The organism is Deltaproteobacteria bacterium IMCC39524, from assembly GCA_029667085.1.
Lineage (GTDB): Bacteria > Desulfobacterota > Desulfuromonadia > Desulfuromonadales > BM103 > M0040.
On record JARUHJ010000005.1, the window covers coordinates 173,015 to 230,685 of the forward strand.

Consider the following 57,671-nt stretch of genomic DNA (forward strand, 5'->3'; position numbering starts at 1 on the left):
CTTGGCGAGGGCGCGGACATTGCCAGCGCGGACGCCATCTGCGATATCTTGGATTTTGATCATATGCTAAACCTGGAAAAACGTTCAACGCCCGTTCGCTGTGCTCACTCGAGACGCAGAGACACAGAGAAAACATTTAAAGCGATGCTTGATTGTTGAAAACACAAAAGCTGACTTAAAATCCTAACCTTGGGAACTGAGGAAAAAACACTTCAAGAGTCTCTCAGCGTCTCCGTGTCTCCGCGTTGAATCGCTTTTGAGTACCACAAAAAAGAGGGCAGGCTAGCGCCCGCCCCCCATTCACATTGACTGATCATTTATTTCTGTTTTTCTTCGATCGCATCCAGAGTCTGGGTGGCCGAAGTGACGATCGGTGTTCCCGGGCCGAAGATTCTGGCGGCGCCAGCAGCGAGGAGTTCGTCGTAATCCTGGCGCGGGATAACCCCACCGCAAACGATCGCGATATCTTCCGCACCAAGCTTCTTCATTTCAGCAGCAAGCTGCGGAACAAGGGTTTTGTGTCCCGCCGCAAGGCTGGAGACACCAACCACATGCACGTCGTTCTCTACAGCCATCTTGGCTGCTTCTTCAGGGGTCTGGAAGAGTGGACCGACGTCCACGTCGAAACCGGCATCAGCGTAAGCCGTTGCTACAACCTTGGCGCCGCGGTCGTGACCATCCTGGCCCATCTTGGCGATCAGGATTCGCGGGCGTCGACCGTCTTTGGCAGCAAAGGCGTCGATACGCGTCTTCAATTCGGCAAAGTTAGCATCTTTATCTACCACGGATCCGTAAGCTCCTGAGACCAGTTTGATTTGTGCCTTGTGACGCCCGAAGACCTTCTCCATGGCATCGGAGATCTCACCGACGCTGGCCCGCAGGCGGGCAGCATCCACACAGAGACCCAGCAGATTCTGCTGCTCATCTTCGCATGCAGCAGTAATTGCGGCAAGGGACTTCTGACAAGCCTCCTCGTCGCGATCGGCGCGCATTTTTTCGAGACGAACAATCTGCGACTTGCGCACCGCAGTGTTGTCGACATCAAGGACTTCGATCTCATCTTCTTCAGCCATCTGATACTTGTTGACGCCAACGATGACGTCGCGACCGCTATCGATAGAGGCCTGCTTCTTGGCTGCCGACTCTTCGATGCGCAGCTTTGGCATCCCTGTCTCGATCGCCTTGGTCATACCACCGAGGCCTTCGATTTCATCAAGAATCGTCCGGGCCTCTTCAATCAGTGACGCGGTCAGAGACTCAACATAATAGGAGCCGGCGAGAGGATCGACAACGTTGGTGACACCGGACTCTTCCTGGATAATCAACTGGGTATTACGGGCAATCCGCGCCGAATGCTCGGTCGGCAGGGCAATCGCCTCGTCCAGTGCGTTGGTATGCAGCGATTGTGTTCCACCCAGCACGGCAGCCAGAGCTTCGAGAGTTGTCCGCACAACATTGTTGTAGGGGTCCTGCTCGGTCAGGCTCCAGCCTGAAGTCTGGCAATGGGTGCGCAGCATCAGCGACTTTGGGTTCTTCGGCTCAAAGCGCTTCATCAGGTGCGACCAGAGGTAGCGGGCGGCACGCAGCTTGGCTGCTTCCATGAAGAAGTTCATGCCGATGGCGAAGAAGAAAGAGAGTCGCGGGGCAAAAGCATCAACATCCAGCCCCTTGTCGATCGCCGTTTTCACGTACTCAATGCCATCAGCCAAGGTAAAAGCCAACTCCAGGGCATTATTGGCACCGGCTTCCTGGATATGATAGCCGGAGATCGAGATCGAGTTAAAACGTGGCATCTTCTCGCTGGTGTATTCAATGATATCGGCGATGATGCGCATCGAGGGTGCCGGAGGATAGATATAGGTATTACGAACCATGAATTCTTTGAGAATATCGTTCTGAATGGTTCCGGCCAACTGCTCCTGCGAAACACCCTGCTCTTCGGCGGCGACAATGTAGTTGGCCAGAATCGGCAGAACCGCACCGTTCATAGTCATAGACACGGAGACCTTGTCGAGAGGAATATCACCGAAGAGGATTTTCATGTCCTCGACAGAATCGATGGCAACACCGGCCTTGCCAACATCGCCGACCACACGGGGATGATCGGAATCGTAGCCACGGTGTGTCGCCAGGTCGAAAGCAACCGACAAGCCTTGCTGACCAGCAGCCAGATTCCGCTTGTAGAAGGCATTGGATTCTTCAGCGGTCGAGAAACCGGCATACTGACGAACGGTCCAGGGACGCCCAGCGTACATGGTCGCCATGGGGCCACGGGTGAAAGGGGCCAAACCGGGCATAGAGTCGGTGGTTTTCAAACCCTCAACATCTTCAGCCGTATAGAGAGGCTTAACGTCAATGCCTTCCGGAGTTTCCCATTTGAAACCGGAGAGGTCGTCGGTCTTCTTTTCCTTTTTGGCCTGTGCTTCCCAATCAGCCTTGGTCTTTTTTTCAAAACAGCTCATTACGGTTGTCCTTTCAAAAACTATTTTAATGCAGGGGCTGGAGACTTGGGACTAGGGGCTGGTTAGTACACGAGCCAGACCCCAGTCCCAAGCCCCCAGCCTCGGACTTGACCTATCGTGTGACGATCGCCAGAACCTGAGTTTCTTCGCCGCCGTATGAGAGCAGACGGTGCTTCAAGGTTGCGTCAAAATAAACTGCATCCCCTTCATCCAGGAAGATGCGTTCATCATCGAGGATAACTTCGGCCTGGCCTTTGAGAATCAGGAGAAACTCTTCTCCATCATGATTGTAAAGGGTTTCTTCCTCCGGACGTTGCGACACAGTCACGACAAACGGTTCCATCTTCTTGTTGCGCTTACGGAAAGAGAGCGCCTCATAAGCATAGCCATGGCCGGTTCCGGCGACGGAAATGACCCGACTGACTTCCCGACGATCAGCCTTACGAACGACTTCGTACTTGCAATCGACTTCATCCTCCTCGAAAAAAAGACCGATTTTGACGTCAAAAAAGCGGGCGATCTTGGAGAGTGTCGCGATAGGAGGAGAAACATTATTGTTTTCGATCTGCGAGATCAACGCGGGCGAGAAGCCGGTTTCACGGGCCACAGCCTGTAAAGTCAGCTTGCGTGCCTTGCGCAGTTCCTTGATTTTTGCACCGATGTTGTATTCCACGGCAGGCCTTCCAAACGAAAATAGAATAAGGTTTTAGAACCTTTAGGATATAACCGATACAAGGCACAATTGTCAATTAATTTTCAATGAAGGTAAAAAGCCTTTTACCTATATTAAACGACTACCTAGCCTCCTGAGCCCCTCCTGAGAACAGCAAGGACTCAGGAGGCTGACAAAGGTCAATTTTGTCACTATAAATGAAGGCAGTAGCAACAGATTGTTAATCTGTTGCTCTTTAAAGTCTTTGTTGAGAATTAAAAGCAGAACCGGCGGGTCGCGTCCCGCCAGACGCCATCCTTTTTGTCCAAGCGGCCACAAAAAGGATGCAAAAAAGGCCTTACTCCTTGCGGAGGGCAACTCCTTTGCCAGACTTCATAGCCTTTAAGATGCGACATAAATAAAGAATCCGGCCCTGGTCGAGGGCCTTCCAGATCGTGGTCTTTTGCAGCAAAAAGCAAAAGCACACATAAATAACACAAACCAGAGTCATAGAGGTCCTAAAGGGCCTCGGGGCTAGCGGGGGATGTGTAGACTACCAAAGATTTATTCCAATAATATTTGCCACCAGAATGAATCGAGTAAAACATGCCAAGCGCAGCACCAAGCTTTCTTTTGCTTCGTTTTCTTTGTCGCTACAAAGAAAATGACGTTGCTGTCGGGCAACCCCGACGGTTTTGCTTTTGTCTCGGAGGTTAAAAGTTCAACAAGGAGAGCAACAGATGAACGATCTGCGGCTCTCCCGTTGAACGAAAAAACAGAGAAAAACTCAAGTTGTCGAACAAACAAAAAACAAACGAAGCCCCGCCTGAGAACAGGCGGGGCTTATTTTCACAACCAATCAAAAGGAACGAGACTGCATCTTCGCCATCAAATGATAGCACTCAGGTATTCCGAAGTTGCGGCACGCCGCTCTTGCTCAATTTGCTTTGGATCGACCTCCACAAACTTCTCATCCGGGGTGACCTTGAAGATCGGCTGGCCCTTTTGCACGATAACGCCGTCACCACCTTCAATCAGAATCTTGTCCACAGTGCCTGAGAAAGGAGCCGGAACCTTGTTGAACATCTTCATAACTTCAAGGATGAAGAGTGGCTGACCTTTTTCGAAGTGCTCACCCTCTTTAACGAACATCGGCATGCCTGGCGCTTCCTGGGCATAGTACATGCCGCCGCCCGGCGTAACGATCTCGTCGGCCTTGGTCGCAGGAGGCGGCACCAGAATCTTCTTCATGGCTGCCTGCAGGTCAGGATCATTAAGGTAATCAGGAATCGTCACCTCGAGGTCTTCTTCAACCTTGAAGGCGTAGAAATCTGTCTTCTCGGCGATCATGAAGAGCAGACCGAAGAGCTCGTTACCGACCTCGAAACCAAGGTGTGCAGATTGGATCTCTGCCCAGGTCTCTGCGTCGAAGCCACCCTGCGGCTTGTCCTTGCCAAGGATATCGTTAAGCTTGACGAATTCATCCTTACTCAAGCCGAACTTCTCGCGCAGTTCAGCATAGAAAGCCAGGGCATTCTGCAACAGGTCGCGGTCATGAGTCCAGATCACCTCGGCAGCCGGAGCATCATTACGCCAGGTCATGTTGAGGAACTCGTAAGTTTCCTCGAGAATAACCAGAGGATTGCGCAGCCAGACCAGTTTACCATTTTTGAATGTGAAGTTTTTGCGATTCAGGCTCAACCAGCCTGAAAGCATATGCGGATCGGCCAGCAGCAGCTCCATTGGACGGGTTAACAGGGTTCCCTTGCGGTCGAGGGTTTCTGAAATGGCCTTATTGATCTCCGGGCTATCACTATAGAGTTTAGCCAGGTGTTTTTTCATCGAGATGAAAGCATAGACAACATCCAACTTGCTGGCTTCTTCTTTCAGCTTACCCACCAGGGTCAGGTAAGGAACAACAAAACGGGTGGTTGGCTTGGCCATAACGTTCTGACCGAGGAACCAGTTCACCAGACCATAATGGAACTCGAGGTTTGTCGCCAGATCGGTACCGCGCAGAACGGTGCTGCGTAGAACCTTGGAGAGATGATTGTAGCTGTCGAGGCGATCGTCACCTTTGGTCAAGAGCAGGGCGATATTGGAATCGTAGGCTCCGGCCACCGTGTAGCGCATGAACTGGCCGGTGTCCGGGTTGACCATACAGATGCCCTGGTCATCACGAATCTCGCCATCAATCGGCTTCGACCAGTAACGAATGACGCCGCCGGCACTTGGCGAAAGAGAACAATCGGTCGCGTTGAGACGCGCTTCGGCGCCAGCACCAAATCGTTGCTGACGCTCAGGACGCGGCAGCCGCTCTTTGTGCATAGCCAGAAGAGCCATAGCTTCAACCAGTGACTCGACGACAAAGAACTCTTTCTTGTTCTTTGGATTGGTGAACTTCAGGTTGTACACCAGCTCGGTAACCCTGTGCTCAACCTGGATACGCGTGTTGACTTCCATGAAATAGTGGCGGGCGCCATCAACAATACATTCAAAAGTTGATGCGGAATCAAGGCCGACGGCCATACCGAAACGCTCGGATTCCTCTTCCATGCGCTTGAGAACTTGCAGATCGCTTTCGAGAGCCTTGGCTTGAGCTTTCTGGCCAGCTTTTTTCGCTTTCTTGATTTCATCGCTCAGCGCTTCCTGAGTCACAGAAATCTCGAGAAGCTTCTGCTCATGCATCTGCAGCGAGCAGTCACGCCCACCGAGGGCGATGGCCCACTCACCGTTACCGAGCAACTGGATCTCGTTGTGACGAGTCTGCTCGATATTCAGCTCAACGAGAACGTTTTTATTGTCGCCAACGCCGTTGGCCTTGACCTCAAGCAGAACCTCGCGAACCAGCTCGGGCGCGACTTTTGCAGCTTTTTTGATGTCGGCATCGGAAGGGTTCTTCTTGGTCAGAAGCGAAGCGCCGAGGATACGCTGGCCTTTACCACCGCCACCACCGATCGCCTTGAGACGGATCCGGGCGCCTGGGTAGTTCTTGAACATATCGAAACATTCTTTTTCAACCTGGGCTCCGAGTTCATCGATAGAAAAAAGATCAATCCCTTTTTCATAAGAAGCCATGAGGATGTGACCGGCCAGGTCGACAAGCTCGATCTTCTTGTCTGCGAGGATTTTTTTATCACAGTTAAGCCCTTCCGCCTTGGCCACAGCCAACAAAGCCTCACGGCTCGGGTGCTTGCTGATCAGGGTGCGTGAAGTCGCGTTGTCAATACCAGGTGTTACAGATACGTCAACACTCAGTGCGGTACGCTTGGCTTCGTCTTTCTTGCCTGCGCCACGCTGGGTAGCCGCACAAGGGCCGATAAATTTCAGACCAGCATCCTCGATCGCCGCAACAAACTCGTCATCCTCAGCCATGAAGCCATAACCGGCAAAGATCGCATTGTAACCGTTATCTTTGGCAATCTGGATGATCTGGCCGATCCGCTCAACACGTTCCTCTTTTGAGGCGCCGGTATAGTCGGGCACCCGGTGTACACGGCTGTTGTCGGTCAGCAAACGCAGTTCAGGGGAAAGCGCATTGGGATAAACGATCGAATCCTTCTCCGAGAGCAGGATACCGTAGTGGCTGATCCCCATTTCCTCGTAGACGGTCATCGCTTCCAGACGGATCGGGCCGCGGCAAACGATCAACGGGCAAAGTTCTTCACAAGAGAAAGAACGGACCCATTCCGAGTCAGACTGACTCAAGCGACGATCGCTGTGGATCAGTGGATTATTTGTGTAGTTATTATTCTGTGCCATTGCTTTATATCTCCAAGTCGAAACCTTGATTCGCTTATGTCAATAGTATCCGCAGTGATTAATGGAATTCGCGTTGGACATCCTGCCAGGACGAAGCCTCGTAGTGACGCAACAGGAAGTTCATGTTCTCACCAAGAACCTGGCGCAGATCAGTCGGCATAACCAGTGAGGAGATAGACCCAAGGGCGAGACCCTCTTTCGGGTTCATCAATTCTTTCTCGTAACGCAGGTTAAGCTCTGCTTCCTGAAGCTTTAGCCATTCTGCGGCCTCGGCCTCGGCGTCCTTCTTGGCTTCCGCTCCGTCCATGCCTGCCTTGGTTCGTGTCAGGATTCCGTCGGCGACCATTTTCTTGATCGCGCCACGGACCTTGCGCAACTCACCTTTATAGACAAACTCCTTACCGGCCGGGCCCATAACAGCGAGACGGGTGGTCGGTAGGGCCAGAACCAGATCGGCACCGGTGGGATAGTTATTGTAAGACGCGTAGGCGCCCCCATAAGCGTTACGTAGAATCAGCAGGATACGCGGTGTGCGGACATCGATGATCGAATCAAGCATCGAGCGTCCAGCCTGAACGATACCGCGCGCTTCCTGCTCACGCCCCGGCAGGAAGCCGGTCGTGTCTTCCATGAAGATCAATGGAATGTTGTAGATATTACAGAAGCGCACAAAACGGGCAATTTTGACCGCCGAGTCGCAGTCAATCTGACCAGAAGAAACGGCGCTGTTGTTTGCAACAAAACCGACAACATTGCCGCCCAGACGACCCAGGGCGGTGATCGCCTCGCGGGAACGCTCGGGCTGCAACTCGAAGTAATCACCATGGTCACAAATCTGCTGAATGATAATTGAGACATCAAAAGGAGTATTGAAACCGGTTGGCGAGTTGAAAGCCTTCTTCAACAGGGTATTGATCTCCCAGGTTTTACGATCGAGTGGATCGCTGGTCTCCTGGAAAGGAGCCATGCTGTAGTTGTTATCAGGGAGATAGCTCACCAGGCGGACTGCCGTGCGCAACGCTGCAGTTTCATCAGCGACCATCAGGTCGGTCACGCCAGAGGCGCTGTGAACCTTGGGGCCACCAAGCTCTTCGGGAGTAATGTCTTCACCAAGCACCGACTTGACAACACCGGGGCCGGTCAGACCGAAGAAGGTGTCTTTGGGCTGAATGAGGAAGCTACCCTGGCGAGGCAGATAAGAACCACCGCCGGCATTGAAACCGAACATGCACATGACGGTCGGCACCACACCACTGATCTTACGCAGGGCGGTAAAGGCTTCAGCGTAGCCATCTAGGCCACCGACACCGGCAGGAACAAAAGCGCCTGCGGAGTCGTTCATGCCGATCAAAGGCAGGCCTTTCTCACCACACATTTTAAAGAGACGGGCCAGTTTGTTGCCATTGGTTGCATCAATAGAACCGGCTCGTACTGTGAAATCGTGTCCATAAACACCAACGTCACGGCCATTTATGTTGAGAATGCCGGTGACCAGCGACGCGCCATCAAGGTTCTTGCCCCAGTTCTGGAACAAAATGTTGGGCTTGGCCTGGGTCAGAACATTGATCCTCTCCCAGACAGTCATCCGCTTTTTGAAATGTTGCTTTTCAATCTGACCGACGGCAACGGACTTGATGGGCCGCTGGATCAGGTCATGGCCTTCCTGCATCACCTCTTCGTAGCCGCCGCGCACGCCGGCAACCTCACCAGGAATGGTGAATTCAACTTTCTCAGGTGGATCAAATGGATTCTTCAGTGACGGTGTAATCGTTTTTTTTGCCATCTTTGGATTCCTCTGCTTGCTGGAGTTTTTCAGCCGGCAGAACACTCTCGCCTGCCAGCCGGTTGCTATGAAAAATGCTTTTCTGTTTTTGATTTAATCCAGAGGCGGATAACACATGAAGTCTACCTACAATAGAATAGGGTTTTATCCACCGCATGGATATAGCCCAAGTGGCACTCCATGTCAACGGAAAATTCATTTTAGATAAAACCAGTTTACTTAGATTAAACGCCAATTTAGCGTGACTGCAAACCTTTTCATAACCGCTTTATGCGCCCACCACAAAAGGGTTTTCACTGAATACGCCAAACTTCAGGAAGAACAACAAAGCCCCCTTTCGCCACTTAATGTTGACTTCACAAAGATGATTGCCGCATCATAAGCAGGTAATCAAAAAGGTGCCGGGCTCAACCCGGCGGAAGAGGTTCTCATTGTCTGACATTTTCAAAACTTTTCCTGCAGGACTACAGCTCTGGCCACAAGCACGACTCAGGTCACGCAACCTGCAGGAAGGTTATAATTTTTCTCTTCTGGAGAATTCTAGCGACACCTACCATTTTTCCGTCCTGGCCGGCCCTTGTCATGTACGCACAATCTTTGACGAATTTGCTGAGAACATGCCTGAAGAGGCTTTCTTCATCCTCGAGTTTTACACCACCGAACCTAACGCCAAAGATACGGACCCACCGGCACCGACCATTCACTATTCGCCCTATATGCCAACGGTTGAGATCCTCGAGATCATCGCACCTTACTGGGACCGCCTGATGCATGATGGTTTTGTCGGTTTTGGCCTGGCCAACAATCGCTCCAGCCAGGAGATGTTTTATTCGGAGGAAAAAGTCCTGACCTTTTTCACCGACAACCATCTGCGCCTCACTAATCAGTTGGCCAAATCCAGGGTTCCCCATCGACCAGACCTGCTACTGCACACGGAGCTCGGCCACGACCATCTTTCACTCCTCTGCCTGGAGCGAGAAAACCTTCCCGAAGAGCTAAGGGGCTTCAGCGATCGCGATCTCGATTACGCCCACTTTTGTCGTGAGCTGATCGATCGACTCGACATGTACCCGGTTGAAGAGAGCCTGTCCTTTTTCTTTTCGCGCAAAGAGCAGAAGATGATCGAAGAGATTCTCAGCCAGCATCCGGACTATGAAGAGTTTGCCGAGGATGATTTTGGCGCCCTCCTTCTCGACTGGAATGAATTTGTCCAGGAATGCTGCACCAACTTTGATGGCGATCTCTGGGAATACCGCATGGGACTGCAGCTGCGCGACATCCTGCACCATGTTCTCTGCGCCTGCGAAGACCCCCTGAAAAGTCGCATTCTAGAAGTCCTCAAAGAACCAGACGAAAAGTTTCGCCAGCTTCTCATCGACAATCGCAAGCGACTGGACGGCCCAGGCACCAGCACCACTGAGGAACATTTCTGGTACAACGGCGTGATCCGCAATGCCGGCCACGAGCTGCGCCGCGACCTGATTCGCGACGGCTGGTATAAACCTTAACCGTTGGTAGTTGGTTCAGGGCAAAAGGTCAAGGGAAGCCCCTTAACCCTTAACCCTTAACCCTTAACCCTTAACCCTTAACCTGACCCTATGATCGCTCTCCTCGCAGCAGTCCCTGAAGAAACCAACCTGATCAGAGCCGCGCTTCAGGATTTTGCGCAGGAATCCGTCAATGGCATCGCCTTGATCTCCGGCACCATCTCAGGTAAGAAGATCACCCTTGCACACAGCGGCATCGGCAAAGCCGCGGCAGCAGCCACTGCCGTCAGTCTCTTGAGCAGCTGCCAACCTGAAGCGCTGCTTCTGTTCGGTTGCGGCGGTGCCTATCTTGGCACAGACCTGGCTTTGGGCGACCTAGCACTTGCCAGTGGCGAAATTTTTGGCGACGAAGGCGTCGCTACCCCTAAAGGCTTCCGGGATCTTGCTGAGACAAGGTTGGCCATGCGCCGTACCCCTGAAAAATTTTACAACAACTGGCCGGTTGACAATGAGCTGCACGACTGGGCGAAACCCCTCCTGCAGGCCCACGCTACAGAGAATAAGATAAAGCTGCGCAGCGGTCCTTTTGTCACCGTCTCCACCTGTACAGGATCGACGGTTGTTGCAACCGAAATCGAGCAGCGCACCAAGGGCATCTGTGAGAACATGGAAGGAGCGGCGGTCGCCCTGGCCTGTCAGCAGCTCTCGACGCCATTGCTTGAAGTCCGCGGCATCTCCAACCTGGTGGAAGACCGCGAAACCAGCCGCTGGGATCTCCCCGCCGGCATTGCTGCTGCGCAACGCGCCATCCTTGAGCTTCTCAAATCCTGGCCGGAGCAACAACCGCAATGAAGAGCTTAAGCCTGGGATATTCTCCCTGCCCCAATGACACCTATATCTTTTACGCCCTCACCCACAACAAGGTTGCGATTCCTGGCCATAGGATTGAACAGCGCCTGGAAGATGTCGAGACCCTCAACCAGCTGGCTCTCGACGGGCTGCTTGACCTGACAAAAATCTCCTACCACGCCCTGGGCCATTTACGCGATCGTTACGCCTTGCTTCACAGCGGTGGCGCGCTTGGCCGCGGTTGCGGACCGCTGGTCATTGCTGCAGATTCGACAGATATGCAGGCTCTTCGCGGCAAACGGATCGCCGTTCCGGGCAAACTGACTACGGCCAACCTGCTGCTGCAACTACATGGGTCGGGTTACGAGAATCTGCTCATCCTGCCCTTCGACCAGATCATGAGCGCACTGCAAAGCGGCGCAGCAGACGCCGGAGTCATTATCCATGAATCGCGCTTTACCTATCAGCAGGCGGGCTTCCATGAGGTTCTGGACCTGGGAGCATGGTGGGAAGCTGACAGTGGTCTGCCGATACCCTTGGGGGGGATTCTCGCCAGAAGAGACCTGGGAGAAACAACGATCAGAATGGCTGACGAAGCGATCCGGAGGAGCCTTGAATACGCCAAACTTCATCCGCAAGAACCGCGCAGCTACATCAAGCAACACGCGCAGGAACTTGAAAATGAGGTGATCGACGCGCACATCAATCTCTACGTCAATGATTTCTCGCTGACTCTGGGTGACGAAGGGATCATGGCCGTAGAGACTCTTCTGAGCCGAGCGGAGAAACGTGGACTAGTCCCGAAATGCGACAAGCCCCTCTTCCTGTCCTGATTTAAAGACAGGTTCCGGCAAAACAACTTTTCCTCAATCAAAAACAGAACCGGCGGGTCGTGAGGAGATTGCCTCCTCTCGCTACCCATATCAGCGTCAGTGCGTCATGATGGCAAAGTAGATATTTAACATCAACTTAGAACGAGAGGAGGCCAAGTTGAAGGTTACCACTGTCGAGCTGGATTTGGCAAAGAACGTCTTTTACGTTGCATTCTTTAATGATCACGATATGTCAAAAAGCGCATGATTAGACGCGGCAAAAACACGTGAATTCTTCACTCTGACTCATCACGTTCCATAGTTACAAAAAAAATGGCCGGTCACTAGACCGGCCATTTTTTACTAAAAAAGCAACACCTCATGGGACGTCAAAACTGTATGCAGCCGAAATGTTATCAGCCTCATTCGGTTCTACAAGCCAATTCGAGGAATCAGCAATAAAACCTAAATAATAAGTCACCCCCGACTGAACCCAGGACGGCACCTTACCATTGAACGCTACGGTTACGTCACCGGGCATCATTGTTGAGACCCTTACATGCTTCAGTTTGGTGTCATCGGCTGTAATCACAGCATCGGTAGAGAGATACAACGTCGCATAGATATCTCTCGGGGCCCTGCTTGTCCCGACGTTACTGACTGTCGCGGTTACGCTCAAGCTGTCACCGGCATTGGCGTTAGCAGGAACACCCGTTACAGAGCCGGCGACCAGATCATAGGGAGTGCCGGAAACAACAAACGCCTGCCCAGGTGAGGCATTATTGACCTCATTCGATTCAGCAAGTCTATTTGAGGCATCGGCAATAAAACCCAAATAATAAGTCACCCCGGACTGAACCCAGGACGGCACCACAGCGTTCAACGCTACGGTTACGTCACCGACCTCCATTGTTTTGACTCTTGTATAGCTCAGTTCGGTATCATCGGTTGTAATCACGGCATCGGTAGAAATATACAACGACGCATAGACATCTTTCGGGGCCCTGTTTGGCCCGACGTTACTGACTGTCGCAGTTATGCTCAAGCTGTCACCGGCATTGGCGTTAGCTGGAACGCCCGTTACAGAACCGGCGACCAGATCATACGGAATACCGGAAACCAAAAAACCCTGCCCCCCTGTAAAATTATTGGTCTCATCATGCTCATTGGAAGCGCGATTACCTAAATCGGCATTCACGCCAATATAATAGGTCTCCCCAAGCATCACCCATGACGGCACCAAAAATGTGAAATCGGCTGTCTCTGCCTCCCCTGGCTGCATCGTAGTGAGCCTTATATAATCGAGGAGGATGTCATCACTTGTCACCTGGCAGTCGGTTGAAATGTAGATAGCAACATAATTGTCGAGCGGAACCTTGATATTGCCGACATTACTGATGGTAACGGTCACCGTCATAAGGTCCCCGGCCTCTGCTGTCGCAGGGACCCCCGTAACACTATCGACGACCAGATCATAATGATCGATCTGATCGAGGACGAAATCGACCGTTGCCACATTCGCTAAAAACTCAGAAGCCGCAATATTGGCTATTACAGGATCAACATAAACCACCCCCGTAACATCGACATGAATAGGTAAACCCTCTGCCTGCACTACCGGCACACGATAGAAACCGTCGGCATCTGTCTTCACCGACGAGTAAGCAACCGCTGACGAGTAAACTTCAATGCCTGCGAGAGGATTGGTTGTCACAGCGTCAGTCACAACACCTTCAACCCATCCATCAATGACGTTAAGATTAAAGTTCTGGCCCACCTGATCACCACCGGATGTATCGACGGCAATTTTGTTTCCGACGAAGCCAAGCGGGTTGACAATGCGCTGCTTCGGCATAACGTTCCAGTCGGCGGCTGAGGAGACATTCAGACTGTAGTTACCTGAAACGTCACTCACACCATAGGCACGCTCACCGCTACCGTTCGTGGCGACGACAGGAATCCCGCCGGTCGGCACAGCTGAAGCCAATACCTGACCACTGATGGTGGCCGTTGCAGCCGGCAGATCGAAATCAACCGCTCCGACACAGGCCGAAAGCTGCCGGGCTGCGCCATCATCGACATACCCTTTCAAAGATGGGCTAAAATCGTCGTGCCCCGCCAGTTCAACATGGCCCGCTAGGACTGGGTCGAAACAAATGGCCGGTACAGCCAGGCTGTAGTTGCCGTTGAGGTCGGTCAGGCCAACGCTGTACACACCTGAACAGTTCGCAATAATTTCGACACCATCGATGCCACTACCGGAACTGTGCACCTGACCATTGATGGCATCAACATCGCTGGCAAGGTTTATATTGTAGCTGCCAGCCGGCCCGCTGATTGTGATCGGAGCAGGTACATTGGCGGCATAGCCGTAGGCCATCGGGTAGACCAGATAATCACCGGCAGCCGCTGCGTCGAAGACATAAAAACCAGAAGAATTAGTCAGGGCGTAGCCATAGATATTGCCCCATTTGTCTTCGAAGCGCAGGAACGCACCGGTCACCAGTGTGCTGCCATCCGATTCGTAAAGTAGTCCACTCAGGTTATCAGGCTGACCAACCTGGCTGACGCTGAATACCGAACTGTCCGTACCGGTACCGGCACCGACGGTGATGTCGGTAGCGCGGAAGGAGTAGTCACCAAAGGCATGGAAGCGATCGAGCGTATTGTGGTAATTAAGAGTTACTGTCGCAACGCCACTACCGTTGGCAACCGCCTGGACCGTGCGAACGACCATGTCCTCGCCACCGATCCCGCCCGGGGCGACATCGACCAGCTGCTCAAAGAAGATCGTACTCCCCGGAACAGCACCACTGGCCGTAACCACCAGGTCATCCTGGTAGTTGGCCGCAATTGAACCGGCTTGATCATCGCTGACCGTCAGGTCGTAGATCATGAAAGCGAAGCTGGCCGGTGTCGGATCAACATTCAGAGAAGGATCGGCCGCCCGCACCTCGAAAGTGTACGAGCCGGCGGCTAAGCCGTTATAGCTTTGCGGGCTGGTACATGTTGAGTAAATGCCACCATCGATCCGGCACTCAAAGGTTGCTGCCGCGTCGTCGCTGAACGAATCGTTGGCGCTGAAGGTAAAGGTTATATCGGTGACATAAGGAGTAGGTTCCGCACCGCTGTCAATCGACGTTTCTGGCGGAATAGTGTCAACTACATAGACTGTCCGGGTCACCTGGGTGGCGTCGTTACCGAGGGTATCGGCGGCATCGTAGGTGATGACGTAGGTGCCTAACGAGTTGATATCGACCACATCACCGCCGACCGTAACTGCGACACTCCCATAGACGTCATCGTTCGCCGTCGCCCCGGCATCAGTGTAGCTGGTGCCGGCTTCGGCATCGACCGGATCGGAGCCGTTCAGGGTGATGACCGGCGGGGTGGTGTCGGAAACAAAAACAACATCTTCGATACGAATTTCATCTATGGAACCATTAAACTTCCATGCATCACCAAAGCCACTGTAACCAATCCCTGCTACATCAGTCGGGTCATAATCTCCCGTGAGCGTATTGATTTTTGAGTTTTCTACGACATTGTCGACAGAGATGCTTATCGTTCCATCGGTCGCGTTTCGCACGCCCTCTATTAAATGCCAGCTATCATCGGAAACGACAGAGGCACTAACCACATCGATTGAATTGGCGATGGCATCCTGAAGAAAGAATTGCGCTTTCCCGCCAGCAGTAATTCTTAGTGAATAAGCCTTATCTGTATCTTGCTTTGTAAATATCGATTGGATTTCGCCCGTAGAAGAGGTCTTGACCCAAGCACTTACCTTGAAAGACTCTCCGCTTAAAAAATTGAGAGAAGCATCATTAGGCACTGAAATCGAGTTTGTGCCATCGAAACTGTACGCATTGTCAGCAAAACTGTTCCTGTCAACCGTCAGTGTTGCGCCGTTCACCGTGCCATGGTTTCCATTGATACTCGCATCGTTGGCGTCACCGCTGAATGGATAGTAAGCTCTATCGACGGCATTTGCACTCCCGGTCCAGACCAACAAAAGCAAGACCAGCAATAATAAATTTTTCATCCCATCCTCCGTAAGTTAAAAGTTCAAAAATCCAATTAATCTAAAATCATTGAAATCAACAAAACAAAAACGCCCACCTCCGACAAAACCGAAGACAGGCGCTTAACAGGATATAGTTACAGATACAGCTATAATCCCACCAGCTCTCTTCGGCAGCCCGACCACCCGTATCATAAAAAGGGTCCGTAGCTTTGCGACACCGGGTTACCCCGGCTTTGCTCTTATCGTGAGAGTATTTAATTGTTGTACGCTCAAAACTTAAGTCAGCGTTTTGAGCTCGGGTGAAACGTCTGGAATCGAAATAAAAACTTGCAACCAACGTTGCCTGGACCTGCTTTCAAGAGAGTTTTTGTTCGAATGAGATAATTCACCCATCATCTGTGAGTAAAATAGCAGATGCTTCTCACATTCTTCTCACATTTTTGAGGAATTAACTATTATTGGAAATAAATATTTTTTTACGTTATTCTTTCGTCAAATCTAGTCATTTATAACAAGCCTGTTATTTCTTTAACGCTAGCTGACTTTGCCCTAATCTCTTGATAATAATCCTTGTGCCGGTATTAGGTGAGTGACAGTCTCTATCACTCGTGTCTCCCGAAAAGTACTAATTATGAAGTTGCTCTTTGTCAGAACCCATTCTCATCCAGGGTCAGATAAGTGGCGCTATCCAGCTGTTTGATAAATTTGATCCAGTACAACACTTGCAATGGGAACCGGTTCAGATCGGAGTCATTGTGCATGTCACCGTACTTGACCAACAGTCATTCCTCTGCGAGCTTGGCAAAATCGACCAGCAGCCGCAACAGTTGTTTGCTGTGATCGATCTTGCGCTTTATCTCATCGATCACATGATTACCCTGGTTTGAGGTCCTGCCGGCATCGAACGGTTCGGAGATCAGCTTTGATACAATTGCCACTCCGGCAGGAAATCATTGCAGGAGTGACGACAATACAGTCGCATCCATTGCTATTGAGATGCCGATAAATCTCATAACCGCAGGGTCCAGCTTTAAAGACAAAGCGTAGCTTAGATCCTTTCGTCTCCAGCTTCTGGATCACCTTGTCGTGAGCAGTGAGGTTGCCGTCAATCTCCCCGTAGGTTCTCACCTCGCCATCACGACCAGCATCGACAAAGGTGACTTCGATAGAATTTTGTGGACGTCTATACCGACATACATGATAAAAAATTTCATGACCTGCGCCCTTGATTTTGGCTCTGTTTTGGATTCTCTACAAGAAACAAACACAAACCACGTTGCATGGGGCAGGTCTCTTTTTGCCCTCAACTGTCAGCCATTATGTCTAACTTATGAGCAAGACTAAACCTTCTCAGAAACCTGAAGGGGCGTGGATCATATGATCCACGCCCCTTTTTCATCACTCTTCGCAGGAGTCCCTGCACCCTTAACTTATCGCTTCAAGTAAACCGCTTTTACAAAACGCGCACCTATCGCTTCACTCAATTTAGCCAGAGTCTCCCCACCAACCGGAGAATCGACCGAGAGGACAACCATGGCCTCCCCACCCTTGATTCGACGGCCCAGGTTCATGGCGCCGATATTGACTTGGGCCTCGCCAAGGATGGTGCCGATTTTGCCAATCAGTCCCGGGCGATCGTCATAATGCATGACCAGCATATGCTCCTCAGGAGTAAAGTCTGTGTCAAAATCGCGCATTTTGACAATCTTCGGTGTGCCCTCGAAGAGCGTGCCGGCAATGGTACGTTTGCCCTGGGGAGTCTCCAAGCTCATGGTGATCAGGTTGGAGAAGAAATTTGACTCGGTGGATCGGCTCTGCTCAACGATCAGCCCACGGCGTTCTGCAACCAGACTGGCGTTAACCATGTTGATTTCCTGGTCGGTGCAGCGGTTAAGAAGTGCCGCCAGGCCAGCCACCGTGATCGGCATGCAATCGTGGGCCGCCAGCTTGCCGGTATAGTTAAAGATCACCTTGCCAGGATTTTCCGGAGCCAGTTGTGAGATAAAATCACCCAACAGCGCTGCCAACTCCATGAAGGGACGCATCTGCGCCATCAGGTCCGGATCGAAGCGAGCAATGTTCACGGCATTTTCCACAGGCTTGCCATCGAGGAGGTTAAGTATTTCGCGACTGACATCGATCGCCACATTGGTCTGTGCTTCAAAGGTGTTGGCTCCCAGGTGAGGCGTCACCACCATGCGGGGATGTTCAATCATCTTTTTAAGGATATCGCTTTTGGGCGGTTCCTCACTCCAGACATCAAACGCAGCGCCTGCAACCTTGCCGCTTTGCAGAGCGGTCAACATAGCCGACTCGTTGATAATACCACCTCGGGCGCAGTTGACGATCAATACGCCTTCCTTCATTGCAGAAAAATGCTCTCCGGCAATCAGATCGCGGGTTTCATCATTGAGAGGCGTGTGCACCGAGATAACGTCAGCCATACTGACCAGCTCATCGAGAGAGACCAGACGGGTACCGAAGTCCGCGGCCCGTTTCTCGCTGATGTAGGGGTCATAAACCACCACATCCATCTCGAAAGCACGGGACCGTAAAGCCACGCGCCCACCGACTTTACCCAGGCCTATGATTCCCATAGTCTTATGTTTGAGTTCGTAACCGGTAAAAGGGGCCCTTTGCCACTGGCCGCTTTTCAAGCTGGCGTTGGCGTCCGGCACGTTACGGCACATGGAGAGGAGGATCGCCATCGAATGCTCGGCCGCCGAGTTGGTGTTGCCGAAGGGAGCGTTGACGACAATGATGCCGCGTTCACTGGCAGCCACGACATCGACATTGTCAATACCGACCCCTGCACGGGCAACCATTTTCAGGTTTGTAGCGTGGCTCAAAAGTTCGGCATCCACCTGGGTCCCTGAGCGGGTAATGATGGCATCATAACCACCGATCAAACCATGCAGCTCAGAGGTCTTAAGGCCCAGGCGCACATCCAGCTGGACTCGCGGATCCTTCTCGAGGAGCTCAAGACCTTTTTCCGAGATCTCGTCTGTAACGATGACTTTCATGTCCTTCTTTCCTTCCGGGATACTGGGGGGAAATTACTTTGAGGCGGTGATTCTAAGATGAAGATTTTCCGCTGTCAACGTTCTCTTTGCGTATACGTCAAGACTTTCCTGAGGATGCTATCTGGGCCTCTGTCAATGTGATACAGAGGCACTCTCCCGTGGCATAAATTGTGCCATCGAGACTACAAACTTCTCCGTGAACCATGATCTTACGCCCCTGTACTGAAACAATCTTCGTATTGACCTGTACAACCGTCTGAATCGGCAACAACTGGCGAAAGCTGACGTTCAGGTTGCCGACCACAATTTTGTGGCCATCGGCCCAGGCGGCCAGGCCAAGGACCTCGTCAAGCACCGCAGCGATACTGCCGCCATGGGCATGGTCGGGTGGGCCCTCTGTGACCGGTCCAAACCAGACACGCGCTACCAGATGCTGCTCCTGATCTCGAAAATAGCTCATGCGAAAACGGTTGCCGGTCCGGTCTCCCGAAACAAAGCGCAGCGTTTCACCAACCAGTGCAGGAGCATCGAAAGACTCCCAGCCAACCTCACCTTGCAAATCAACTTCAGGCACAGCAACCTCCAAAAGGAAAATGGGGGCACTCCCCAAACAGGAAGCGCCCCCACACATTTCCAGGGTGCACTTTTACAAAAGTGCCCCCGAGTCATTAACCGTTCTTGCTCTCAAATTCCTTCATGAAGCTGGCAAGGGCATCAACTCCGGCCAACGGCATGGCGTTGTAAATCGAGGCGCGGATACCACCGACGCTGCGGTGGCCTTTGAGTGCGTACAGCCCCTGCTCGCCGGCTTCTTTAAGGAACTTGGCTTCGAGTTCTTCACTGGCCAGGTTAAAGCTGACATTCATGGTACCGCGAACTTGAGGCTGGATGACACCGCGATAGTAATCACCGGCATCGATCAGGTCGTAAAGGGTCTTGGCCTTCTGCTCATTGATTTTCTCGATCGCGGCAATCCCGCCCTGCTCCTGCAACCACTCCAGCACCAGACCGGTGACGTAGATGGCGAAGGTGTTTGCGGTGTTGGTCAGGGAGTTATCCTTGGCACACTGCTCATAGTTGAGAAGCACCGGCGTCTCCGCAGAAGCGTATCCCAGCAGATCTTCGCGGATGACAACGATCGCGGTTCCGGAAGGCCCGAGGTTTTTCTGCAAGCCGGCATAGATGCAGCCGAACTTGCTGTAATCGACCACACGGGAGAGAATCTCCGAGGTCTGGTCAGCGATCAGGGGCACCTTACCAGCATCCGGGAACTTGCTGTAGCGAGAGCCGTAAAGGGTATTGTTGGTGGTGATGTGCAGGTAAGCCGCATCCTGATCAATCATCTCAGGAGTAATGGCCGGGAGACGATCATAGTTCGTGTCAGCGCTGCTGGCAATAACCTGGATATCGCCGTAAGCCTTGGCATCCTTGTTGGCCAGCTTGGCGAAGTTGCCCGTCTCGACATAGAGGCATTTCTTGCTCGCCGAACGACCGGCCAGGTTCATCGGCAGAGCCGAGAACTGCATGCGCGCGCCGCCATGGACAAAGAGGATCTTGTAATTGTCCGGCAGATTGGTCAACTGGCGAAAACTCTCCTGGGCATCCAGAAGCACTTTTTCAAATTGCTTGGCGCGATGGCTGACCTCGATCACGGAGACGCCCATGCTCTGGAAATCGAGAAATTCTTCACGAATGCGCTCCATCACAGGAACCGGCAACATCGCCGGGCCGGCACCAAAATTATAAACTTTCTGAGACATGAGATCCTCCTGCCTTAATGTTTGGATAAACTATTTAAAGGATACGAACTTTGATAACACCATCAATCGCTTCGAGAGCCTGAACGAGCTCTTCCGAGGGCTCTCTATCGATGTCGATAATATTGTAGGCCACTTCGTCGCGACTCTTGTTAATCATATCGATTACATTCAGCTCCCGATCCGCCAGTACGGAGAGGACCTGGTTGAGCATCTTCGGCACGTTGCGGTTGGAGAAGGCGATACGGAAGCCACCATTACGCTCCAGAGCGATGCTAGGGAAATTGACTGAATTCTTGATGTTGCCGTTTTCGAGAAAATCGATCAGCTGATCAGCTACCATGATGGCACAATTCTCTTCCGCCTCTTCGGTGCTGGCACCGAGATGAGGAATCGGCACAACCTTGTCGTTGCCCATCAACTCCTGAACCGGAAAATCGGTCAGGTACTGACCAATCCGACCCGTCTCCAGGCCTTTAAGAATCGCCTCTGTGTCAGCGACTTTTTCGCGGGACAGGTTGATCAGAGTTGCCCCCGGCTTGAAGCTTTCGACCAGATCCTTGTTGATCAGGTTACGGGTTGCTTCCAGGACCGGCAGGTGCAAAGTCACGATGTCCGATTTGGCGAGCAGCGATTGCATATTCTCCATCTTCTCGACATCACGTGACAGACGCCAGGCGGCAGCTACGGAAAGCGCCGGATCGTAACCGATCACTTTCATACCGAGCATCAGACCTGTTTCCGCAACCAGGGAACCGATGGCGCCGAGGCCGACAACACCAAGAGTCTTGCCCTTCAGTTCAGTGCCACCATAGGTCTTCTTGCCGCCTTCAACCAGCTTGTGTAATTCCTCTGCGCTCTTGCCCTGACCCTCTTTGCGGACAAAGTCGATGGCACCGACGATATCGCGGCAAGAGAGCAGCATCGCTGCAACGGCCAGCTCCTTAACGGCATTGGCGTTGGCGCCCGGCGCGTTGAAAACGACGATACCGCGCTCGGTGCAATTTTCAACCGGGATATTATTGACTCCGGCGCCAGCACGACCGACGGCCTTCACAGACGTTTCAATATCATCCGGCTGTAATACATGGCTTCGCAGCATCAGTGCGTCTGGAGTGCTAATTTCACTGGCAATTTCGTACTTGTCGAGGGAGAACTTTTCGAGGCCCTTGACAGAAATTTTGTTATAAGTGCGGACTTTGTTCATCGATTGACTCCTGACAAAACACAGTTGATTGAAAAAACAAAAAACGCCGCACCGTCCAGATAAGGACATTCATGGTCGGCGATCTTTGTTTTCAGTAGGTGTAAAAAGTTACCGGAAGGCCGTTTTTACTACTTTTCCCGGCAGGTTGTCAATGCCCTCAGCAGGTAATCCTGCGCGCCTCGAGGTAAAAACGTTTTTCATCCGCTTCGCCCATGGAAAAGGTCTTGCGAGGCAAAGCTCCGTCTCGCACGATGGTGCGAAAAAGATCGTGCTTTGAGATTGACGGAAGGTAGAAGCCGACGTTGCTTTTCTGCCCTCCAAACCGAGAGACCGCATCATCACCATGGATATAATCGATACGACCTGAGGCGTGATTCTCCAGGTAAGCATCGAGAAAATTCTGCAAGGTTCCGACTTCGAGAGTCAGTTTCGGATCAGCGATCTCAAGCACACCAAAACGCCCGGCAGCAACAAAGGGGATCGCGTGCGCCTTACCCGAGTGTTCGGCGGCGGCGGATGCGGAAGCGAGATCGTCATGCCAGGCAATACTGCATGGGGTTCCTGCCTGACGATAATACTCCTCGGCCTGTTCGAGCAGGTCGTCGGCATCAACATCGAAAAGCACGCGGTGAATGGCTTCGAACTCCAACCCCGGGTCATGGACGTTAACCAGTTCGATCAAGGCATAACGCGCCGGGTGATCCATGACCTCGGAAGGATCGGAAGCCTCTGTCTTGAGCTGCTCCCAGATGGCCTTGGCCGTGGCAAAGCTGTGGTTGCCGTCACCCATGGCATAGAGCATGACTTCTTCATCATCGACGTCATAGCGCTTCTGGAAACGTTCTTTGTCCGCCAGGGCCTCGAGTGCGTTGCCCACTTGCTCGAGGAGCTGTGGCTGATTGACCTTCCAGCCCCGCAGGTGACCACTTGACTGCATAAGCTCAAAGTCATAGGCCTGCTCCAGGTCGGCCTCGAACAGGGGCTCAATCACGGTCTGCTCGGGATCATCAATCAGCACCATGATATGTGGCAATTCAACTGCCGCATTCTCCCTGACCCGGATACGTGGCGGCAAACGATCAACGATTGTACCTTCCGTGGCCCTGATCAAGGTTTTGGAACCGGGACGATAATCGTAGGCCTCCAGATCGAGAGCAACGATCAGCCCTTTTCGTGACTCCACATGACTGGTCTTGCGATCCAGAAGAATAAAGCCTTTTTCCTGTTCAGCGAGCACACCCTCAGCCAGGTACTGATCCATGCTGGCATTGATAGCGGCAATCCTTGCGTCACCGTCCTCGTCTTCAAGATAAACTTCAGGAAAAACCAGGCGCAGCGTCGAAGGCTGCTCTGCGACCAGTTGATCGACAGCCTGCCAGTATTCCGGCTCGGAAGTGTATTGGTCACAGGCAATCACTGCCCAGCGATTCAGATCAATACCTGCTTGAGGTAAAAGGACGGTCGGTACTTGCAAGGCCAGTTTAGCGAGATTCATAATCAGTTCTTCCTCAATATAATTATTCAGAGTTACTTGACGATCCGCAGATGGGACCCGGAGCCGCCGCTGTCAGGATCTTCGGGGCCGTCCTGGGGTTCTTCACTTGTTGCACCCTGGAGCATATCCATGTTCGGCAAAGTGTTGGTCGCAACCATCTGCTGTATCCCCTCAGCCACAGCCAGGCATTGCTTTGTGCAGACCTTACGCACCGGGCACATGGTGCAATCAGCCTCGCCAGCGGCCGCACGCAGGGCATGAATAACAAGGTCAACACTTTCAATCTGGTTCAGGGGTATTAAAAACATTTTTTGCTCCCGGCTTTAACTCAATTAAAGCGTTTTACCGACAACTTTGGCAAACTCGGCAAGTTTGGTCATCATCAGCTGAAAATCAGCGGGTCGCAGCGACTGAGGCCCATCGCTCGCAGCAACTTCAGGGTGAGGATGAACTTCGACGATCAGGCCGTCAGCACCGGCAGCCACCGCAGCGTAACACATACTCGGTACCAGCGAAGCATGACCCGTTGCGTGAGAAGGATCGATGATAATCGGCAGATGGGTCTGCTCTTGCAGTACGGGTACTGCCGAGATATCCAGAGTATTGCGGGTAGCTGTTTCAAAGGTGCGAATACCCCGCTCACAAAGGATAACCTTCTGGTTGCCTTCGGAGAGGATGTACTCGGCGCTCATCAAGAATTCCTGGATGGTCGTTGACATGCCGCGTTTGAGAAGAATCGGCTTGTCGAGTGTACCGAGCATTTTGAGCAAGGCAAAGTTTTGCACGTTACGCGCGCCAACCTGCATCACATCAGCATACTTTGCGACCAGGTCAACATCGCGAGGATTCACGACCTCGGTCACGATCGGTAACCCGGTTTCTTCGCGGGCCATGGCTAAAAGCTTGAGGCCCTCTTCTTCCATACCCTGGAAGGAATAAGGACTGGAGCGCGGCTTGTAAGCACCGCCACGGAGGACAGTTGCGCCTGAGGCCTTGACGGCATGGGCGGTTTCGAGAATCTGCTCCTCGCTCTCTACCGAGCAGGGGCCGGCCATGACCACGAGTTGATCACCGCCCACAATAACTCCAGGAGCAATTTCAACCGCAGTCCTCTCCAACTTGACCTCTTTGCTCGCCAACTTGTAGGGCTTGAGGATCGGCACGACATTTTCTACGCCCGGCATCGATTCAATCGACTGCAGCACAGCCTTGCCTCGCTCATCACCGACAGCACCGACCACATTGCGTGTGTCACCATGAATCACATGAGGCTTGTAGCCCAACTCCGCAATCCGACTCTCGACCGCTGCCAACTCGTCCTTGCTGGCCCCTTTGCGCATTACTATAATCATTTTCTCGTCCCCTTTTTGGGAAAGTTCCGGTTAAAAATAAAGGCCGGCAGGGCTTTCCTGGCGGCCTTCATCGTTTACTTTCCCGAAACGAAAAAACCACAGGCGCCCCGATTGAGCCCGCCCGTGGTTTCAGTAATTCTATCGACAATCGACCGTCAACAGACTTCACCCCGGTCAGGCAAGCCAAAAAAGCTGCCAAACCAAAAGTAAAAACCTGTAAACAACCAACTTTGAGATTTCATGCCGACGCCACCTTCATGAAGTTTTTGAGACTTTGTTGGTAACAAAAAGCACATCGGAAAGCAAGCAAAGAATCAGCGACAGCTTTTTTCTTGACATAAAGTTCGCATTTGGTTACAAATCCTTCTCCCGCCCAGATAGCTCAGTCGGTAGAGCAGAGGACTGAAAATCCTCGTGTCGGCAGTTCGATTCTGTCTCTGGGCACCATTTACTTAGTAAAAGCAGCGGCTTACCGGAGTCGCTGCTTTTCTTTTTTCTTCGCGCACTCTTCGCGCACTTTCTATGCTACAATAGGTTCATCTTTAGCTGTTTTCATAAAGGTGCCCTATGTCAGATAAACAGCAAACACCCCAACCCCTCAATATTGTTAACAAAGATGAACGCACCATATGCAATGGTGCTGTCGTCCTATTCAAGCGAAACCGAAGCAAACGTTGGCAAGCCCGTATACGTCGAAACAGTGGAGAATGGGTTGTTTACAGTACGAAGTGTGCTGACTTTGAAAAGGCTATTGCTGTAGCTGAAGAGCGCTACAGAGAGATACAGTATGCGCAGAAGACAGGTAAGATTGACGTAACACGTAGGTTCTCAAGCATATGTCAGTTATGCCGCAAAGAACTGCTGGATGAAGCAGAAAGAACGAGCCAGCAAACACCCAAAAACTACGTTCAGGTTATAGACAAATATATCCAGCCAATACTTGGCAGTTACATGTGCCACAACATCGACACTGCTGCCCTGCGTATGTACTCAGACAAGCGCAAAGAGATGATAGGCCATGCGCCGACCCAGTCCACTATTGCCACCCACAATTCAGCCCTCAAATATCTCTTCCGCAAAGCACAAGAAAAGAACTTCATCAAGTTCATACCCAAAACCATAAATGACGGCGTTAAGGGGAAAAGGCGACCATACTTTAACAACAAAGAAATGAAAAAGCTCAATGCCAACATGTGGCGCTACATTCAGCACAGCGAAAAACTGCTTCACCAAAAAGGTCGCAATGGTATTGAGAACATAAGCCAGAAAACATATTGGATAAGAGAACTGCTAGTAGACGTTGTGCGCATACTGGTTAACACAGGCATGAGACCTGGCAGTGAGATCCTTAGCTTAAAATGGAAAAACTTGAGCATCACCAAGCAGCACGACAAGGAAAGCATCCAGTTCTCGTTGCCACACAGCAAAACAATAAAGCGTGTTGTTATTGGCTACGAACCCCATGTTCGTGAAGATGGCGTTAAATACGGCTGCTGGAAGCCGTTGGAAAATATCAAAAACAGATTCGACAATTTGAAAGATTTGGATTGGGACAAGCTGTTTGAATGCGACGAGTATATCTTCCGCTATCCAAACGGCGAGCTTGTAGTACAAGAGCGACTCACCAAAGCATTCAAACGTATGCTGAAATGGATAAAAGTTGACGGCAAGGAAGATGGATTATTGAAAGATGACTTTGGAGATGACAGAACCCTTTACTCTCTTCGTCATACTTATGCATCACGTATGCGCTACAAAGACATTAGCTTCGACGACTTAAGTGTACAAATGGGCACACAAGTAAATATGCTTGAGAAGCACTACAGCCATTTCACAGTTAGCGACAACCCAAACAAATTTGCAGGACATGAAAGACGTGCAGAAAAGGACAAACAAAAAGCGGCACAAGACAACAACCAGATAATACAGCAGCTACTAGAGCAGAACGCAAAAAAGGATGGGCAGATACAACAACTACTGGAACAGCTATTAAACAAAGAGAATGACAACTAAGCGCTATTCAGTTTTTGGAGTTGTTTTTGGGCTTTACGGATTTTGAGGTTGGCGGCTGCTTTTTTAGCTGAGAGTTGTGCCCTCTTTGCAGCTTGCTTTTTTAAGTCAACGCTACGTTGCTCGGCGCTTGTAACGACTTCTTCAATACGCATAAAAAATTATCTCTCCTACACGTATTTATCAGCAGTAAATTTAAATCAACTCAACTGCCTGCCGTTTCATTTCATCATTCACATCAATGTAAACTTGTGTCACCGCTATGGATCGATGACCTGCCAAACTTGCCAGCACCCGTACGCCAATTCCCTTTTGGGCCAGCGAGGTAATGAATGTGCGCCTTCCGCTGTGGCTACTGGCACCGCTGATGCCTGCTTTTTTGTACGTCCAGTAATACCACTGCGTCAGCGTGTTAGCAGAGAAGCCTTTTGACTTTTCTGTAGCAAACAACGGCAATGATTTGTTTTGGGTATTGCGCTGCGATAGAAACGCTGCCAATTCAACTCGTAATTTCTCATTCAAAAAGACCACTCGCGCATAGTGTCCTTTCGTCTGTCGGGCTGTTAAACGAATCTCGTGTTTGATGTTGCCCTCATCGTTCATCACGTCACTAATTTTAAGAGCAGCAATTTCCCCAACACGCATGCCGCTCCATATACTGCTCAGAACCAGCAATCTATTGCGAGCTGGGTAACGGGTGGTTGCTACATAACGTAAAACCTGATCAATTTCTGCTTGGGTGAGTGTTTTCGCTTGTGCCATTGTTTTTTCTCCTTTCAACCAAATAATTTATATGTGTAATTTTGTTTTCTTTGATGTTGAATTCCTACCGAAAAATGCTCCGCTAGTTTCCTTCCAAAAAACGCCGAAGTAGCAGCTACCGATATGAATTTCATTATTTTCTTTGGAGTTGTTCATAAATCCGAAAAACGCATAAACCACTTAGCGCTGTCTGATATAGCTGTGACCCTTCGTTGCTCAGCGATCATGTGCTGTAAGGTCATTTAGAAGCTCAAAGAGGGATTGTGCTGTGCTGATTTGTCTGCTGCGTTTTTTCTGTATGAAGTACTTATCGTTCTGAACTGGTGATTTTTGACCTATGCCACCTCAACAGCGAGCAAGCATTAACACTTCTATCATTTTGCTTGTGGGGTATTGTGGAAGGCGAAACTGCGTTCGCCTGCTCTTCGCTTGCGCTCATCGCTTATCTCTCGTCTCTTAGCAGCGAAGCGAACTAGATTGGTTAGGGAAGTTGAAACCAAAACGACGGCTATGTACTGTTTCCATTAAAAAAAAACAGAACTGCCGTCGTCATCGTGTTTTGGTCAGTGAAAGAGAACCACAAACACGACTGCGAGAAGAGCCATTTAAAGGAAGACGGTCGTATTCAAACTTCCTAACCACATTTAGTCGTGGTCGCTCTGCGGCACCCACCCATGTGTCAGCGATCTTCGCAGCAATCTGCTGACGGGTGCGGGGGCATTAGCCGTCATATTCCACCCCGCGTTTTTGCCCTTTGTTAATGCAGTGGCTTATCTGCTCTTATGCCTGTTGTTGCCTGTATTGCCTGTTTATGCCTGTTGCCTGTGTTGCCTGAACAGTTTCCGATTCACTTTTTTACCAATATTCAGAACACGATACGCTTGTGTTTGTGTGATCTTCTTCCGTAGCCGCTTATTATTGAATACTTCTGAATATTTTTTCAGTGCCTCTGTTTGTGCCTCGTTAAGCAAATGTGGAAAATCAGTCAGCAAGTGATGGGCAATGCTTGCGGCTTGAACCAGCTCCAGCGGCAAGGAGTGAAAAGTCTTCATTTTCAGACCGTTCTCCTTCAGCCACGTTTCTGTCATCTTCTCGTGCTGTTTGTCCTTTTGCTCTAATCGTTTTTCATCGTACCAGTGTAAATTGGTTTTTTTATTACGTCTGTGCATAAAGTTATTTATGCGATTGAAAAGAAATGGCTGAAAAAGATGGTTTTTTATTTGATCTGCGCAGAAGAGCGATTGTCTATCAACACCACCGGATCCGCTGCCAAATCAACAATAAATACAAAAATTGGGTCTAATGACTCGCTAGACCCAACTTTCGTATAGCAACGACAAGCTATTTCAGATTTCAACGACTCACTATGCTGTACGCGGTTAAAATACTTTTCACCACGCAAAAAGCCCCTTCCGTCGAAGAGGCTTAAATTGCATTAGGCTGAGTGATGGAAGGGCTAGGCGGCTAGCATCAACTTCTTATATTCGGTTGCAGCCCAAAGGAGTAGAGGTATCATCTCTCTCCAATCGCCATTATTGGATTTAGCAATCTCCCTCAATGCTACATCAGGAAGTATTGGTAACTGATTATCTGCTAGCACTTTTTTAAAGCGCTCAACACAATCATCTTCGCTGGCTGCGTTAAAGTTTAATTGCACGCATCTGCTCTTTAAGCCTTCATTAATGTCATGCAAATAGTTAGTCGTTAAAACGCATACGATATTTGTCCTATTCAAAAATGACTTTAGCGCTTTCTGCCCATCAGTTGTAAGATTGTCGACTTCATCAAAAATGAAATAATGATGGCCGGAGCAGGTAAAGATACCTGCCTTGTCAGCAATGGCATTACATGTGCTGAGAATGCTCGTTATATTTTTTGTTTTTTGGCAGTCGGTCGTATGTATAGCTGGATTGCTGCCGCCAAAAGTTTTTTCAAAATCATTCAGAAAAACCTCTGCATAAGTAGATTTGCCAGTGCCAGGCACCCCATACAAAATCAGGGAGTTTTTCCCGCCTTTTATTGGGAAGGGGTAGTTCTGACATAGAATATCTAGCAATTTGTTTTCGATACCTTTGTTCGCAAAGACCATATCGGAAGTCGTTTTCGGTGCAGTAATGTAATTCATAATTTTTCTCCTAAGTTTATATGGTTAATAGTTATTTAGGCTGCGAGTGTCTGTTTGTCGCCTTTTACTTGTGCGAGCAGATCTAAAACTTTTTGCCTGTTGTCCACACTGTCATCAGCGCTCTCTTCAGCTTTCTGTTTTAGATCGTCGTTCTTATGCTTGGCATTGTGCGTACTGTAAACATTAGCCAAAGCCGCACTAATGGCAGATTTGCCAGAAATCTTTGTCTTCTCGTCCTCTTCAACACAGAGATGCTTAATGTCAATTACGCCACTAGCGTTCATTATCCCAACCAGCACAACAGGCTTGTTGACGTTACCTGATGCGTACGCACTATCGATGGTGACGGAAGCTAACGTATCTACACTAGCCACAATCTCTTTACCTCTTTCAATACGCTCAGATCGCGTTGCCGTCTTCTTTGCTGTCTGCTGACGTATTTCTTCAATGCCGCCCTGCTCTTCAATCCACAGTGGAATGTCTGCTGCATATACTCCTTCCGTATTTGCAATGACATTTAGCACACGTACATATGAGCTAACCCGCTTGCTGTCTTTTTGTGTGCTAGTGAAGGCAACTTTAACCAGCAGCTCGATCAACGACGGCTTATTCCTTTTAAATATAATTTCGCGCCGCTTAGCTTCTTTTACCAGCCACGCTCTCTTCATTTCAGTAGCCTTGTCTTCGCTGTTCATTTCGTCATACAGCTTGTACAGGTCTGCGAGCATTTCATACAGGCTCTTATTTGCTGTACTGAATACTGTCTGCTCCCACTCCTGTCTGTGTTTGCAAATCGTTTCAAAACGATCTTTAAACGCCATAAGTGCGTTCGCTGCCAAATTCTTCTCGTTCACGTCGATTTGCTCGTTTTCTGTTTTGCTTTTCTTGTTCATAATCTGTTCCTCTCTATAAGGGAGTTGGGTGATGGCGTTATTGCCTGTTTTTTGTCAGCACAACGCTGACATGTACGCACTGAAGATAGACTTGTGACGCTTAGTGGACTTGCTTTGTTAGGATTTGCAGTTTTGTTTGACATTGTTTTAGCTTTCGTAAAAAGGGTTAAAAGATATGTAGACGTTGGTTTTGTGTTGTTGCTGTCTACAAATGCGAGTATATTTCAAATCAACTAATAAACATCGACTCTAACTATTCATTGCGATTTAGTTGTTAACATTTCCCTCATAATCGTTTTGAAACGGTTTAAGATGAAATTACGCTTCCTTGCCATACACCCGCTGATCGGCACTAAGCACAAACCCGCCATACAACATTTAATGGAGCGCAGCCCCTACTATTGGTGGTGGGACTACTTGCGCAGGAACGAGGACTACCTGGCCTGCTGTGATGCTGGCGGAACTGGTGAGTTAGCTTGGCTGTATGAGGATTTTGGTGATGTGCGCAGTGATGACTTTCGCAGTTGGTGGGGTGGGAGTTTACAGCGCGGAGCAAAGCTGTTTGCAGAAAAGCCCGTTGAGGTACGTTTAGAGCAGTTGGACAGTAAGGACGAGTGGGATGAAGATTGGCCTGATGACATTGAAGTGATTGCTGTCAATATGAGTATTGGACGGCGCAAGCTTCAGCAGTACTTTGCCAACTTCCTCAAGCGTGAACACAAAGGCAAACGTGGAAGGGTGTCATTAGGCCAAGTCAAAAGCACCGCAAAATATCCGCTTTACGGAAATTTCAGCCAACACACATTGCGAGTCAGATTAATTACGTATGATGCTTACATTGAGAACAAGAAGTTGCCTAAATCTGAGCAAGTGCCGCTTTGGAAGGTTGGAGAGAATTTGAGATTGGTGCCAACGGCGATGCCCAAACCTAATGATGGGAAATATGAGACTACAGACAAACACAATGTAATGACTGCAACTGTTAGTCGTTATGTGAGAGAAGCAAAGGCGATCATTGCCAATACGGCTAAGGGTCAGTTCCCAAACAGCAAAAAACCATCGGTCTAACAATGTCGTTTTAAACAACAAAACCGATAGACTGTATCTTTATTATGTGGGTATCTTAGAATAAATTCTGCGCATCGTCGCCACTTGCTTCAATCCTTTATCTATTGAATCCAAAGGCAAGAATCATGGAAATTAAAGTCTCTGTTTATAACGATAAACATAGGAACGAATTAAAAAAACGCTGTCCTATACACATATATAAAAACATCGCCAAGATCGATGGGAAGATTCTAGAAATTTCGAGAGAAGATTTTCTGATTTATTCCTTATTCAAAGAACAAAGGAATCACCCAGGATTTGAATACTTTTCAGATTTCAGAAAAAAGCTTCCGTATAGAATTGATAAATTTAATGACTATCTTGACGAAAATTCAAATACAATCACTGCTATTTTCGACAATGCATATGATCAAGAAGAGGTTACTGTGAATGTCGGTATTGGTGCAGGTCTTTCTGTTATCAGTCATATTCATGGGTTAACAGAGGCTGACTGGAATATAATTCCAATATCCAAAGTAAAGGACTTAGATTACTCAATAAGTTCAGACGGTAACAACATAGTCGAAGTTGAATGCAAAGGAGCTTTTGCTGACCCTAAAAAGAAAACATATATCTCAGATAAAAAGTTAGATATAGAAAACAAAAAAAAGGTCCAAAGAGAAGACATCAGGAATGAAAATCTTCTTTATGGCGTAATCACCTCATATGACAACTCAAAAGAGCTAGCTCACTGTCGAATCCTTGATCCTGTCTCAGACAACGAATACGATTCCCCTTGGAAATTACGGTTATTGTCTAGATTAAACTTTTATCTTAGGGAGTTGAGTCTAATATCTAAATCACACTTCTTAATTGCATTGTCAACCAAGCTTCAAGTTCTAAGACTTTTGGGAAAAGAGGAAATAGAAAGAACTGACAATTTGCCCCTTTCTAAACCGGATGGTGAGCCTTTTCCCTTCCCGATTTCATTCGAACACAAAACGAGAATACTTGATAATAGTGGATTTGGAGACATGCATAAAGTTGATGAGAACAAATATCTATTTTATGGTTTTCGTAACGAGGTAGTAGAGACACTAATAAAGCAAAATTACTCAGAAATTATGGACATGAAATTTCCCACACAGACCATTAACACACAGATAAAAGCTAAACTTCAAAAACGAGATGTCGAGCAACAACTGCACGGGAAAGTTATGCAAACATCTGCAGGTAGGCTCTTCGGCATTTTCCATTATGAATAACCATCAATAGAATGAAAAATGGCCCTTCCGCTCTGGAGGGGCCATTCTTATTTGTCAGGGTCTGCAGTAATTGTGCTTTTCAAGAAATTTGAACAGCGCCAAAAAATATGAGAGATTTATAGTAAATGAGATGACTAGATTTGTCTCATAATGGTTGGCACTAAAACAGGGAGGGTTACAACATGAGTTGCATATATGTCTAATTCTGTTTTGTGCTTCGTATGTCATCCAACCATGAATTAAGGGCTCTTACAAACTTGTTTTGTTCAGACCTTCTTGGCCAACGTACCCCATATTTATTATAAAGCTCAGATATATTATTGTAATCGCTGTGTGGGATGGTGACAGTTTCACCTCCTGTGATAGCTCTTGTTGGTGACTCACCGTCCCAATCACTGTTGACTGGAAACCCTACTTTAGCTAAACCAGAATCCCAAGTTGGATCTACATAAACATATTCACCATTAATCTTTATTTCCATTCCACTGTGGAAGTCACGAGTCTCAGAGATTAAATTAAGAATTTCTGGTGGTATAGGAAGGTCTGCATAATTATAAAGAACAGTTACCTTTCTTACCTCTAAGCCAGCACTCTTGAACAAGTAGTATAGAGCCTCTCTTTTGTGCCTACAATCCCCATTCCCTGTATCGAAAAGTTCTACACCAGAGCGGGAGTGCCAGCTCCTGATTTTGTAAGGTTGCTCCATTACAAATTTGAACAATGCAATCCTTGCTTCTTTTTCTTCTAACCCCTCAGTGAGGTTTTCTACAAATATATTTAAATTCCAAGGCACTTCCTTATTGTACTTTTCTCTCGCAGCTTCAATCCTCGCATTTTGTTCAATAATTTTCTCTTTGATCAATGACTGACTATCAACTCTTTTGCTCTCACTTGTAGTACTTGCAGCATCGATTGCATTATTATCGCAGCCACAAAGAATTAGAGAAACGACTAATAACAATAAAGGCTTAAACATTGTTTTTTTTGAAAACATAAAACGTGCCATTCATGCCTCCAAGCTCTTCTTTGTAAATTAAAGTGGTTCCTTCTCTTTCTGCCACTTCTATTGCCTGACGGTCCAACTCTGTCTTCCCATTGAATATTAGCAAACCTCCTTTATCAGAAGGACACAGCATGTTACAGGCCTGCTCAATAAATTTGAGGTAGTTGTAGTCAAAATATGCTGCACATTGAGAGTATATTACATCGAAATAGTCGGGACATTCTTCTAGCTTCCGTAGAGACAAAAGTGTTGAACCTAAAAAAGCGGGATGCTCATAAATTCCTTCAGGAAGATTGTCGTGCCATTTACTTAAATTTGTGAAGTGTAAAAACAGTTTGTCACCAATAAGGTCTTTATGGGTATCATATAATTCAGCTATGCCAGCCCTTTTCCCTGTTTTATCTTTTGATAAAAAACCGGCATAGCCAGCCCCTATCTCTAAATAGTTACATGCCTTTTTACCTTCTCTTGAACTTGTTATCTCAAGAAGTATATCAGTAATGTTATATCCACAATCTTCTGCCAGTTTGAAAGAACCACCACTTGAAGTCCAGCTGCCTGGGGATAGCAAAGACTTAAACGCATGTATTGGTGAGCCACTAGCTTTAGAAACAACGCACAGATACTTGATAATGTTTTTTCTTCTAGGGACAGGAGTGTTAGGCGGAATCTTCTGTGCTTGAAGGTCTCTTTTTAAACCTAAACGGATTTCTTTCTCGAGGGTTTCACTTAACTCAATACTTGAATCTTTGGCTCGTGATTTAATGCTTTCTAAATAGTAGCTATACATAAAGGCTCCTTTAATGCGAGTTGTTTGTCACTCTTGAAATCAGTTAAATTTCATCAAATTCATGGATGGATTTATAAATTTCATCGCACATATTGACATAAGTTGTGACGCTATCTGCTTCACCTAGAAATGACGATATTTTTCTTAGAAATGTGTTCCCTCTCATCCTTGCATCAATTGGAACCTGATGCTTTTGAGCCACAGAATCCATTAATGCAAGATATGTTTTGGTTTCTTCAAAACTCTTGGTCTTAGATAATACAAGGTCTTTTCTAATCAGGGCTGGGTCTAAATCAGTTACTTCCTCAACAGCTCTTTCAGTGGCAGATTTAATAGACACATTTTTAACCGGTTTATTGTTCTGCCCGACAAGATAAGCACTGCCATCGGGAAGATAACCTATCTCAACGATTTCCTCATTGAGTTTACTTGAATATATTAGTAGGTCTCCGTCAAGCTCTAGTTCTTTCTTGCCAAGTAAATCATTTACCCGTGCTTGCAAAGCGGCGTTGCGACAAGAGAATATGCCTGAGCAATAATCAGCAAAAACAAATTCTCTTTTAAGTGTTAAATCCTTACTTCCTGTGCCACTAATATGTGAATTTATTATAGGAATTAGTTTGTCGACTCCTGCCTTTATGCCTTCATCAATAGAATGTAATTTGTCAATCGCATAATCGGTGCTAACTTTATTTTCACGACAATAGTTGGTGATATTAACTTCCATAGGGCCAGAAGTTTTGTTTTTATAAAACCAAGGAAAATAATTTCTGACGCTTTCAGATAATATTGGTAAGTTCCTAAACAGCCTATTCTTTTCCCTGAAACCACTTTCTTGAGCAGTTATTGTAATGATGATTTTATAAATCGTATTGTATAAGTAGGTTCCTTCTCTGTATCCATATTTATTAATGTTTAATTTTATAGCGTCACAATAACTGCTGTAGTTTGCATCAGGTTCTATGTACGAAAACCTTTTAGATAGTTCAATGAGGGCGTTCTCGTGTCTGGATTCTGGAACGCCATGACTTGTTGTTAAACTGTCAATGTCATCAAAAAAAATAACCGACAATAAAATTAAGAAAGAGACCGTATATATGTGTTTGCGCTTCATCTGTGTATTTACTAATTCTTACGAACTAAGGGTATACACAAAACTCCCAAACCAAAGATGCCTCCTGCAATGGCTACATTAGTTAATTGTTTTTGTAAATGATATGCATCTAAAACTATCTTTATCTCTTGTGGGTTAGTAAGGCCCGTTCCATATCCTGCACTCGTCTCTTCTGAATTGTAAACTCCCCAAAAGTGAATCCCCGCTGAAAGGAGTAAAATCAATAAGGCTATAATTGTCGATGTTCTTCGCAAAAAAGATTTTTTCATAATACCCCCTAACTGTGAAATGCAATAATCCCTCTGATAGTGGGACACAAAATAGGATACAAATTAGCACGTTATGACATTAATAAAAACAGGAATTTGCTCCAAGGTTTGGTAGCTGAGACCTAAGTGGTGGCCCAGAAAATCAGGTATCAGTAGACACGTTAGGTTCAGAATATAGTGCTTGTGTAGGTGGTCTGTGAAAGGTGTACTTTTACGGCTACGGAGCGGCTACGAAATGACAGCTATAGTAATATAAAATACTTAGGCCACCTCGGGAGGGTGTCCTTAGCTGCTGTAAATACTGGTCGGGATGACAAGATCTGAACTTGCGACCCCCGAAGAGGAATTATGTTTCAAGGCTGCATAAAGAGAAAAGGCGACAACTATCCTGACACAGGGGGTTCTTACATCATCTAAGGATATTTAATACGCAGGGGCGAATGTAAAACCAAACCACTGCCTATCAGATCAAGTTCCGATTACTACATTTTGGCCAATCCAATTAGATTTGTAATTAGCATAGCAGAAACTTCTATATTTCGGATGACCATCCCAAGTGTCTGAAAGTAAAATGCTTTTAAACACAAAGGAGGTCATTATGACAGTACTAAATTCGTTCAAATTCGTGTCCTATAAACCAGTCAGCAACTCATCGGCAGAAGCTGCACGTAGACTTAAGCTTGTTGCGAAAATTTATGAGCAGCTTGCATTTGCTGCTAATGCCGATTACCAGCCAACTAAAATCAAGCGTGTAAAAGACGCTGACGGTAATGTTGAAAAGGTCGAAGTTGCAAAGCGTGTAAAGCGTTGGTGGAGTGTAACTGCTGATGGCAAAATCAACTTAACCATTCGCTATGGCAGCAAGCCTATCGAGTTTGCTAAAGGCAAGAACGCAATTGAGCTTGAGAATGAAGAGCAGGTAGCTGCAACACTGCTGAAGGTTAAAGAAGCTGTGCAGGCTGGTGAGCTTGACGAATTGATCGCGCAACATGCGCAATATGGCAGGCAGCTAAAGAGCAAAAACGGCAGCAAATAGGTTGCGCTGCTATGTGTAGTTTATATGCGGACAGGGGCGCGGACAATTTAGTACAATTTTTCGCGCATCTTTTTAAAAAACTGTTTTTATTAGTATTTTTAGCAGCTTGCTATTCTGAAAATCCTCGTGTCGGCAGTTCGATTCTGTCTCTGGGCACCACAAGATACAAGGCCTCGCAATCTACCGACTGCGAGGCCTTTTTCTTAGTTGCTATCACCCTTGCTATCATCCTCTTTCATCACCCTACACCAGCCTTGCTCTGACAGCTGGCACATTCTCATACTCTAGCCCAAACGATCTGGTCGTTGTTATCGGAAAACGCCAATGAACAGGCATTCCGGCCATTCAATCCAATCATTAAAGACGCCGACCGTAATAGCCTAAACGGCAATCAAGCAGTCCAAAGAAAGCCCCGCCATTGAGGGACAGAGTCCTTTACTTTGCATGGTTCTTGACGTCCTGGATGAAACTGAGAAAAGTCTTAAATCTCAAGGTTGCACACCCAAACCCCACAAGCAAAAAGCCACCCGGTTTGATGCCGGGGGGCTTTTCATTTAACGAAAGTAATTTAGGCTTCTACACAGCCTACTTCTTACCGTTGTCATGCATAACAACGACGTTGGTCTCAACGCTTTCTCCGACACCAGCCTCATTCTCTGCCTCAAACTTAACAGTATAAAGCCTGCCGTCTTTATCATTTCCTTTTCGCGAAGCTACCATAGGTATGGCAACAGAAAAGCTTCCATCAGCACCTAGCTGCAGAGTTTCAACCTTGTCCAGTTCGCCATACTCGTCCGTGAGCTGATACCGGGGACTATCAATTGAGCAACCCTCAGGCACAGAAACAGACCCGGACAGCTCTACATGCACCTGCTTATTGTTGCGCATATTGATAGAGTCCTGCGAGGCAACAATGTTCGAGAACAAGGGGACCTGACTGCAGCTCACAAAACTATCAACGTCTACATTGATCTCGAACTCAGCAGGAGCAACACTCTCGTTCGACCTGAGCCAGACAGTTTTCAATATCCCTTTATAGATGCCACCTTGCGCATCAGCAGGAACCTTGACCTGAAGGACAGCCTGACGTGTCTTGTACCAGGAGTTCAAAGACATATAGATTTGGTTGTTTATCCAACTGCGATCAAGAGTGCCACCGACATGGGCTAAACCGAAGCTGGCATAGCTGTTCGGTAAAGAAGTGTCTTCCAATGCCACTGTAATTGGCACCGCAACTGTTTCTCCAGGCGCAACATTAACCGTCAAGCCATTCTGCGCAAAGGTTATTTGCGCCGAGTGGCTCTCGGTAGAAAAGCACAGCAAGGTTAACGCAAGCAGCGACAGAACAAGCGCTTGCCATAAACCGTCGGAAAGCCCTTTAACTCTATTATCACGAGGACTCGCTGGAATTGATTTCATTGTAAACCTCCCTAAAAAACACAAAAAACCACCAGAGCATTGATATCCCTGGCGGCTCGGCTGGCATTGGAAGGAGAACCTTCTATTAGCTCCGTGGCTCTGCGTCCCGCAGTTTCCCACGGTTTGCTCTTGGCAGAGGATAGACCAAACAACTTGATCTAAATTGTTGCCAGTATATTAACAAGAGATCAAACAGAAGAATGTATTCTGAATCACAAAGTAAAATTTTCTTCAAAAAAACTGTGCCGAATGAGTATGTAGCGGTTTTCATCGACGGACATCAGGCCCGATTTTTTCCATTTATCAATTACGCGCGTGACCGTTTCACGTGTCAGGCCCGTCATGTCGGCTATATTTTGATGTGTCAGGCGCAGCTTCAACAACACCCCCTCGGGCACTTCCTCTCCGCGTTCTGCAGCCATTTCCGTCATTGAAGCCATCACGCGGTTAGAGGCATCGTTGAAATGAAGCATGCGGACTTGATTCCAGGAGTGGCGCAATCGCCCTGACAACAGCAGAAGCAATTTGTGCATGACTTTGGGCTGATTTTGGATAATTGCAAAAAAATCTTCTCGACCCACAATAAGAACCAGTGATTTTTCCATAGCGGCGACGGTTGCCGGGGTCGTTTGCTGATCAATAAGAGAAACTTCTCCGAAAGAGTCACCTGCACCATGAAAAGCAACGATCGATTCCTTACCGCCTTCAGAGGAGTAATAAACCTTTACCTCCCCTTCAAGGACCGAATACATGAACCTGTTGGTATCCTCCTCGTAAAGAATAACTTCACCCTTCTTGAATTCTCGCAGTGTAACTCGGCATGAAATAGACTCTAACTCTTCGGTGGAAAGGTCAGCAAATAACTGAGACTGTTTCAATAAATTCATATTGCCACTGGTGTTTGCCATATTATGTGCCGCCCAAAAAACAGGGAGAAGACCTTTATCAAAAGCTAGACATTATTACACGCGAAAACATCATAATAAACAATTTGTGTAAACGTCACACTAATTGTCATTCCATAAGCATTAAAAAAACTACTTTTATTTCAAAATCAAAGGAACAGTTCAGGCTGAAAAGATTGTCGCGGCAGGCTTGGCGTCTCCGACGCCCCCCCTAAAATCGCCATAAAAAAGCCAACAAAAAAGTAACCCTGGCAGGACAGCTTAGGATCGACTTCAGAAATTCACAGGACAACTCGCTATTGACATGCTGGTTTCGAATGAAGCCTGCAAGATGGGGTCAACCAGCGTTCTGCTTTCGGTAATTTCTCGCCCCGTTTCCCCCTGCCCTTAACCGCTTTTTATGCTTATTCTCAAAAATGCCAGTTCTCTTCATTCCAATTTCAACGTGTCGTTCTCTATATTTGGAAATCTCCAAGACCGCCAGTTTTGTCCACCATGAACCGACGTAAAAAAACCTTTAAGACACGTTTATTACCTCCTGATTGTATCTAAGGTAATGCAATGGAAGCCACCACCAAATAATCTTCTGTGTCTGAGTTGGACAGGAATAGGTGTAAATCCATTTTGTTCAAGAAGCCGAATCAATGGAATATAATTATTGCTAACCATGATCTTTTTTGGATCTAAAGATAGAACATTCATATCAATAAACTTACTTGCCAACAGAGTTTGTTGGGCTTCAGGTTCAGGTGCAAAAATTCTATCCCATTTTTTCAGAAAATCAGGCAGATGTTCCTCTTTAAATTTTCTTGGATTTACAAGTAGAACTCCCTCTCTCAGGGGTAACATAGTTGAGTCTATATGGTTATCCACCATCCTAACAACATGTAAATTATAGCCTTTCAGATGTCTTTTGAGCCATTGCGCACCCAACAAGTGGTTCTCATTCGAACAGTTGATAACGATATCATTATTAAATCTTAAACATTGAGCACCATCAAACAGGATTTCATAGCCGATATCAAAATGATTAGCCTGCTTTTCATATTGAACTCCTTTTTTGAGCTGATACGATATATCGAATGAATTATCCGTTAACATGGGCTTAGGTATTTGAGTCCATCTCGCACCTTTTTTGAAATAGTCCATAAAGATCTCTTTTAAAAGATCATTCTCAAAAAACCTGCTTCTAACTTGTGGTGGAGTTTCTATGATTTCATTACCGACAATAATGGCCTGGTCTCTGATATTTAACGCAGGTACACAACCACTTTCCCAATACGGAGTTTTAAATCGGTGTATCTTGTCTAAGCGTTTAGGTCTTTTAACTGTGACAGATTCTTCTTCAAGAACTCGAACCATTTCTGTAATGTCTTCTTCATGCTCATCAATATATTGCTTCTTTATCTCCCCTTTCCAATTTTTACCTTTCTGGCTGTAAACATCGTTTCCAAAGACGTCACTAGTTAAACTGTCATGAAAAAACAATTTAAATGACAACTCAAGTCCCGGCAAATTCGACAGAAAAGTGTTACCTACAATTACTTCTTTTAATGAATCCCATTCATTATGGCTATTTACCATATACCCCCCTAAATAAACTTTTCATCTTTTCTAACTTATAAAAAGGTCGAAATCAACTGTTTGAATCTAAATCGCCATTCGCATGATGCACTCCATACACTATAAACAAATTTTGCCGTTTGGCTCACAATGATCATATTTATGATAAGATTAACTCTAGATTTAACTAGAATTTGCAAGCATTTTAACGATATAGGGGCGATGCTCCCCCCCTTGGAAAAACTATTTTAGATTATTTCAAGTCTACGGAAGCGGTTCGGGAGAGATGAATGTTTCGAAAGCTCACGAGGTTGTCCGTAATAGCTTTGGTGCTTGGTGTGGTCGGGTGCGACTCGGGTACAAACAGTTCGCCGGCTGATGTGCTGGGCATTGCAGCGAATCTCGGCAGCGTGATGACGCTTGACCCCGCGGCGATAGCAGAAAGGCTCACGGGCGGCGTTATTAGAAACGTTTGCGAACCCCTGCTGGTGCTAAACGAGGAAGATGCAAGAGAGGTGATGCCCGGCATCGCAGAAAGTTGGTCGGTTAACGAAGACTTCTCCATCTATACATTCCATATAAGGCCTAACCTTACCTTTCCCTCCGGCAACCCTGTTACCGCACATGATGTGGCCTGGTCAATGAGCCGCAGCCTCCAGTTGAACCTCGCGAGCTCCAAACTTCTCAAGGAATGGGGATTTAACAAGAACAACATCAGTGACATGGTTCGCGTCATCGATGACCTTACCCTGGAGATAAGCGCCCCGAAACAATACTCCCCTTCGCTCTTTCTTTATGCCCTGGCCGACTACAAATCGGCCCATGCGCTGGACAGGGTTGAAGTGCTCTCTCACGAGATCGACGGTGACCTTGGCAAAGACTGGCTGACGCGCAACACAGCCTGCTACGGTCCTTTCAGGGTCAGTACCTGGCGCGCCCAGGATGTGCTGATACTTGAGCGAAACGACGAATGGATACGCAGGGAAAATCCGATACGGCGCGTCGTTATACGACACATACCAGAGCCAGGCACGCAGCGCCTGATGTTAGAGAAGGGCGATATCGACCTTGCCACGGATCTTGACCCCTCTGACCTGAGCGCCATTGAAGAGAACCCGAACACCTACCTGAAGCTTACCCCCAGATTCAGCATCATCTACATGGCTTTCAACCGCGAGATGTCGACTTTTTCAGACCCCCGCGTGATAAAAGCCATGCGCTACTTGATCGACTACGAATCGATTGCCCGCACGGTACTGAACAAGGCAGCAATAGTGCTCGAATCCCCGGTGCCGCGCGGGATGTTCGGGGCCCTTCCCGAAAGTTTCAGCCCCTACTCAAAGAATATAGACAAAGCCAGGGGTCTGTTGCAGGAGTCAGGGGCCGGGGAGGGGTTTTCTTTTGAGCTACTGACTTCCAACTCAGCGCCATACCCGGTCATCGCCCAGCACTTTCAGGAGAATCTTCTGAAAGTTGGGGTGAATGTAAAAATCACCACTCTCTCTAGTGGGCATCTCTTCACAAAGGTGAGAGCCAGAAAATTCCAGGCTTACATAGGCGGTTATGGCTTCAACTACCCTGATGCCAACAATGTGATGCTTCGCTTCGGTTATAACCCGAAAAACTCGGAAGATAACTCGGTCTCTGTGGCATGGCGTACCGGCTGGTATCCAAGCGATTGGTTTAACGCCACCGTGATGCAAGCGCAGACAGAGCCCGACCCCTTAAAGCGTGAGAAGCTCTACCATGAGCTACAACGCTACCACGTGGAGAACTCCCCGATCATTTTCCTCTTCCAGCGCCTGGGCATCAAGGCGCTTAGCCGAAACGTGGAAAGTATCAAGGCGAATGCGCTAACCATTTCATACGCCTCAGCGGTAAAAAAGAAATGACGCAATTTACGCAAGATTCAGAACTGGGCAGCACTCAGGGGAAAGTCACCTCCGGGAGATCGCATCTTGCCATTGCCATGACCGAGCTTCGTCGCGTATTGGTGATGGTCTTTTTGACGTTACTGGTCCTCTTGGCTGTGACTTTCTTTCTCGGCAGGGTCATGCCTACCGACCCGGTTTTGGCGGTGATCGGCGAACAGGCTGATGAATCCACCTACCAGACGGTTTACAAGGAGCTCGGCCTCGACAAACCCCTGATCGTGCAATTCGGTATCTACATTAAAGATATTGCTACCGGCAATTTTGGCATCGCACGGACTACCGGCAACCCCGTGATCGACGACATACGGCGGGTCCTGCCCGCCACGTTCGAGCTAGCAACGCTCTCTCTGATACTGGGTGTGATCGCCGGCGTGCCCCTCGGCATTTTTGCGGCGGTAAGGCGCAACTCCGCCTGGGATCACGGCGTGCGCTTCTTCTCGCTCCTCGGCCACTCGATACCAAACTTCTGGCTGGGCATGATGGCGTTGGTGGTCTTCTACGCATATTTCGGTTGGATTGGCGGCTCAGGGAGGGTGTCTATTTTCTTTATAGACACGGTGGATCCGGTGACGGGCTCAATTCTGATCGACTCAATCATCGCACAGGATTGGGATGTTCTGGGCAATGCCTTGCGACACGTGATAATGCCTGCGCTCATCCTCGCCTCCGGGTCGATGGCATTTATCAGCCGCATGACCCGCAGCTTTATGCTCGAGCAACTCAGTCAGGAATATGTCTTAACCGCAAGGGTGAAAGGGCTCTCCAGAGTGCAGGTGGTGCATCACGCCTTTCGCAACATAAAAGTACAACTGGTAACGATAATCATCCTTTCCTACGGGGGGCTGCTCGATGGCGCGGTGCTGATAGAGACTGTCTTTGCTTGGCCCGGCTTCGGCCAGTACCTGACTAACGGGTTGATGAACAGTGACATGAACGCCGTGATGGCCTGTGTACTGTTGGTGGGCGTCATCTTCGTCTCCCTGAATCTTTTCGCCGACGCGCTCTACCGAGTGCTCGACCCGAGGACGCGCTGATGGAAGACCCCAAAAAGAAAATGGACCTCGGGGTCTGGCTGACCACACATTCTGTCAACTCACCGATCCAGGCTTGGTCGCAGAAGGTCTACTTCGGATGGAAGGAGTTCGCCAGGCAACCGCTGGCGATGATCGGCTTTATCGTAATCGCACTCTTGCTTGCGGTCGCTTTGGCCGCCCCGCTTTTGGCACCCTACGACCCGCTCCAGCAGGACCTCGCCAAACGGCTGCTTCCTCCCGGCAGCGACCACCTTTTAGGCACCGACGAGCTAGGCCGTGATTTGCTTTCCCGGCTAATCTACGGCTCCCGCGTCTCGCTCTACATCATCATGCTGGTAACCGCCATTTTAGCCCCCGTCGGGTTGACGATCGGAGTTGTTGCGGGCTATTTCGGCGGCAAGATCGACACCCTCCTGATGCGGATAACAGATGTCTTCCTGGCCTTCCCCGGACTGGTTCTCGCACTGGCTTTTGTAGCGACCATGGGGGCCAGCCTGGATAATGCGATCATTGCAATCGCGCTTACCGGATGGCCGGGGCTTGCGCGGTTGGCTCGAGCCGAAACGATGGTTTTTCGTTCGCATGATTTCATCTCGGTGGTGCGTTTGCAGGGGGGATCACATGCGCGTGTGATCTTTCTCAACCTGATGCCGCTCTGTCTGCCTTCTGTGATCGTGAGGATAACGCTCAGCATGTCGTCGGTATTGCTGACCGCTGCGGGGCTTGGCTTCCTCGGCCTGGGGGCTCAACCGCCAACACCGGAGTGGGGTGCGATGCTCTCTACGGGAAGGCGCTTTATGCTTGACCATTGGTGGTTGGCGACAATGCCGGGTTGCACGATCCTGATCGTGAGCCTCGCTTTCAACCTTTTAGGTGATGGCCTGCGAGACATCCTGGACCCGAGGAGCGAAGAGAAATGAGCACGACCTCCCCTGTAAACACGACGAATAAAGAGATCCTCGACGTGCGCAACCTGAATGTAAATTACCATTCACAGCGTGGTCGAATCCATGCGATACGCAACGTTTCCTTCAAGCTGGGCTGTGAGAAGTTGGGTATCGTTGGCGAGTCAGGATCCGGTAAATCCACTTTGGGGCGTACGATAATGAGAGTCTTGCCAGAATCGGCCCATACCGAGGGGCAGATACTGTTTAACGATGAGAATCTGCTCACCCTGCCGGAACGCAAGATGAGAGATATACGTGGAGGAGGGATCTCAATGATCCTTCAAGATCCTAAGTTTTCACTCAACCCGGTCATGCGCGTGGGCGATCAGATTACCGAAGCATTTCTGGCACACTCGCGTAGTGACAAGACTTTTGCCAAAAAGCAATCTTTGGAGTTGATGGAGTCTGTAAAGATAAGAAACCCGGAGAGAGTTTACAAGCTCTACCCCCACGAGATCTCCGGTGGCATGGGGCAGCGCATCATGATTGCGATGATGCTTGTGGCCGGGCCCAAACTGGTCATCGCTGACGAGCCCACCTCGGCGCTGGATGTTACGGTGAGGATGGAGGTCCTATCGGTCCTCGAGGAGATGGTGTCCAACCGCCACGTAGGACTTCTCTTCATAAGCCACGACCTGAACCTGGTGGCCAAATTCTGTGACCGTGTGCTCATTATGTATGCTGGCCGCATAGTGGACACCTGCCGAACCTGTGAGTTGCCAGACTCTCAACACCCCTACACGCGAGGGCTGTTTAATTCATTGCCCAAACTGGATGAACCTCAAAAGAGGCTTGCCGTCCTCCAGCGTTGCGAGACCTGGCTGGGACATGAGGAGTCTGCATAGTGTCGGCAATCGAGGTCAACAACCTGCGGATGGTTTTTCACGACAACAGTGGTGACCATGTTGCCGTCGATAACGTCTCTTTTACGATTGAGAAGGGGGGCGTCTTCGGATTGATGGGCGAATCTGGCTGCGGCAAAACCACAATTCTACGCTGCATCTGCGGGTTGCTCGACAATTGGACGGGCGATATCAAGCTCGAAGGATCTTCTGTAAAAAACCAACGTTCAAAAGATCAGCGCCGCAGGGTTCAGGTTGTCTTCCAGGACCCGTTTGGCTCGCTCCATCCCAGACGCACCATTTATAACACCCTGCGGGATCCGTTGAGAATTCACAAGATTGGAGATGAGCGAAACCGTATAGAGATGGCGATTGCTGACGTGGGTCTCGAAAAGACTCTTCTTTATCGTTACCCACATCAGCTCTCCGGAGGTCAACGCCAGCGAGTTTCCATCGCCCGTGCGCTACTGCTCGAGCCAGAGATTCTTTTGCTCGATGAGCCGACCTCGGCGCTTGACGTTTCCGTCCAGGCCGAGATACTGAACCTGCTTTGCGATATTCGTGAAAAACGGAACTTGAGTTATTTGCTGGTGAGCCACGATCTTGCGGTGATCGCGCACATGTGCAACCGGATTGGAGTTATGTGCGAGGGCAAGCTACTGGAGGACCTTACAGTTGACGATCTCAGACATCACCGGTGTACTCACCCCTACAGTGAGCAACTGCTGAAGGCTAGCATGGTTGAGCCGATCGCCCCCTGTCCTGTGATTTCAGACCAAGAAGGAAAAAGCACTCCTTTAGATGACGGTTTAAAGTAGAACCCGGAGACCTTTTTCGATGAAAGACCTGTTGTTTCGTTGGCTGAAAATCTATGAAGAGGAAGCGCGCCTGTTCATCTGGTCAGCTTTCCTGCTGTTTTTCATAAACGTCTCCCAGAGCTTGCTGAACAACTACGCCGAGACCGCCTTTCTGAAGCGTTTCGGGGTCGAATATCTACCGATCATGACTGCGATTAACGCCATCGTCACCTTTATTCTTCTCGGTGTCTTCGGTGGAAAACTTACTCGATTCCGCAGCGACAAGGTGGTGACCGGCTCGCTGGTTGTGAGCGCCGGGCTCATCGGGGTGATGCGGTTTATCGTTCCGTTTGAAATCAGCCTGATCTACCCGATCCTTTATCTCCTCAAGACCCAGTTTGTGGTTCTGATGGCTTTCGTTTTCTGGAATCTCGCCAACGACCTGTTCAGCACCCGCCAATCAAAACGGCTTTTTCCGCTGATTACGACCGGCGGCATCCTGGGTGCCATTTTAGGCAGCTTTGCCACCCCGCTTCTGATCAGCTTCACCCAGGCAGACAACCTGCTGCTCATTGTCCCTTCTCTTATCATCCTCGGAGCTTTTTGCTCATTAAAACTGGCCAAGGCTTTTCCCGGAACCCTGCTGCGAGAAGAGCCAACAACGGCTGAGAAGAAGTCGACCATGCTGGATGAACTGCGCAAGGTTGGCCCGATGATCAAAACTTCGACCCTTGCCCAGGTGCTCTTGGTTCTGACCCTGGTTCCGAATATCGTTATTCCGATCATAAACTACCAGTTTAACTTCGTTGTCGACCAAACATTCGCTACCGAGAAAGGGATGATCAGTTTCTTCAGTTACTTTCGTGGTGCACAGAATACTATCTCTCTGATCCTCAGCCTTTTTGTTGGTCGCATCTACGGACGGTTCGGTCTGCCGGTGGCTTTGATGTTCCATCCAGCTAATTACCTGATTGCTTTTGCCGCTTATCTGTTCCAATTCAACATCTTTTCCGCTGTTTATGCCGACACCTCGGTGAATGTGCTCCGTAAGACGATTAACGCTCCTGCGACCTCCGCCCTTTACGGGTTGCTGTTGCCGAAAGACCGGGCAATTTTACGCTCCTTCCTGCGTGGCACAGTGGTGCGGGTCGGAATCCTGTTCGGGTCCGGCCTGCTTTTGGTCGCCAACGAATTCATTCAGCCACGTTATCTATCTCTTTTCGCTATCGCTTTCTGTACGGTTTGGCTTGGCAGCACCCTTATTCTGAAGCGGGAATATTCCGCAATCCTCATCTCTCTGGTGCAGAAATCGCTGCCCGAATTTTACAAGATGGGCCAGGAGTTCAAGGTAATTTTTAAAAAAGCAAACCTGGGACAGCCACTGCTGGACCGTTTTCAAAAAGCTGTCGGTGAGGAGGCACAATACTGTGCCGAGATGCTGCAAAATACCGAGGAGCCTGAATTTTTAGACAAAGTTATTCTGGACAAGTTACATACTGCAGATGACAAGACCCGCTTACTGCTTTTGCCCTATCTTTCCGACCAGGCAGGCAGCAAAGCCCTGGATGTCTTTCTGACCCTGAGGGATCCGGGCAAACCGGAATTGATGGTCGCTCTGTCAAAAACTGCCAGGAAAATCTTTGCCGACATGCCGGCCGAGCGGGAAAAGGAAATTTTCGAACTGGCCGAGATTCCCGAAGTCAAAGCTTTCTTCCTGAACTGGATGAGCCAGCAAAACCCGGAACAGTTTGACCGTCAGGTAAAAACCTGGCTCGCCTCAACTGAGATTGGTGATCGACGGGCCGGGATCCTGGCCATAGGCGAAGTTGGTGCGGCACGACATATCACGGACCTGAGTCAGGCTCTCTCGACCGAAACCGAGCCCAGCATTCTGGCCCTGACGTTGCATGGTCTGCGACGCTTCCAGGCAGACAGCAGGGTTGGCTCTCTTGTCAAACCCTTCCTGCGGCACGCCGACGAAACGGTTCAAATCGCTGCTATAGAAGCCCTGCCATTGACAGAAGATGACCATATCAATGCCTTGATCAAGTCGATTGGCGACCCGTCGGAAACAATTCGCAGCCGTGCCATTGAACGGTTGGAAAAGTTGCCAGCCGAAAAACAGCATCTGCTGGTTGCCCAGATGGGAACTCATAGCCGCTGGGTTCGTGACGGTCTCTTTGAAATTGCCGCCAGACTCGACCTGAAAGATGTGGACATATTCAACTTCTGCCGCAACCAGCTTCAGGTTGCCTACGAAGCTGTTGAACGCAGCCACTACCTGAATGAGAAACCGGAGAATGTAGCAACCCGGATGATGCAAGAGCACCTGGAAGAGGTCCGCCAGCATCGGGTCAACAACGCCATCATGGGGGTCGCTGCCAAGGATTCGGAAGGGCGCATCAAGATTGCACTGCGAGGATTAAATTCAGGCAAAGAACGAGAGCGTTCTGACAGCATTGAGGCACTGGAAGCCCTGCTGGACAGACCGCTGGCCAATCTGCTACTGCCGATGCTCGACAACCGACCAGATTACGAACGTCTGGCTGTAGGTCGCAAACATTACGGTCTGGCTAAACTTACCGAGCAAGAGTTTATCGAAGGGTGCTTGAAAGATGCCAGTTGGGTCACCGTCATCATGGTCTTGGAATGCCTGGCGATCTGGGGCAATCTGGATCCTTATCGCAGCGCCATCGAAAAAATCGCAACTGAGGATTATGGCGGCCTTGCCCACACCGCCAACCACGCCCTGAAGTCCTCTACTGGCGGCCACGAAGAACCCCTCAGCTGTTTGATTGAGAGAATCAACAATATCCGCAAGGTCGATCTTTTTCATGACCTGACCATAGGCCAGCTGGCCGCCGTGGCTTGGGAGTCCGAAGTTATAACCTTTGGCCCGGACAAGGTCATTGCCAATGCCCACCTGCCACTTCAAGGACTACAGATTATTGTTTCTGGGGAAATTAATTTCTGCAAGATCATGGCTGACGAGACCGTTAGTGGCCCGGAACTTCATCGTATCGGAGCGGGTGACTGGTTTGGGGCGGCCTTCATGTTCGGTATGAAGCCTCCTGCATCATTGATCATAAAAACAGTCGGTGACGTTCTTCTGATTCGCGTTAATCGTCAAACTTTCCAGGATTTGACTCATCAGTACCCTGCATTTGGGCTACAGGTCTGCAAAGGGCTTACCAAATCCCTAGGGGATGTCATGCAGGACCTGAAACATAAGCCCTACTCGGTCGAACGCGACATTGCCGATGATGAACGTGCCTTGAACGGTTCTTACTGCACAACGAAAGAAGAATGCAGCCTGGTAGACCGGATCTTCTTCCTCAACCATATCGATCTTTTCAGAGAGCTTGAGACAAAGACCCTCACCGCCATAGCAATGCTCGGCGAAGAAGTTGTGGTTGCAAAAGGGGGACAATTTAAAGGGAGTGACATCGGTCCTCAAGGCCTCTTCCTTGTCTTGGAAGGGGATGTCAAATTATATCGCGGTAAGGATCTTTTCGATCATAAGGGGCCTGGCAGCTACTTCGGCCTGCCCACACTGTTCGGCATGGAAGCCGATCAATTCACGGGCGAGGCCCAGGAAAAAACTACTTTTATGCGCATTCCGCCGGACGAATTCCGCGCCTGCGTTATGGAACATCCGATCATCGCTATCAGGGCTTGCGAAAAGCTGAGCCATATTCAGGGGAGCCTGCTTGACAACATCCTCAAAGACTCAGATGACAACTCGCCCTCTGACAATCCTCTATGACAAGAAGCGGGCTGATTAGCTTCTGGTATTTACTATTTTGGGCCGACTTTGGATATCTTTGCATATTTTTTTATGGACACTTGCTCCTCAATGAAGTCTATCACCGGAATTTCTAACTGAAGGCCATTCAACTTGTTGATTCGGGGCAAACCTCCAGGGCTGACGCAATTAATTTCGACCAATTTGCCCCCGATGATATCAATGCCGACAAAGTACAAACCATCCTGGACAAGCCGATCATGGATTAAAGAACAAATATTCTCTTCCATTGGGCTCATCTGGTGTGCCATGGCAGAACCACCGGCACTGATGTTCGCACGAAAATCGGTACCATGCGGCATGCGGCGCAAAGACCCAAGATACTTACCATTGAGCATTATGATGCGTACATCACCTTCGGTCCTGACCGCTTCAAGATACTCCTGAACCATAATCGGTTCACGACGAGGATAAGGTTCGTCGCTACGGAGGTAGAAGTCGATCAATGAGTTGAGGTTCTCCGGGTCCTTTGAGCTCACCTTGATGACCCCCCGCCCACCATAACTTCGCAAAGGTTTCATCACCATGGTCCCGCCAAAATCATCAATAACTTTACGTAAGCGGAGCGGGTCTCGAGAAACGTGGCTTCTAGGGGTAACGTCGGGAAAATTGAGAGTGTAGAGCTTGCTGTTGCCGAGGAGTTGGCCGCGCAGGCTATTGACTATAAACACCTGTTCTTCCACGGAAGAGAGTAGTTGCATGACCTCATAGTGTAAAGGTGGGGGTGTTCTTAAAAACAAGACATCGAGCTCACTGACATCCTCGAATACCAGCTGATCGTTTTCAATACAATCGATTGAGCTCTGCCAGAATTCGAGAAGATCCAGGCCAGAGACTGAGATGATTTCATGCATACGACCCATGACCCTGCTATCTCGGATATAGAGATCGTGGAATTCGAGAAAGAACACCTGATGCCCCCTTCGGTAGCACTCGTACATCAGAAGCAGGGTGGTTTCAGTGTTCGGATCGATGTCTTTCATTGGGTCTCTTAAAAAAGCAATTTTCATGACATTTCACCTTTTGCAGTAATTTTGTTGAAAATCACTTGAGCCTGTTCTTCTCGACTCGCCAGGAGCTCCGGAAACACCTGTCCTTCAACTGCTATGTGACGCTCGCCTCGATGCATGGCCGGCAGCAGGCAGCCGGCCAGAAATAAACCCGGGTTCGAAGAGAAATCGATGCCGTAGGGACTCATGGATCTCAGGAAGACCTCTCGGATCAGCAAGTAAAGCCCAGACCCTTCCCCTGGAGGTAAGAAACTAGGGCAAGCGCCCCTCCTGGGAAATAACCACAGCTGAATGAATGGCTTTATTTAACTCTTGGGTCAAACGTCTGAACTGGAGCGGATAGATTCTGCCAGTTACTTCGTCACAATAGATTTTTTTGATGTCGAGGGGAATTGTCAGGCAGGTTTCTGGGAATTCTCGCTGCACCCACTGCAAAAGATAACCCTGTCCCTTAAACACATCATTTTCAGCCACCGTTAGCTTTACTCCGGGAAAATTGATGTCTGCCAGGACCTGCCTCCAGTGGCGGACAAGCAAATGTTCATCTTCCCTTTTGAACTTATCAGTTCCTAGATTGAACAATGGTGTTTCACGATCGATTCTTGAATAGTTGTAGGAGTGAATATCCATTATCAAGCAATATCCGAACATCTCGACAAGTTTGTCAAGCAGCACTTTAAACAGCTCATAAAATTTCTCGTGTCTTAGTTTCGCAAGCGATGAGAAAGGGTGAACGTCCTTTCTCCAGACTCGGCGACCAAAAACAACGGCTTGGTCACAATGCTCGGGAGCTCTATTAAGATCGTAAAAATAGCGGGAATCCATCCCCGAAAGCACTATAGGCTGAGGAACAACCAGCTTGGCAGTATGAGGATCTTCCTCAAAAATGCGGTTTTCGGAATCTAAAAGACAATGTTGCTCCAGTTCAAACGGGAAACCAGAACCGTCATGCAAAGCCACGCAGACCAGGGGGACATACTCCTTGATGCTGACCTTCCAGATGCCATCAGAATCAATCGCGTCAAAGCATTGCTGATTTCTGATCTTTGCAAGGGCTTTTGCTTGGCATACTTTTGTATCGATTACATTTTCCGAGGAGACAACCGGAGGTCCTATTGTATTTGTGTAATGACTCAAATTTTTGAAATAATTTAAAGTTGTCATTGCTTTTTCATCTAAGGTTCAAAGTGTCATAACAAAATGTGACAACTTTTTTGGCAAAACCGGTGCTTTCCCCACTCATGTCCATAAAAGAACCTTTAGTGATAACATTTGCGACTGACCTATAACCTTCAAACTTCGTATTTCTATGTGGGACTCCTTGAGAAACTAAAAACTCGTCTTTAGTTTTTAAATCCAGCAAAGAATATGAAAACCGGGAAAACTGAACTTCTCCAGCTTTTCCGACACGATAAATACCTGCTTCTAATTCTCCCTGATTACAAACCGTTTTACTGCTGGGAGAATATATCTGAAGATAAGATCCTTTCATATTGCCTTTCATCTCTCTGTTCAGCGATTCGACATCTAGAACATAATCATCCCTGTCTAAATACTGCAATATTTGTATCGCTTGAATTAACGGCTGCTTATGGACTTCTTGAAGCATTGAAAAAACTGGGAAAGAGCCAATCAATCTAATGTTCACTTCAATTGGGTATAGGGTTTTTGTCTCATCATCCAAAACAAAGTCTAAACCAAAATACCCTTTATAGCCTTCTTCGTTTTGTAAATAAGCCCCAATCTTCTCTGCCGCGCTATATGCTTGCCTCTTGATATTTTCAGAAAACTTTACACTGGTCCATTCGTTGCCACAATATACTCCTGTTCCTTTCTCTTTTTTAACGACTTCCGGAGCATCAATAATTTGGTTATATAAATCGGTATAAACGATTCCTTCCTTTGTACAGCAAACCCCCATTACAGGAGACAACTTTCTGTTTACATACTTACTTATCCTGATTCTCCCCAGTGTGTTTTTCTTTTTCTGTTTATTAAATCTTTCAGAAGAGATGGTCGTATAAAAATCTTCTTTTGACCTTATAATAAAAGTGCCAGACCCACTAAAGGAGGTGGGAAATTGAATGACTATCTTCTCTCCGAGTGACTTTACAACCTCTTTGTAGTCAATATCTTCCTGAGACAAAATCAAGTAAGGCGGGGCAGGGAGTTCTATTTCTTCCAGCATTTTATTGAAGTCAATTTTATTGTCGTATTTCTCTCTTACATTGTAATCGCTGCCAACGACTGTCCAGTTGTGATCTTCAAAAATTTTCACCAACCCTTTGCTCATCCTGTAAACCAATAAAACTGGATTTTCTTCAAACCCTTGCAAATGTTTGACAATCTTATCATCTTTCAATGTTGCAATTGTTTTACTATTCTCATCCCTTCCTGTTTGATTGTATATCGACGTCATGTCAATAAAATCTTCCCCTTTTATTTCACCTCTGATCTTGCCTCCCATAAAAAATAATATTTTGCGTTTTTCTGCAATAGCTTCCGCCTCTTTTGAATTCAAAAAAGCAAGGACTTCAAAGTTCTTCAACAAATTTTCTATGCCAATTAACGCACTATATGGATATTTGTTTACAGCAAAAAAAGGATTTTCTATTGTTTTGAAGTAATTTTTTAAAGAATAAAAATCTTTTAAAATATGCTTTTTCATCTTTTCTTATTAATTACCCCTGTGTGATACGAATAAGGTTGTACTGCGGTCAACGTAAGAGCTTTCTCTGTTTTGCGGTTAATATCTCTGCGAAGCCTGCAGAAATTGCTGAGATTAGTGATGGGGCGACCATCAATATCAGAGTGGAAAACTTTATCATAATTAACCCTGAATTGTTTGGAGAGGGCCATTTTTTGCTTAGTGATTTTCGTCTTAGAGGTCGTGATTTTAAAGGTACCTAGTTACGGCAAATTCGACAGGAAAGTGTTATCTACAATTACTTCTTTTATTGAATCCCATTCATTATTATTATTCACCATATAACCTCCAAAATAATCGTTTTTATCTTCTCTGACATATGAGAAAGGCTGAACTCAACTGTTCGAGTCCAGATCGCCCTCCGCGTTACAGACTCTTACATTTCAGACAAAACAGAATCTTATTTGTCTCTTATTGATTTTAAATATTCAATTTGGTCTCAATTGATTTACTAATCATACAGCATTGAGTTGCTGTCTGAAGCAGGCCGAAATTCAGACCCCGCCCCCCTGAAAAATCAACGTGTCGACAGTTCGTTTCTGTCTCAGGGCAGCACAAGATATAAGGCCTCGCATCTTACCGACTACGAGGCCTTTTTATCCTTCCGTTGAAATCAATTATTGAGGCCTATACCTGCCATCACGGCTCGCGCATAGTATGCAACACAGTCAGCCAGAGGCTGATTCTCAGAACAACCTTTATTTGGCAATCTCTATTTTACGTTTCGCTGTGTAGAGCATCCGGATCATGTCGTACTCAAAGGGCGAACCAGTCCTGTAGTAACGGAAATCCTGCCGATGACGTGTATCAACTGCAGCCACACCGTTAAAGACCAGGGTCGTGGTATCGTCGTCCACCCAGGCCGGCGGGCCGGCCAAACTGAAAGCGACTGAATCCGTCACCAGACCGGTGGTGTCACGCAGGTTAGAAGGTCCGAATATCGGCAGGACCAGGTACGGACCGTTACCAACGCCGTAATGGCCTAACGTCTGGCCAAAGTCTTCACTCTGACGCGGCATCGACCAATGGGTCGCCGGATCCCAAAGGCCGGCAACACCAACAGTGGTATTCACCACAAATCGCGCAAGCGTAATGCCCGTCTGCTTAAACTTCAACTGTAGCAGGTTGTTCGTGAAGTTGTTGAATTCGAAGACATTGTCGACAAAGCTCGACACCCGATCCTCGACATAATCAGGGGTAATGAATTCGTAAGTTTTGACGATCGGCAAGAAGAGGAATTTGTCGAAATAATAATTAAAGGTATAGGCACGACGATTGAACCCTTCCAAGGGATCGTACACATCGACCTCGTACTTAACAGTCTCCTTTAGAGTGTCCTCCAATTTATGCCTGGGTGCTTCATAAGCAATGTTCGGATCGGGCTTCGGGGTCACGCTGCAACCGCAAGAAAACAGGAGGGCGAGACCGGCCAGGGCCATGATCACAGCACGCAATTTATAGTTGGTCATGTTAAACATCTAAAAGTCCCTCCCTCAATTCTTTGCATTCGTGAAAAAGCCAACCATTGCAGCAATATTGTCGGGATAACCCATGTTCCCGCAATGACCGCCATGCGGAAATATCTGGGCACGACTCCCGAACACGTCACGCAGGTAGTCTACTTCACCAGGGAGCATGATGATGTCGTCTTCGTTATGAATCAGACCGAACTTGGATGAGTTGCGCAGGTAATCTTCGATCTGGCGCAAACTCGTCCGCTTGATCATATCCACTTCTGTAAGACCAGGATCCTTCGCTTGAAAATGAGGCATAAAAAGGCCGCGGAAGTAATCAAGGAAGCTCAGTCTAGTGAGTACTTTTGAGTAATCCGTGACCCGGTCGTGGCGTTTAAGTACCAGGTTCTTCGGCACGACATAGCCGGCCTTGGTCAGAACGTCGCTGGTAAAGACCATGTTCGCCGAAGAAATGCGGAAATCGAGGCCGATCAAGGCTTCCAAGGGATCATCAGACGTCGGCTTTCTATGTTCATAGGTTTTATAGAGGAACTGGTCGTTGAACTGTACGTCCTGACCATGGGCATAGGCGTCGGAGAAAGCGGCAATGAGACGGTTATAGAATGCCGAGAAGTTGTCGGCACCGCCGGGGATATTATGTTCCAGCATCTCGTCGAGAATCAGTACCGAGTTATAGAGACTGACTGGAGGGTTAATCAACAGCACCTTGCGGAAGTTGAAGGCTTTTTCCTGCTCATCGATTTTGGCGATGAAGGCCGACTGGGCGGCACCCAGGCTGTAGCCGGTCAGGTAAAAGTCGGTGACTTCAATTTTTTTCTCCAGCGTCTGCCAGATTGTCTGCATGACCCGGTAGAGATCGGCCGAGTCTTCTTCCAGGTAACCTGGCACTCCCGACGTCGAAGCGGCAACGATGAAGTTCGGATGGGTCGGGGACGTGATGGAGACCACGTGATATCCAGCCCGGTAAAAAGCCTTCTGCATGATCTGCATCTTCGCGCTGTTAAAGCTCGCGCCGGTACCGGCGATCAGGAAGATAAGCGGGGCGGGGCCATCCTGCTTGATATAGGAGTAGCGCATCTCTTCAAGATTCCAGAGGATTCCTGGGACCTTGCGCTCAGGGAACATGTTAATTGTTTCGATTTTGACCGGAACCTCTGACGGAAGAACCTCGGCGTATTCTGCCGGGGTGGAGAGGACCGTCGCTACGTACCGGTCGTCAAAGGGGTAGTTGTAGGCACCGGCGCTGCTCACGGAAAAGAGAAGCAGGCAGATTAAAGCCCACAAGACTGGTAACCGTTGTTTTGACATGTATCCTCTCCTTATATTTTTCCTGTGTTAGAAGATGTCCGTCACATATCGAATTGACCACCATCCAGAAATTGATGAAACCGATTGCAGAAGAAAATCATCGTGCATCGAAACATATAATAATCACAGAAAACAAACGTCCCCCATAAGAGGGGGGAAATGGGGGGACTACTCAGTAAAGGTCTCTTTTGCCCAGGGATTAGATTCCCTTGGTGACTAAAATCGACCACCCAATCCGACCAGGTGAAGATTCAACCCTTTATTTTGCTCATAAATACTCGCATTCGACGTATGCTGAATTCGATAGCTAAGGCTTATTTCTTGCCAACGTAAAGTCAGGCCTGCATGGGATGTGAACTGAAGGTTGCCACCAAAATCATCCTCTCCGATTTTATAATCATGCAAAAAGGCCGGTCGTAATCCGACCTCAAACTCCAGACGATCATCCAGCATGGGTACAAACAGATCGCCACCGATAGCCAGCATGACACTATGTTCGCCAGCGGCTTCAAGAACAGTGACGCCAGTATCGAGTCGGGTTCGCAGGGTGGCAGACTGTGTCAGAGGCATCTGCCAGGGTAAATCTCTCAGGAGGTAGATCTCCCCGGCCGTATAATCTTCATAATTACGGTTATCATTGACGCCACCACGGGCACCCAGCTCGAAGACAGTTTTGTCACCTGAATAGACTGCCGTTGAACTCAACAAGAAGGCAAAGAAAAGAAAAATACGTACGAAATGAACCACGACAAGCCCCCGAAAGGATATCAAACTTTACAAAAGAGACAAGGCAGCCCACAAGTTCTGGGTTGCTAAAGAAAGCATATTATAAAGAACAGTTAATCAGCCGTACATAAAAAACTCGACCAGCCCTGGCTTCAGTAGCTATTGTCAGGACTAATAATTCTCGTTACCACCCGTTCGTTGCTCTCACTTGAGCGAA

47 protein-coding genes, 1 tRNA gene and 2 riboswitches (1 of these 50 cut by a window edge) are annotated in these 57,671 nt (G+C 48.4%); of the genes, 15 read left to right on the forward strand and 33 right to left on the reverse strand.

The window, feature by feature from the left end:
* The 6 genes from meaB to P9J64_13470 all read right to left on the reverse strand — a co-directional run.
* Positions 1-63 carry the start of a methylmalonyl Co-A mutase-associated GTPase MeaB gene (gene meaB, locus P9J64_13445; protein ID MDG5469328.1) on the reverse strand. Its footprint begins 915 nt before the window's first position, so 63 of the gene's 978 nt are visible here — the first part of the coding sequence; it begins with the start codon at positions 61-63; its stop codon lies off the left edge, out of view.
* A 254-nt stretch (positions 64-317) separates the two neighbouring features.
* Complete coding sequence (scpA, locus tag P9J64_13450) at positions 318-2,462, reverse strand: methylmalonyl-CoA mutase (GenBank protein MDG5469329.1); 2,145 nt, start codon at positions 2,460-2,462, stop codon at positions 318-320.
* 112 nt (positions 2,463-2,574) lie between these two features.
* A complete protein-coding gene (locus tag P9J64_13455; GenBank protein MDG5469330.1) occupies positions 2,575-3,135 on the reverse strand; it encodes an XRE family transcriptional regulator in 561 nt (186 codons plus the stop codon).
* A gap of 867 nt (positions 3,136-4,002) precedes the next feature.
* A complete protein-coding gene (locus tag P9J64_13460) occupies positions 4,003-6,876 on the reverse strand; it encodes a biotin carboxylase N-terminal domain-containing protein (GenBank protein ID MDG5469331.1) in 2,874 nt (957 codons plus the stop codon).
* 58 nt (positions 6,877-6,934) lie between these two features.
* Positions 6,935-8,659, reverse strand: a complete 1,725-nt coding sequence (locus P9J64_13465; protein ID MDG5469332.1) for a carboxyl transferase domain-containing protein — start codon at positions 8,657-8,659, stop codon at positions 6,935-6,937.
* A complete protein-coding gene (locus P9J64_13470) occupies positions 8,616-8,858 on the reverse strand; it encodes a hypothetical protein (protein ID MDG5469333.1) in 243 nt (80 codons plus the stop codon). The genes P9J64_13465 and P9J64_13470 overlap by 44 nt, the downstream gene beginning before the upstream one ends.
* Before the next feature lie 232 nt (positions 8,859-9,090).
* On the opposite strand from P9J64_13470, the gene P9J64_13475 reads away from it, so the two are divergent.
* From P9J64_13475 to P9J64_13485, 3 genes are all read left to right on the forward strand, one after another.
* Entirely contained in the window at positions 9,091-10,167 is a 1,077-nt protein-coding gene (locus P9J64_13475) for a hypothetical protein (protein MDG5469334.1), read from the forward strand.
* A gap of 90 nt (positions 10,168-10,257) precedes the next feature.
* Positions 10,258-10,998, forward strand: coding sequence for a futalosine hydrolase (gene mqnB, locus P9J64_13480; GenBank protein MDG5469335.1), 741 nt, complete (start codon positions 10,258-10,260; stop codon positions 10,996-10,998).
* Complete coding sequence (locus tag P9J64_13485; GenBank protein ID MDG5469336.1) at positions 10,995-11,828, forward strand: 1,4-dihydroxy-6-naphthoate synthase; 834 nt, start codon at positions 10,995-10,997, stop codon at positions 11,826-11,828. Before mqnB ends, P9J64_13485 begins: the two co-directional genes overlap by 4 nt.
* A gap of 358 nt (positions 11,829-12,186) precedes the next feature.
* Here P9J64_13485 and P9J64_13490 read toward each other — a convergent pair whose 3' ends face one another.
* On the reverse strand, positions 12,187-15,852 hold the full coding sequence (locus P9J64_13490; protein MDG5469337.1) for a CARDB domain-containing protein: 3,666 nt from the start codon (positions 15,850-15,852) through the stop codon (positions 12,187-12,189).
* Positions 15,853-16,000: 148 nt separating this feature from the next.
* Positions 16,001-16,082, reverse strand: a riboswitch (cyclic di-GMP riboswitch).
* A 396-nt stretch (positions 16,083-16,478) separates the two neighbouring features.
* On the opposite strand from P9J64_13490, the gene P9J64_13495 reads away from it, so the two are divergent.
* A complete protein-coding gene (locus tag P9J64_13495; GenBank protein ID MDG5469338.1) occupies positions 16,479-16,721 on the forward strand; it encodes a hypothetical protein in 243 nt (80 codons plus the stop codon).
* A 543-nt stretch (positions 16,722-17,264) separates the two neighbouring features.
* Here the strand turns inward: P9J64_13495 and serA are convergent.
* From serA to aroF, 7 genes are all read right to left on the reverse strand, one after another.
* Positions 17,265-18,857 (reverse strand): phosphoglycerate dehydrogenase, encoded by a 1,593-nt coding sequence (serA, locus tag P9J64_13500; protein MDG5469339.1) that lies wholly within the window; start codon positions 18,855-18,857, stop codon positions 17,265-17,267.
* 97 nt (positions 18,858-18,954) lie between these two features.
* Positions 18,955-19,488, reverse strand: a complete 534-nt coding sequence (locus P9J64_13505; protein ID MDG5469340.1) for a PaaI family thioesterase — start codon at positions 19,486-19,488, stop codon at positions 18,955-18,957.
* 37 nt (positions 19,489-19,525) lie between these two features.
* Positions 19,526-20,617, reverse strand: coding sequence for a 3-phosphoserine/phosphohydroxythreonine transaminase (gene serC, locus P9J64_13510; protein MDG5469341.1), 1,092 nt, complete (start codon positions 20,615-20,617; stop codon positions 19,526-19,528).
* A 34-nt stretch (positions 20,618-20,651) separates the two neighbouring features.
* Entirely contained in the window at positions 20,652-21,821 is a 1,170-nt protein-coding gene (locus P9J64_13515; GenBank protein MDG5469342.1) for a phosphoglycerate dehydrogenase, read from the reverse strand.
* A gap of 157 nt (positions 21,822-21,978) precedes the next feature.
* Positions 21,979-23,316, reverse strand: a complete 1,338-nt coding sequence (locus tag P9J64_13520) for a DUF1015 domain-containing protein (GenBank protein ID MDG5469343.1) — start codon at positions 23,314-23,316, stop codon at positions 21,979-21,981.
* A 32-nt stretch (positions 23,317-23,348) separates the two neighbouring features.
* A complete protein-coding gene (locus tag P9J64_13525) occupies positions 23,349-23,624 on the reverse strand; it encodes a hypothetical protein (protein MDG5469344.1) in 276 nt (91 codons plus the stop codon).
* Between the two features lie 24 nt (positions 23,625-23,648).
* The gene (aroF, locus tag P9J64_13530) at positions 23,649-24,668 is read right to left on the reverse strand and encodes a 3-deoxy-7-phosphoheptulonate synthase (protein MDG5469345.1); all 1,020 of its coding nucleotides are present in this window, start codon (positions 24,666-24,668) and stop codon (positions 23,649-23,651) included.
* A gap of 371 nt (positions 24,669-25,039) precedes the next feature.
* Between aroF and P9J64_13535 the strand changes: the two genes are divergently transcribed.
* Positions 25,040-25,115 (forward strand) — tRNA-Phe (locus P9J64_13535).
* A gap of 120 nt (positions 25,116-25,235) precedes the next feature.
* Positions 25,236-26,681 (forward strand): hypothetical protein, encoded by a 1,446-nt coding sequence (locus P9J64_13540; GenBank protein MDG5469346.1) that lies wholly within the window; start codon positions 25,236-25,238, stop codon positions 26,679-26,681.
* Here P9J64_13540 and P9J64_13545 read toward each other — a convergent pair.
* The 5 genes from P9J64_13545 to P9J64_13565 form a co-directional block, all read right to left on the reverse strand.
* Positions 26,678-26,833 carry a hypothetical protein gene (locus P9J64_13545; GenBank protein MDG5469347.1) on the reverse strand — a complete coding sequence of 52 codons (156 nt, stop codon included), beginning with the start codon at positions 26,831-26,833 and terminating at the stop codon, positions 26,678-26,680. The two genes, P9J64_13540 and P9J64_13545, sit on opposite strands and share 4 nt — an antisense overlap.
* Before the next feature lie 40 nt (positions 26,834-26,873).
* A complete protein-coding gene (locus P9J64_13550) occupies positions 26,874-27,440 on the reverse strand; it encodes a site-specific integrase (protein MDG5469348.1) in 567 nt (188 codons plus the stop codon).
* Positions 27,441-28,249: 809 nt separating this feature from the next.
* Positions 28,250-28,609, reverse strand: coding sequence for a hypothetical protein (locus P9J64_13555; protein ID MDG5469349.1), 360 nt, complete (start codon positions 28,607-28,609; stop codon positions 28,250-28,252).
* Between the two features lie 287 nt (positions 28,610-28,896).
* A complete protein-coding gene (locus P9J64_13560; protein ID MDG5469350.1) occupies positions 28,897-29,565 on the reverse strand; it encodes an AAA family ATPase in 669 nt (222 codons plus the stop codon).
* A gap of 35 nt (positions 29,566-29,600) precedes the next feature.
* The gene (locus tag P9J64_13565; GenBank protein ID MDG5469351.1) at positions 29,601-30,458 is read right to left on the reverse strand and encodes a hypothetical protein; all 858 of its coding nucleotides are present in this window, start codon (positions 30,456-30,458) and stop codon (positions 29,601-29,603) included.
* A 312-nt stretch (positions 30,459-30,770) separates the two neighbouring features.
* Here P9J64_13565 and P9J64_13570 point away from each other — a divergent pair, with 312 nt between their 5' ends.
* A complete protein-coding gene (locus tag P9J64_13570) occupies positions 30,771-31,526 on the forward strand; it encodes a hypothetical protein (protein MDG5469352.1) in 756 nt (251 codons plus the stop codon).
* 125 nt (positions 31,527-31,651) lie between these two features.
* The gene (locus P9J64_13575) at positions 31,652-32,770 is read left to right on the forward strand and encodes a hypothetical protein (GenBank protein ID MDG5469353.1); all 1,119 of its coding nucleotides are present in this window, start codon (positions 31,652-31,654) and stop codon (positions 32,768-32,770) included.
* Between the two features lie 199 nt (positions 32,771-32,969).
* Here P9J64_13575 and P9J64_13580 read toward each other — a convergent pair whose 3' ends face one another.
* From P9J64_13580 to P9J64_13595, 4 genes are read right to left on the reverse strand one after another with little or no spacing between them, the layout of a single operon-like run.
* Positions 32,970-33,776 carry a transglutaminase domain-containing protein gene (locus P9J64_13580; protein ID MDG5469354.1) on the reverse strand — a complete coding sequence of 269 codons (807 nt, stop codon included), beginning with the start codon at positions 33,774-33,776 and terminating at the stop codon, positions 32,970-32,972.
* Positions 33,739-34,563 (reverse strand): hypothetical protein, encoded by an 825-nt coding sequence (locus P9J64_13585; GenBank protein MDG5469355.1) that lies wholly within the window; start codon positions 34,561-34,563, stop codon positions 33,739-33,741. Before P9J64_13585 ends, P9J64_13580 begins: the two co-directional genes overlap by 38 nt.
* A 43-nt stretch (positions 34,564-34,606) precedes the next feature.
* Positions 34,607-35,677, reverse strand: coding sequence for a DUF1615 family protein (locus P9J64_13590; protein MDG5469356.1), 1,071 nt, complete (start codon positions 35,675-35,677; stop codon positions 34,607-34,609).
* An 11-nt stretch (positions 35,678-35,688) separates the two neighbouring features.
* Positions 35,689-35,946, reverse strand: a complete 258-nt coding sequence (locus P9J64_13595; protein MDG5469357.1) for a hypothetical protein — start codon at positions 35,944-35,946, stop codon at positions 35,689-35,691.
* Positions 35,947-36,544: 598 nt separating this feature from the next.
* Here P9J64_13595 and P9J64_13600 point away from each other — a divergent pair.
* Complete coding sequence (locus tag P9J64_13600) at positions 36,545-36,982, forward strand: hypothetical protein (GenBank protein ID MDG5469358.1); 438 nt, start codon at positions 36,545-36,547, stop codon at positions 36,980-36,982.
* 585 nt (positions 36,983-37,567) lie between these two features.
* Here the strand turns inward: P9J64_13600 and P9J64_13605 are convergent.
* From P9J64_13605 to P9J64_13615, 3 genes are all read right to left on the reverse strand, one after another.
* Positions 37,568-38,401 carry a hypothetical protein gene (locus tag P9J64_13605; protein MDG5469359.1) on the reverse strand — a complete coding sequence of 278 codons (834 nt, stop codon included), beginning with the start codon at positions 38,399-38,401 and terminating at the stop codon, positions 37,568-37,570.
* Between the two features lie 47 nt (positions 38,402-38,448).
* A riboswitch (cyclic di-GMP riboswitch) is annotated at positions 38,449-38,539 on the reverse strand.
* A gap of 74 nt (positions 38,540-38,613) precedes the next feature.
* Positions 38,614-39,309, reverse strand: a complete 696-nt coding sequence (locus P9J64_13610; GenBank protein ID MDG5469360.1) for a Crp/Fnr family transcriptional regulator — start codon at positions 39,307-39,309, stop codon at positions 38,614-38,616.
* Positions 39,310-39,837: 528 nt separating this feature from the next.
* Positions 39,838-40,890 (reverse strand): glycine amidinotransferase, encoded by a 1,053-nt coding sequence (locus P9J64_13615; GenBank protein MDG5469361.1) that lies wholly within the window; start codon positions 40,888-40,890, stop codon positions 39,838-39,840.
* A 290-nt stretch (positions 40,891-41,180) separates the two neighbouring features.
* Between P9J64_13615 and P9J64_13620 the strand changes: the two genes are divergently transcribed.
* Genes P9J64_13620 through P9J64_13645 form a run of 6 tightly spaced genes read left to right on the forward strand, consistent with a single transcriptional unit; the run spans position 41,181 to position 50,189 of the window.
* The gene (locus P9J64_13620) at positions 41,181-42,761 is read left to right on the forward strand and encodes an ABC transporter substrate-binding protein (GenBank protein MDG5469362.1); all 1,581 of its coding nucleotides are present in this window, start codon (positions 41,181-41,183) and stop codon (positions 42,759-42,761) included.
* On the forward strand, positions 42,758-43,837 hold the full coding sequence (locus P9J64_13625) for an ABC transporter permease (GenBank protein ID MDG5469363.1): 1,080 nt from the start codon (positions 42,758-42,760) through the stop codon (positions 43,835-43,837). The genes P9J64_13620 and P9J64_13625 overlap by 4 nt, the downstream gene beginning before the upstream one ends.
* Positions 43,837-44,757: an ABC transporter permease gene (locus P9J64_13630; protein ID MDG5469364.1), complete on the forward strand. Its 921-nt coding sequence runs from the start codon at positions 43,837-43,839 to the stop codon at positions 44,755-44,757. Before P9J64_13625 ends, P9J64_13630 begins: the two co-directional genes overlap by 1 nt.
* The gene (locus P9J64_13635; protein ID MDG5469365.1) at positions 44,754-45,629 is read left to right on the forward strand and encodes an ABC transporter ATP-binding protein; all 876 of its coding nucleotides are present in this window, start codon (positions 44,754-44,756) and stop codon (positions 45,627-45,629) included. Before P9J64_13630 ends, P9J64_13635 begins: the two co-directional genes overlap by 4 nt.
* 29 nt (positions 45,630-45,658) lie before the next feature.
* Positions 45,659-46,444, forward strand: a complete 786-nt coding sequence (locus tag P9J64_13640; protein MDG5469366.1) for an ABC transporter ATP-binding protein — start codon at positions 45,659-45,661, stop codon at positions 46,442-46,444.
* A 19-nt stretch (positions 46,445-46,463) separates the two neighbouring features.
* The gene (locus P9J64_13645; GenBank protein ID MDG5469367.1) at positions 46,464-50,189 is read left to right on the forward strand and encodes an Npt1/Npt2 family nucleotide transporter; all 3,726 of its coding nucleotides are present in this window, start codon (positions 46,464-46,466) and stop codon (positions 50,187-50,189) included.
* 32 nt (positions 50,190-50,221) lie between these two features.
* Here the strand turns inward: P9J64_13645 and P9J64_13650 are convergent, their stop codons facing one another.
* From P9J64_13650 to P9J64_13680, 7 genes are all read right to left on the reverse strand, one after another.
* A complete protein-coding gene (locus P9J64_13650; GenBank protein ID MDG5469368.1) occupies positions 50,222-51,211 on the reverse strand; it encodes a glutathione synthase in 990 nt (329 codons plus the stop codon).
* Between the two features lie 23 nt (positions 51,212-51,234).
* Positions 51,235-51,426, reverse strand: coding sequence for a hypothetical protein (locus tag P9J64_13655; protein ID MDG5469369.1), 192 nt, complete (start codon positions 51,424-51,426; stop codon positions 51,235-51,237).
* 64 nt (positions 51,427-51,490) lie between these two features.
* Positions 51,491-52,402 (reverse strand): N-formylglutamate amidohydrolase, encoded by a 912-nt coding sequence (locus P9J64_13660; protein MDG5469370.1) that lies wholly within the window; start codon positions 52,400-52,402, stop codon positions 51,491-51,493.
* Between the two features lie 7 nt (positions 52,403-52,409).
* Entirely contained in the window at positions 52,410-53,906 is a 1,497-nt protein-coding gene (locus tag P9J64_13665) for an ATP-grasp domain-containing protein (GenBank protein MDG5469371.1), read from the reverse strand.
* Between the two features lie 737 nt (positions 53,907-54,643).
* Positions 54,644-55,423, reverse strand: a complete 780-nt coding sequence (locus tag P9J64_13670; protein MDG5469372.1) for a VacJ family lipoprotein — start codon at positions 55,421-55,423, stop codon at positions 54,644-54,646.
* Between the two features lie 15 nt (positions 55,424-55,438).
* Positions 55,439-56,728, reverse strand: a complete 1,290-nt coding sequence (locus P9J64_13675) for an alpha/beta fold hydrolase (GenBank protein MDG5469373.1) — start codon at positions 56,726-56,728, stop codon at positions 55,439-55,441.
* Between the two features lie 216 nt (positions 56,729-56,944).
* Positions 56,945-57,475 (reverse strand): acyloxyacyl hydrolase, encoded by a 531-nt coding sequence (locus P9J64_13680; protein ID MDG5469374.1) that lies wholly within the window; start codon positions 57,473-57,475, stop codon positions 56,945-56,947.
* Positions 57,476-57,671 lie beyond the last annotated feature (196 nt).

Excerpts from the sequence above, each read along its gene's own strand:
- P9J64_13465 (MDG5469332.1), bottom strand. The coding sequence starts at position 8,659 with ATGGCAAAAAAAACGATTACACCGTCACTGAAGAATCCATTTGATCCA.
- P9J64_13605 (MDG5469359.1), bottom strand. The coding sequence starts at position 38,401 with ATGAAATCAATTCCAGCGAGTCCTCGTGATAATAGAGTTAAAGGGCTT.
- P9J64_13645 (MDG5469367.1), top strand. The coding sequence starts at position 46,464 with ATGAAAGACCTGTTGTTTCGTTGGCTGAAAATCTATGAAGAGGAAGCG.
- P9J64_13600 (MDG5469358.1), top strand. The coding sequence starts at position 36,545 with ATGACAGTACTAAATTCGTTCAAATTCGTGTCCTATAAACCAGTCAGC.
- P9J64_13595 (MDG5469357.1), bottom strand. The coding sequence starts at position 35,946 with ATGAAAAAATCTTTTTTGCGAAGAACATCGACAATTATAGCCTTATTG.
- P9J64_13610 (MDG5469360.1), bottom strand. The coding sequence starts at position 39,309 with ATGGCAAACACCAGTGGCAATATGAATTTATTGAAACAGTCTCAGTTA.
- scpA (MDG5469329.1), bottom strand. The coding sequence starts at position 2,462 with ATGAGCTGTTTTGAAAAAAAGACCAAGGCTGATTGGGAAGCACAGGCC.
- P9J64_13490 (MDG5469337.1), bottom strand. The coding sequence starts at position 15,852 with ATGAAAAATTTATTATTGCTGGTCTTGCTTTTGTTGGTCTGGACCGGG.
- P9J64_13590 (MDG5469356.1), bottom strand. The coding sequence starts at position 35,677 with ATGAAGCGCAAACACATATATACGGTCTCTTTCTTAATTTTATTGTCG.
- serC (MDG5469341.1), bottom strand. The coding sequence starts at position 20,617 with ATGTCTCAGAAAGTTTATAATTTTGGTGCCGGCCCGGCGATGTTGCCG.
- P9J64_13460 (MDG5469331.1), bottom strand. The coding sequence starts at position 6,876 with ATGGCACAGAATAATAACTACACAAATAATCCACTGATCCACAGCGAT.
- P9J64_13560 (MDG5469350.1), bottom strand. The coding sequence starts at position 29,565 with ATGAATTACATTACTGCACCGAAAACGACTTCCGATATGGTCTTTGCG.
- P9J64_13515 (MDG5469342.1), bottom strand. The coding sequence starts at position 21,821 with ATGAACAAAGTCCGCACTTATAACAAAATTTCTGTCAAGGGCCTCGAA.
- P9J64_13585 (MDG5469355.1), bottom strand. The coding sequence starts at position 34,563 with ATGTATAGCTACTATTTAGAAAGCATTAAATCACGAGCCAAAGATTCA.
- P9J64_13555 (MDG5469349.1), bottom strand. The coding sequence starts at position 28,609 with ATGCACAGACGTAATAAAAAAACCAATTTACACTGGTACGATGAAAAA.
- mqnB (MDG5469335.1), top strand. The coding sequence starts at position 10,258 with ATGATCGCTCTCCTCGCAGCAGTCCCTGAAGAAACCAACCTGATCAGA.
- P9J64_13670 (MDG5469372.1), bottom strand. The coding sequence starts at position 55,423 with ATGTTTAACATGACCAACTATAAATTGCGTGCTGTGATCATGGCCCTG.
- P9J64_13630 (MDG5469364.1), top strand. The coding sequence starts at position 43,837 with ATGGAAGACCCCAAAAAGAAAATGGACCTCGGGGTCTGGCTGACCACA.
- P9J64_13615 (MDG5469361.1), bottom strand. The coding sequence starts at position 40,890 with ATGGTAAATAGCCATAATGAATGGGATTCATTAAAAGAAGTAATTGTA.
- P9J64_13470 (MDG5469333.1), bottom strand. The coding sequence starts at position 8,858 with ATGAATTTTCCGTTGACATGGAGTGCCACTTGGGCTATATCCATGCGG.
- P9J64_13525 (MDG5469344.1), bottom strand. The coding sequence starts at position 23,624 with ATGTTTTTAATACCCCTGAACCAGATTGAAAGTGTTGACCTTGTTATT.
- P9J64_13660 (MDG5469370.1), bottom strand. The coding sequence starts at position 52,402 with ATGACAACTTTAAATTATTTCAAAAATTTGAGTCATTACACAAATACA.
- P9J64_13565 (MDG5469351.1), bottom strand. The coding sequence starts at position 30,458 with ATGAACAAGAAAAGCAAAACAGAAAACGAGCAAATCGACGTGAACGAG.
- P9J64_13675 (MDG5469373.1), bottom strand. The coding sequence starts at position 56,728 with ATGTCAAAACAACGGTTACCAGTCTTGTGGGCTTTAATCTGCCTGCTT.
- P9J64_13550 (MDG5469348.1), bottom strand. The coding sequence starts at position 27,440 with ATGGCACAAGCGAAAACACTCACCCAAGCAGAAATTGATCAGGTTTTA.
- serA (MDG5469339.1), bottom strand. The coding sequence starts at position 18,857 with ATGAAAGTCATCGTTACAGACGAGATCTCGGAAAAAGGTCTTGAGCTC.
- P9J64_13485 (MDG5469336.1), top strand. The coding sequence starts at position 10,995 with ATGAAGAGCTTAAGCCTGGGATATTCTCCCTGCCCCAATGACACCTAT.
- P9J64_13650 (MDG5469368.1), bottom strand. The coding sequence starts at position 51,211 with ATGAAAGACATCGATCCGAACACTGAAACCACCCTGCTTCTGATGTAC.
- P9J64_13625 (MDG5469363.1), top strand. The coding sequence starts at position 42,758 with ATGACGCAATTTACGCAAGATTCAGAACTGGGCAGCACTCAGGGGAAA.
- P9J64_13545 (MDG5469347.1), bottom strand. The coding sequence starts at position 26,833 with ATGCGTATTGAAGAAGTCGTTACAAGCGCCGAGCAACGTAGCGTTGAC.
- P9J64_13665 (MDG5469371.1), bottom strand. The coding sequence starts at position 53,906 with ATGAAAAAGCATATTTTAAAAGATTTTTATTCTTTAAAAAATTACTTC.
- P9J64_13580 (MDG5469354.1), bottom strand. The coding sequence starts at position 33,776 with ATGGCACGTTTTATGTTTTCAAAAAAAACAATGTTTAAGCCTTTATTG.
- P9J64_13635 (MDG5469365.1), top strand. The coding sequence starts at position 44,754 with ATGAGCACGACCTCCCCTGTAAACACGACGAATAAAGAGATCCTCGAC.
- P9J64_13570 (MDG5469352.1), top strand. The coding sequence starts at position 30,771 with ATGAAATTACGCTTCCTTGCCATACACCCGCTGATCGGCACTAAGCAC.
- P9J64_13655 (MDG5469369.1), bottom strand. The coding sequence starts at position 51,426 with ATGAGTCCCTACGGCATCGATTTCTCTTCGAACCCGGGTTTATTTCTG.
- P9J64_13640 (MDG5469366.1), top strand. The coding sequence starts at position 45,659 with ATGGTTTTTCACGACAACAGTGGTGACCATGTTGCCGTCGATAACGTC.
- P9J64_13520 (MDG5469343.1), bottom strand. The coding sequence starts at position 23,316 with ATGAATCTCGCTAAACTGGCCTTGCAAGTACCGACCGTCCTTTTACCT.
- P9J64_13540 (MDG5469346.1), top strand. The coding sequence starts at position 25,236 with ATGTCAGATAAACAGCAAACACCCCAACCCCTCAATATTGTTAACAAA.
- P9J64_13575 (MDG5469353.1), top strand. The coding sequence starts at position 31,652 with ATGGAAATTAAAGTCTCTGTTTATAACGATAAACATAGGAACGAATTA.
- P9J64_13505 (MDG5469340.1), bottom strand. The coding sequence starts at position 19,488 with ATGTGTGGGGGCGCTTCCTGTTTGGGGAGTGCCCCCATTTTCCTTTTG.
- aroF (MDG5469345.1), bottom strand. The coding sequence starts at position 24,668 with ATGATTATAGTAATGCGCAAAGGGGCCAGCAAGGACGAGTTGGCAGCG.